The 55,040-nt window shown below is 64.8% G+C and carries 54 protein-coding genes and 1 tRNA gene (1 of these 55 running past the window's edge); 32 read left to right on the top strand and 23 right to left on the bottom strand.

Annotation, left to right across the window (positions count from 1 at the left end):
* Positions 1-458, bottom strand: partial view of a LysR family transcriptional regulator VtlR gene (locus J2Y63_RS21325; RefSeq protein ID WP_256117466.1) — the 5' portion only. The gene continues 439 nt to the left of window position 1, outside the view; only the first 458 of its 897 coding nucleotides appear in the window; it begins with the start codon at positions 456-458; its stop codon lies beyond the left edge, outside the window.
* A gap of 114 nt (positions 459-572) precedes the next feature.
* On the bottom strand, positions 573-1,547 hold the full coding sequence (gene trxB / locus J2Y63_RS21320; protein ID WP_435267723.1) for a thioredoxin-disulfide reductase: 975 nt from the start codon (positions 1,545-1,547) through the stop codon (positions 573-575).
* Between the two features lie 249 nt (positions 1,548-1,796).
* Here trxB and J2Y63_RS21315 point away from each other — a divergent pair, with 249 nt between their 5' ends.
* Complete coding sequence (locus J2Y63_RS21315) at positions 1,797-2,264, top strand: Lrp/AsnC family transcriptional regulator (protein ID WP_256117464.1); 468 nt, start codon at positions 1,797-1,799, stop codon at positions 2,262-2,264.
* Here the strand turns inward: J2Y63_RS21315 and J2Y63_RS21310 are convergent.
* Positions 2,236-3,219 (bottom strand): mitochondrial fission ELM1 family protein, encoded by a 984-nt coding sequence (locus tag J2Y63_RS21310; protein WP_435267722.1) that lies wholly within the window; start codon positions 3,217-3,219, stop codon positions 2,236-2,238. The genes J2Y63_RS21315 and J2Y63_RS21310 overlap by 29 nt on opposite strands.
* Position 3,220: 1 nt before the next feature.
* Complete coding sequence (locus tag J2Y63_RS21305) at positions 3,221-5,443, bottom strand: glycosyltransferase (RefSeq protein WP_435267721.1); 2,223 nt, start codon at positions 5,441-5,443, stop codon at positions 3,221-3,223.
* A 128-nt stretch (positions 5,444-5,571) separates the two neighbouring features.
* On the opposite strand from J2Y63_RS21305, the gene J2Y63_RS21300 reads away from it, so the two are divergent.
* Complete coding sequence (locus J2Y63_RS21300; protein WP_435267720.1) at positions 5,572-6,303, top strand: hypothetical protein; 732 nt, start codon at positions 5,572-5,574, stop codon at positions 6,301-6,303.
* Here the strand turns inward: J2Y63_RS21300 and fcl are convergent.
* From fcl to greA, 4 genes are all read right to left on the bottom strand, one after another.
* Positions 6,300-7,244, bottom strand: coding sequence for a GDP-L-fucose synthase (gene fcl / locus J2Y63_RS21295; protein ID WP_435267719.1), 945 nt, complete (start codon positions 7,242-7,244; stop codon positions 6,300-6,302). The two genes, J2Y63_RS21300 and fcl, sit on opposite strands and share 4 nt — an antisense overlap.
* 1 nt (position 7,245) lies before the next feature.
* Complete coding sequence (gene gmd / locus J2Y63_RS21290; protein ID WP_435267718.1) at positions 7,246-8,316, bottom strand: GDP-mannose 4,6-dehydratase; 1,071 nt, start codon at positions 8,314-8,316, stop codon at positions 7,246-7,248.
* 80 nt (positions 8,317-8,396) lie between these two features.
* Positions 8,397-9,437 (bottom strand): glycosyltransferase family 10 domain-containing protein, encoded by a 1,041-nt coding sequence (locus J2Y63_RS21285; protein ID WP_435267717.1) that lies wholly within the window; start codon positions 9,435-9,437, stop codon positions 8,397-8,399.
* Positions 9,438-9,518: 81 nt separating this feature from the next.
* Positions 9,519-9,995 (bottom strand): transcription elongation factor GreA, encoded by a 477-nt coding sequence (gene greA / locus J2Y63_RS21280; protein ID WP_256117457.1) that lies wholly within the window; start codon positions 9,993-9,995, stop codon positions 9,519-9,521.
* Between the two features lie 701 nt (positions 9,996-10,696).
* Between greA and J2Y63_RS21275 the strand changes: the two genes are divergently transcribed.
* Genes J2Y63_RS21275 through J2Y63_RS21260 form a run of 4 tightly spaced genes read left to right on the top strand, consistent with a single transcriptional unit; the run spans position 10,697 to position 14,743 of the window.
* Positions 10,697-11,014, top strand: coding sequence for a hypothetical protein (locus tag J2Y63_RS21275; RefSeq protein ID WP_435267853.1), 318 nt, complete (start codon positions 10,697-10,699; stop codon positions 11,012-11,014).
* Positions 11,015-11,024: 10 nt separating this feature from the next.
* The gene (locus J2Y63_RS21270) at positions 11,025-11,990 is read left to right on the top strand and encodes an SDR family oxidoreductase (RefSeq protein ID WP_435267716.1); all 966 of its coding nucleotides are present in this window, start codon (positions 11,025-11,027) and stop codon (positions 11,988-11,990) included.
* 60 nt (positions 11,991-12,050) lie between these two features.
* The gene (locus tag J2Y63_RS21265) at positions 12,051-13,280 is read left to right on the top strand and encodes a putative DNA modification/repair radical SAM protein (protein WP_435267715.1); all 1,230 of its coding nucleotides are present in this window, start codon (positions 12,051-12,053) and stop codon (positions 13,278-13,280) included.
* Positions 13,280-14,743: a UdgX family uracil-DNA binding protein gene (locus J2Y63_RS21260; protein ID WP_435267714.1), complete on the top strand. Its 1,464-nt coding sequence runs from the start codon at positions 13,280-13,282 to the stop codon at positions 14,741-14,743. The genes J2Y63_RS21265 and J2Y63_RS21260 overlap by 1 nt, the downstream gene beginning before the upstream one ends.
* A 52-nt stretch (positions 14,744-14,795) precedes the next feature.
* On the opposite strand, the gene carB is transcribed toward J2Y63_RS21260, so the two are convergent.
* On the bottom strand, positions 14,796-18,278 hold the full coding sequence (gene carB / locus J2Y63_RS21255; protein ID WP_435267713.1) for a carbamoyl-phosphate synthase large subunit: 3,483 nt from the start codon (positions 18,276-18,278) through the stop codon (positions 14,796-14,798).
* A gap of 154 nt (positions 18,279-18,432) precedes the next feature.
* Complete coding sequence (locus J2Y63_RS21250; protein ID WP_435267712.1) at positions 18,433-19,008, bottom strand: TetR family transcriptional regulator; 576 nt, start codon at positions 19,006-19,008, stop codon at positions 18,433-18,435.
* Between the two features lie 81 nt (positions 19,009-19,089).
* Between J2Y63_RS21250 and J2Y63_RS21245 the strand changes: the two genes are divergently transcribed.
* The gene (locus J2Y63_RS21245; protein ID WP_435267711.1) at positions 19,090-20,271 is read left to right on the top strand and encodes an FAD-dependent monooxygenase; all 1,182 of its coding nucleotides are present in this window, start codon (positions 19,090-19,092) and stop codon (positions 20,269-20,271) included.
* 7 nt (positions 20,272-20,278) lie between these two features.
* Here the strand turns inward: J2Y63_RS21245 and blaOXA are convergent, their stop codons facing one another.
* Positions 20,279-21,085 (bottom strand): class D beta-lactamase, encoded by an 807-nt coding sequence (gene blaOXA, locus J2Y63_RS21240; RefSeq protein WP_435267710.1) that lies wholly within the window; start codon positions 21,083-21,085, stop codon positions 20,279-20,281.
* A gap of 110 nt (positions 21,086-21,195) precedes the next feature.
* Here blaOXA and J2Y63_RS21235 point away from each other — a divergent pair, with 110 nt between their 5' ends.
* On the top strand, positions 21,196-22,083 hold the full coding sequence (locus J2Y63_RS21235) for a LysR family transcriptional regulator (protein WP_435267852.1): 888 nt from the start codon (positions 21,196-21,198) through the stop codon (positions 22,081-22,083).
* Between the two features lie 13 nt (positions 22,084-22,096).
* Here J2Y63_RS21235 and J2Y63_RS21230 read toward each other — a convergent pair whose 3' ends face one another.
* The 3 genes from J2Y63_RS21230 to J2Y63_RS21220 all read right to left on the bottom strand — a co-directional run bounded on the left by J2Y63_RS21230 (position 22,097) and on the right by J2Y63_RS21220 (position 24,711).
* A complete protein-coding gene (locus J2Y63_RS21230) occupies positions 22,097-23,125 on the bottom strand; it encodes a zinc-dependent alcohol dehydrogenase family protein (protein WP_435267709.1) in 1,029 nt (342 codons plus the stop codon).
* Positions 23,126-23,177: 52 nt separating this feature from the next.
* On the bottom strand, positions 23,178-23,837 hold the full coding sequence (locus tag J2Y63_RS21225) for a dihydrofolate reductase family protein (RefSeq protein WP_435267708.1): 660 nt from the start codon (positions 23,835-23,837) through the stop codon (positions 23,178-23,180).
* A gap of 82 nt (positions 23,838-23,919) precedes the next feature.
* The gene (locus J2Y63_RS21220) at positions 23,920-24,711 is read right to left on the bottom strand and encodes a LytTR family DNA-binding domain-containing protein (RefSeq protein WP_435267707.1); all 792 of its coding nucleotides are present in this window, start codon (positions 24,709-24,711) and stop codon (positions 23,920-23,922) included.
* Between the two features lie 91 nt (positions 24,712-24,802).
* On the opposite strand from J2Y63_RS21220, the gene J2Y63_RS21215 reads away from it, so the two are divergent.
* Complete coding sequence (locus J2Y63_RS21215; RefSeq protein WP_435267706.1) at positions 24,803-25,324, top strand: DUF2306 domain-containing protein; 522 nt, start codon at positions 24,803-24,805, stop codon at positions 25,322-25,324.
* 107 nt (positions 25,325-25,431) lie between these two features.
* A complete protein-coding gene (gene ypfJ / locus J2Y63_RS21210) occupies positions 25,432-26,358 on the top strand; it encodes a KPN_02809 family neutral zinc metallopeptidase (protein WP_256117435.1) in 927 nt (308 codons plus the stop codon).
* Here ypfJ and J2Y63_RS21205 read toward each other — a convergent pair.
* Together J2Y63_RS21205 and J2Y63_RS21200 are read right to left on the bottom strand one after the other, a co-directional pair.
* A complete protein-coding gene (locus J2Y63_RS21205) occupies positions 26,342-26,932 on the bottom strand; it encodes a phosphoethanolamine transferase domain-containing protein (RefSeq protein WP_435267705.1) in 591 nt (196 codons plus the stop codon). The two genes, ypfJ and J2Y63_RS21205, sit on opposite strands and share 17 nt — an antisense overlap.
* Before the next feature lie 152 nt (positions 26,933-27,084).
* Positions 27,085-28,083, bottom strand: a complete 999-nt coding sequence (locus J2Y63_RS21200; protein ID WP_435267704.1) for an aldo/keto reductase — start codon at positions 28,081-28,083, stop codon at positions 27,085-27,087.
* Between the two features lie 104 nt (positions 28,084-28,187).
* On the opposite strand from J2Y63_RS21200, the gene J2Y63_RS21195 reads away from it, so the two are divergent.
* The 3 genes from J2Y63_RS21195 (at position 28,188) to J2Y63_RS21185 (ending at position 32,020) form a co-directional block, all read left to right on the top strand.
* Positions 28,188-29,090, top strand: a complete 903-nt coding sequence (locus tag J2Y63_RS21195; RefSeq protein WP_435267703.1) for a LysR family transcriptional regulator — start codon at positions 28,188-28,190, stop codon at positions 29,088-29,090.
* A 142-nt stretch (positions 29,091-29,232) separates the two neighbouring features.
* Positions 29,233-30,486, top strand: a complete 1,254-nt coding sequence (locus J2Y63_RS21190; RefSeq protein ID WP_435267702.1) for a TCR/Tet family MFS transporter — start codon at positions 29,233-29,235, stop codon at positions 30,484-30,486.
* 148 nt (positions 30,487-30,634) lie between these two features.
* On the top strand, positions 30,635-32,020 hold the full coding sequence (locus tag J2Y63_RS21185; protein ID WP_435267701.1) for an MATE family efflux transporter: 1,386 nt from the start codon (positions 30,635-30,637) through the stop codon (positions 32,018-32,020).
* 56 nt (positions 32,021-32,076) lie between these two features.
* On the opposite strand, the gene carA is transcribed toward J2Y63_RS21185, so the two are convergent.
* Positions 32,077-33,285 carry a glutamine-hydrolyzing carbamoyl-phosphate synthase small subunit gene (gene carA / locus J2Y63_RS21180; RefSeq protein WP_435267700.1) on the bottom strand — a complete coding sequence of 403 codons (1,209 nt, stop codon included), beginning with the start codon at positions 33,283-33,285 and terminating at the stop codon, positions 32,077-32,079.
* 322 nt (positions 33,286-33,607) lie between these two features.
* Between carA and J2Y63_RS21175 the strand changes: the two genes are divergently transcribed.
* From J2Y63_RS21175 to J2Y63_RS21155, 5 genes are all read left to right on the top strand, one after another.
* Complete coding sequence (locus J2Y63_RS21175) at positions 33,608-34,057, top strand: GatB/YqeY domain-containing protein (RefSeq protein ID WP_256117427.1); 450 nt, start codon at positions 33,608-33,610, stop codon at positions 34,055-34,057.
* 250 nt (positions 34,058-34,307) lie between these two features.
* Positions 34,308-34,649, top strand: coding sequence for a hypothetical protein (locus J2Y63_RS21170; RefSeq protein ID WP_256117426.1), 342 nt, complete (start codon positions 34,308-34,310; stop codon positions 34,647-34,649).
* 87 nt (positions 34,650-34,736) lie between these two features.
* Entirely contained in the window at positions 34,737-36,734 is a 1,998-nt protein-coding gene (gene dnaG, locus J2Y63_RS21165) for a DNA primase (RefSeq protein ID WP_435267699.1), read from the top strand.
* Between the two features lie 244 nt (positions 36,735-36,978).
* Entirely contained in the window at positions 36,979-38,838 is a 1,860-nt protein-coding gene (recQ, locus tag J2Y63_RS21160) for a DNA helicase RecQ (protein ID WP_435267698.1), read from the top strand.
* 71 nt (positions 38,839-38,909) lie between these two features.
* The gene (locus J2Y63_RS21155; protein WP_435267697.1) at positions 38,910-39,383 is read left to right on the top strand and encodes a VOC family protein; all 474 of its coding nucleotides are present in this window, start codon (positions 38,910-38,912) and stop codon (positions 39,381-39,383) included.
* Positions 39,384-39,418: 35 nt separating this feature from the next.
* Here J2Y63_RS21155 and J2Y63_RS21150 read toward each other — a convergent pair whose 3' ends face one another.
* Positions 39,419-40,189, bottom strand: a complete 771-nt coding sequence (locus J2Y63_RS21150) for an SDR family oxidoreductase (RefSeq protein WP_435267696.1) — start codon at positions 40,187-40,189, stop codon at positions 39,419-39,421.
* A 128-nt stretch (positions 40,190-40,317) separates the two neighbouring features.
* On the opposite strand from J2Y63_RS21150, the gene J2Y63_RS21145 reads away from it, so the two are divergent.
* The 6 genes from J2Y63_RS21145 to rpoD all read left to right on the top strand — a co-directional run bounded on the left by J2Y63_RS21145 (position 40,318) and on the right by rpoD (position 46,801).
* A complete protein-coding gene (locus tag J2Y63_RS21145; RefSeq protein ID WP_435267695.1) occupies positions 40,318-41,046 on the top strand; it encodes a class I SAM-dependent methyltransferase in 729 nt (242 codons plus the stop codon).
* 125 nt (positions 41,047-41,171) lie between these two features.
* On the top strand, positions 41,172-41,627 hold the full coding sequence (locus J2Y63_RS21140; protein WP_435267694.1) for a GFA family protein: 456 nt from the start codon (positions 41,172-41,174) through the stop codon (positions 41,625-41,627).
* 34 nt (positions 41,628-41,661) lie between these two features.
* On the top strand, positions 41,662-42,849 hold the full coding sequence (locus J2Y63_RS21135) for a glycine C-acetyltransferase (RefSeq protein WP_435267693.1): 1,188 nt from the start codon (positions 41,662-41,664) through the stop codon (positions 42,847-42,849).
* Between the two features lie 33 nt (positions 42,850-42,882).
* On the top strand, positions 42,883-43,920 hold the full coding sequence (tdh, locus tag J2Y63_RS21130; RefSeq protein ID WP_435267692.1) for an L-threonine 3-dehydrogenase: 1,038 nt from the start codon (positions 42,883-42,885) through the stop codon (positions 43,918-43,920).
* Positions 43,921-43,975: 55 nt separating this feature from the next.
* Positions 43,976-44,323 (top strand): GFA family protein, encoded by a 348-nt coding sequence (locus J2Y63_RS21125; protein WP_256117416.1) that lies wholly within the window; start codon positions 43,976-43,978, stop codon positions 44,321-44,323.
* A gap of 423 nt (positions 44,324-44,746) precedes the next feature.
* Entirely contained in the window at positions 44,747-46,801 is a 2,055-nt protein-coding gene (gene rpoD / locus J2Y63_RS21120; RefSeq protein ID WP_256117414.1) for an RNA polymerase sigma factor RpoD, read from the top strand.
* A 58-nt stretch (positions 46,802-46,859) separates the two neighbouring features.
* Here rpoD and J2Y63_RS21115 read toward each other — a convergent pair whose 3' ends face one another.
* Positions 46,860-47,246, bottom strand: a complete 387-nt coding sequence (locus J2Y63_RS21115) for a DUF1801 domain-containing protein (protein ID WP_435267691.1) — start codon at positions 47,244-47,246, stop codon at positions 46,860-46,862.
* Positions 47,247-47,337: 91 nt separating this feature from the next.
* On the opposite strand from J2Y63_RS21115, the gene J2Y63_RS21110 reads away from it, so the two are divergent.
* Positions 47,338-49,014 (top strand): alpha/beta hydrolase, encoded by a 1,677-nt coding sequence (locus J2Y63_RS21110; RefSeq protein WP_435267690.1) that lies wholly within the window; start codon positions 47,338-47,340, stop codon positions 49,012-49,014.
* Between the two features lie 72 nt (positions 49,015-49,086).
* Here the strand turns inward: J2Y63_RS21110 and J2Y63_RS21105 are convergent, their stop codons facing one another.
* Complete coding sequence (locus J2Y63_RS21105) at positions 49,087-50,193, bottom strand: branched-chain amino acid ABC transporter substrate-binding protein (RefSeq protein WP_435267689.1); 1,107 nt, start codon at positions 50,191-50,193, stop codon at positions 49,087-49,089.
* A gap of 301 nt (positions 50,194-50,494) precedes the next feature.
* Between J2Y63_RS21105 and J2Y63_RS21100 the strand changes: the two genes are divergently transcribed.
* A complete protein-coding gene (locus tag J2Y63_RS21100) occupies positions 50,495-51,067 on the top strand; it encodes a transglycosylase SLT domain-containing protein (protein ID WP_256117409.1) in 573 nt (190 codons plus the stop codon).
* A 36-nt stretch (positions 51,068-51,103) separates the two neighbouring features.
* On the opposite strand, the gene J2Y63_RS21095 is transcribed toward J2Y63_RS21100, so the two are convergent.
* On the bottom strand, positions 51,104-51,388 hold the full coding sequence (locus J2Y63_RS21095) for a GIY-YIG nuclease family protein (RefSeq protein ID WP_256117408.1): 285 nt from the start codon (positions 51,386-51,388) through the stop codon (positions 51,104-51,106).
* Between the two features lie 279 nt (positions 51,389-51,667).
* On the opposite strand from J2Y63_RS21095, the gene J2Y63_RS21090 reads away from it, so the two are divergent.
* From J2Y63_RS21090 to J2Y63_RS21070, 5 genes are all read left to right on the top strand, one after another.
* Positions 51,668-52,021, top strand: coding sequence for a DUF1428 domain-containing protein (locus J2Y63_RS21090; RefSeq protein ID WP_435267688.1), 354 nt, complete (start codon positions 51,668-51,670; stop codon positions 52,019-52,021).
* Positions 52,022-52,073: 52 nt separating this feature from the next.
* Positions 52,074-52,202 (top strand): hypothetical protein, encoded by a 129-nt coding sequence (locus tag J2Y63_RS21085; protein WP_256117405.1) that lies wholly within the window; start codon positions 52,074-52,076, stop codon positions 52,200-52,202.
* Between the two features lie 10 nt (positions 52,203-52,212).
* Positions 52,213-52,635 carry a secondary thiamine-phosphate synthase enzyme YjbQ gene (locus J2Y63_RS21080; RefSeq protein WP_435267687.1) on the top strand — a complete coding sequence of 141 codons (423 nt, stop codon included), beginning with the start codon at positions 52,213-52,215 and terminating at the stop codon, positions 52,633-52,635.
* Between the two features lie 56 nt (positions 52,636-52,691).
* Positions 52,692-53,042 (top strand): nuclear transport factor 2 family protein, encoded by a 351-nt coding sequence (locus J2Y63_RS21075; RefSeq protein ID WP_435267686.1) that lies wholly within the window; start codon positions 52,692-52,694, stop codon positions 53,040-53,042.
* A gap of 109 nt (positions 53,043-53,151) precedes the next feature.
* A complete protein-coding gene (locus J2Y63_RS21070) occupies positions 53,152-53,538 on the top strand; it encodes a hypothetical protein (protein WP_256117397.1) in 387 nt (128 codons plus the stop codon).
* A gap of 171 nt (positions 53,539-53,709) precedes the next feature.
* On the opposite strand, the gene J2Y63_RS21065 is transcribed toward J2Y63_RS21070, so the two are convergent.
* The gene (locus tag J2Y63_RS21065; protein WP_435267685.1) at positions 53,710-54,465 is read right to left on the bottom strand and encodes an SIMPL domain-containing protein; all 756 of its coding nucleotides are present in this window, start codon (positions 54,463-54,465) and stop codon (positions 53,710-53,712) included.
* 154 nt (positions 54,466-54,619) lie between these two features.
* On the opposite strand from J2Y63_RS21065, the gene J2Y63_RS21060 reads away from it, so the two are divergent.
* Positions 54,620-54,695 (top strand) — tRNA-Ile (locus J2Y63_RS21060).
* Between the two features lie 146 nt (positions 54,696-54,841).
* On the opposite strand, the gene J2Y63_RS21055 is transcribed toward J2Y63_RS21060, so the two are convergent.
* On the bottom strand, positions 54,842-55,040 hold a 199-nt coding region (locus J2Y63_RS21055), incomplete at its 5' end, for a hypothetical protein (protein ID WP_435267684.1).

The following is a 55,040-nucleotide window of genomic DNA, read 5'->3' as shown; positions in this document are numbered from 1 at the left end:
TCCGATTGCTGGGGTTCGCGGAGCCGAATGGCGCAGTCGGCATGGCGCATGTTCACGTCCAGCTCCTCGTTGTCGAGGATGAGCTGCACCTGCATGTCCGGGTAGAGGGCGAGGAATTCCTGCACCTTGTCCGTCAGCCAGCCCTGGCCGAGGCCGACCGTGGTGGTGATGCGCAGCTTGCCGCTCGGCTTCTCGGTGTTTTCCGTCAGCTGCACACGCACGCTTTCGAGCTTCATCAGCACGTCGTGGGCGGTTCGATAGAGGATTTCGCCCTGCTCGGTGAGGATCAGGCCGCGGGCATGGCGGTGGAAGAGCTTGATGCCGACATCCTGCTCCAGCGCACTCACCTGGCGGCTGATGGCCGACTGCGAGAGGTGCAGCTTGTCTGCCGCATGCGTGAACGAGCCGGCCTCGGCCGCGGCATGAAAAATCCGCAGCTTGTCCCAATCCAGCGGCATTCTATCCCCCATATGTCTTTATGGCGGGGAACCATAGGTTTCCCGCCTGGTCGCTGATTCAACTGTTCCCACGTGGGAGGTCGGATCAATTCCGCCTCCCTTAGTTGGCGGCTTCTACTCGGCCGCAATTGCGACAGGCATATGACCTGCAAGGTATTTTTCGGTTTCCAGAGCCGCCATGCAGCCCATGCCGGCGGCCGTGACCGCCTGGCGATAGATGTCGTCGGTGACGTCGCCTGCGGCAAAAACGCCCGGCACGTCCGTCGCCGTGGAATCGGCCGCCGTCCACAGATAGCCGTTCGGCTTCTGGCGCAGCTTGCCCTTGAACAGTTCGACCGCCGGCGCGTGGCCGATCGCCACGAAGACGCCGTCGATGGCGACGTCGCGCGTCTCGCCGGTCTTCACGTTGCGCAGCTTCACGCCGTTGACGGAGGCCGGCATCGGGGGCTTCGGATCGGCGCCCAGATATTCCACGACCTCATGGTCCCAGACGATCTTGACGTTCTCCTTGGCGAACAGGCGTTCCTGAAGGATCTTTTCCGCGCGGAAACCGTCGCGGCGGTGCACGACCGTCACGGTCTTGGCGAGGTTCGAAAGGTACAGTGCTTCCTCGACGGCCGAGTTGCCGCCGCCGACGACGATGACGTCCTTGTTGCGGTAGAAGAAGCCGTCGCAGGTGGCGCAGGCCGACACGCCGAAACCCATGAACTTGTGCTCGGTCTCGATGCCGAGCCACTTCGCCTTGGCGCCGGTGGCGATGATCAGCGCGTCGGCGGTCCATTCGGTGCCGCTGTCGGTGGAGATGCGGAAGGGGCGCACGTTCATGTCGACATTGGTGACGAGGTCGTTGACGATCTCGGCGCCGACATGTTGCGCCTGCTTCAGCATCTGCTCCATCATCCAGGGGCCCTGGACCGGATCGGCATAACCCGGATAGTTTTCCACGTCGGTGGTGATCATCAGCTGGCCGCCCTGTTCCATGCCGGCGATCAGCACGGGCTCCAGCATGGCGCGGGCGGTGTAGATAGCTGCGGTGTAGCCGGCGGGGCCAGACCCGATGATGAGCACCTTTACATGACGGGCAGACATGGTCGTTCCTTTCGGGGTTCTTGCCCCAATTGGCCAAGCCGCGCGGTTGCGCGCAGGCATCGGCCAGCGTGTCGTTGTTCGACCTTCATTTATGAAGGGAGTGCCGCGAGTTTCAAGTGCGCGCGCGGCTTTGCCAACAGACAAGCGAAGGCGCGTGACATATTTGTGCCTCTTGCACTAACAATGTTGCGCTGATGCGGCGATTCGGGTCACATCCGGTCGTCATCCTGAAAGGTTTCGAAAAGTCCCATGTTCCGTGCCGAACTCGACGCTATCGACATGCGTATCCTGAAAGAGCTTCAGGCCGACGGCCGGATGACCAATGTGGAGCTGGCCGCCCGCGCCGGAATTTCCGCGCCGCCCTGCCTGCGCCGCGTGCGTAAGCTGGAGGAGGCGGGCATCATCGAGGGCTATACGGCGCTCCTGAACGCGCCGTCGCTTGGCTACGATCTCGTCGCCTTCTGCATGGTCGGGCTGAAGCACCAGTCGGAGGCGAACCTCAAGGCCTTTGCGGCCGCCACCGGCGAATGGTCGATGGTGCGTCAGGCCTGGATGGTCTCCGGCGACAGCGATTTCCTGCTGCACTGCGTTGCCGAAAACCTCACCCGCTTCCAGGATTTCGTCATCGAGGTGCTCACGGCCAATGCGCAGGTCGATACCGTGCGCACCATGCTGACCATCCGCCAGGTCAAGAAGGTCGGGCTGGTCGAGCTCTGAAATCCCGAAAACGCGACAGGATTTTTTCCGCAAGCTCCGGCGTGGAATTCACCGGCGTGCGGCTGCCGCTCGCCGGCGCCTCGGGAAACCGGCCGATGGTGGCTTCCCGGGAAAGTGCCGCGATGAAGCGGTCTATCTTCTCGTGCCGACCGGAGGGCTGGAAAATCTGCACCGGCACGCCCAGCGCGGCTGCCTCGCCCACCATATTTGTCGAATCGCCGGTCACGACGATCTCTTCGGCCCAGGCGAGATAGGCGAGCAGCGGATTTTCGCCGGTGCCATCCCAGAAACGAGCGTTCGGTTCCTTCGCGAGGTCTGCGAGCGCCTTGGCGAGCGACGGCGGCGTGCGGCGCGAGGCCGTGATCATCAGCCCACATCCCGCGTCGAGTTTTGCGCGCAGCCCGCCGAGCAGGCGGTCGATATCGCCTTGCGTGAATTTATGGTGCCGGCCGTTGCCGCCGACGAGCACGGCGATGCGCGGTTGGGGCAGGGGGGCCAGTGCTGCCTCGAAGGCGGCATGCGCCTCTGCCAGCCGTTGCGGCGAGAGCCGGTTGGGGGCGGTGGTGACGACGAGCACATCGTCGCCGCGCGGTGCGTCGTGTTGCTGCACGATCATCAGGTCGGCGCCGTGCCGGCGGGTGCGCGGGTCCTTGAAGAGCACACAATAGGTTGTCGGCGACAGGGCTTTCAGCGTGCGCAGATAGGGCACTGCGCGCCGGCCCGTGGCGAGGCAGATGTCGGGCCAGGGTGGCGCGAGGGGCGAGCCGGTCTTCGACGGTGCGTCCTTCGGGTCGATCGGCCCCCAGGGCATCAGCCAGGTAAAGGTGCGGCGCGGCGTTACGCGGCGCAGGATCGGTGTCGCGCCGAGCGCTTCCGCAAGGCCGATCAGCGGCTGCTCGTCGCCGGCCTTGCCGTCCGTCAGGACCCAGACGACGGGGGCGCCGCTTTCCGCCATCTCAGGACCGCGGCCCTGTCAGGAGCTTTTCGTAAACGGAAAACTCCTTTTCCAGCATCTGCCGGGTGGTGAAGTTCGCCAGGACGTGCCGCCGGCCGTTTTCGCCCATGGCGGCGAGGCGCTCGGGGTTGGAAAGGGCGTCTTCGAGTGCCGCGGCCAGTGCTGCGACATCGCCGGGTGGCACGAGCCAGCCGGTCTCGCCGGGCAGCACCGTTTCGAGGCTGCCACCATGGTTGGTGGCGATGACGGGCGTTCCCATCGCCTGGGCCTCGATCGCCGCGCGGCCAAAGGCTTCCGGGTCCGTGGAGGCGGAGACGGCGAGGTCGGCCGCGGCGAGGATGGCGGGCACATCGCGCCGACTGCCGGTGAAATGCAGGCGGCCTTCGAGGCCGAGGCGGGCGCTGTCGCGCTGCAATTCGGTGACCAGCGCCTCCGAGCCGCCGCCGATGAAGGCGAGGCGCAGGTCGGGCCGGGCAAGGCGGGCGGCGGCCTCTACGAGCACCGCATGGCCCTTCCACCGCGTGACGCGGCCGACCATCACCACCAGCGGCCCGTCTGCTGTCGCTCCGAGTTCGGCGCGCAACGCAGCGCGTGTCTCGGCGGAAATGCTTGCGGGGTCGAAGAGCGCCGGCTCGACGCCGCGGGGGGCGACGACCACGCGGGCCTCCGGAAAACCATAGACCTCGGTGATGTGCCGGCGGATGAACTGCGAGTTTGCGATGACCAGCGGCGCGCGCAACATGGCGCTGTTGTAGAAGCGCTTCAGGGCATTGCCGTGGCTGTAGACGCCGTGAAAGGTCGTCACGAAATGCACCGGCCGTTTCGCAAGACGCCGCGCCATCAGGCCGACCCAGGCCGGCACGCGGCTGCGGGCATGGATGATGTCGATGCCTTCCGCGTCGACGAGGCGCGCGATGGCGCGCGCGGCCGAAACGGCGGCAAAGGGCGATTTCTTGCCGACCGGGATCGTCACATGACGGGCGCCGGCGGCTTCGGCCGCGGCCACCAGCGGCCCACCGGCGCTGGCGATCCAGTTTTCCATGCCGAGGGTGCCGAGATGGCCGGCCATTTCCACCGCGCTGCGCTCCACCCCGCCATCGCCAAGCGCCGGCAGGAGCTGGATGATGCGGGGTGCAGCAGCCTCTCCGCCGCGCACGGCAAAATCGTTGATCTTGCGCTGCCAGGTCTGTTCGCGGGCGTGCCGGGCGGCGTTTTCCCTGAGGCGCTCGCGAAGCGCGGGGTCGCCGAGCAGCCTGTCCAGCGCCGCCGTCACGGAGGCGCCGTCGGCGCCGTCGCAGAGCAGGCCGGTCTCGCCGTCGAGCACGGCGTCGGAGGCACCGCCGTCGCGGCCGGCGAGGCTCGGCACGCCAAACCAGGCGGCTTCGAGATAGACGAGGCCGAAGCCTTCGACGGAGTTTCCCTCGCGGCGGGCGGGCATGGCGAAGACATCCGCCAACTGGAGAAGGGCGGCCTTTTCTTCCTCCGAGACACGGCCGTGGAAGACCACGGCATCCGCGACGCCGGTCTCCCGGGCAAGGCTTTCCAGCCGCGCGCGATCAGCGCCGTCACCAGCGACATGGAGTTTCAGGCCGGGATAGGCCGGGCCGAGTTTCGCCACGGCTTCGATCAGCTTGTCGACGCCCTTGCGCGGCTCCAGCCGGCAGAGCGTCATGATCTGCAACCCGTCGCCATGCAGCGTTCGCAGCGCACGCACCCGCTCCGGATCGGCCTCCGACTGGGCGGGAACGGTGGGGGTGACGACGCGCAGCCGCTCGGCCTTGACGTAAGGGGCCGCAAGGCCGGCGGTGAACGAGGAATTGGCGATGACGTCCGCCGCCTTGGCCATGGCGGCGCGGATGCGCTCGGCCTTGCGCGCTGAGGGTGCTGCCGGGAACTCCATGCCGTGGGCGAGCACGGTGATCGGCACGGCGACGGTGCCGAGGTTTTCGACGCTTTTCCAGGTGTCGGCAATGATCTGGTCGAAGGCACCAGAGCGGGTCAACTTCTCCGCCGCACGCGCCTTGCGCCAGCGCCGCAGCGGTTTCCAGCCGGAAAAGCGCGTGATGCGGAAAGGCCGCTTCGGGTCCGCCGCGTCCGCTTTGCCATCGGCGAGAACCGTGACGGCGTGCCCGCTTTCCTGAAGCGCGAGCGCCATCGATCCCATCATGTTTTCGATCCCGCCGACGTCAGGCGGAAAACATTGCGTCAGTATAAGGATGTTCATCGTGATGATAGGCTGTCGGGGCTCGATGGGGCTGCCCGCGCGCGACGGCGGCGGCATGTTTCGCAGAACTCCTATCACCGCGGGCCGATATGGTCTATGGAGGCGCGCGCGACAGGAGACGATGACGAATGCAGACGATAGCATGCATGAAATGGGGCACGCGATATCCGGCGGATTATGTCAACCGCCTGTGGTCCATGATCAAGCGCAACACGGTTCGCCCGACCCGGCTCGTTTGTTTTACGGAAGATCCGAGCGGCATCGACCCGGCCGTCGCCGTCTTCCCGCTGCCGCCGATCAATATTCCCGAGCGCGTCGCCTGGAAGCCTTGGCGCAAGATCTCGCTGTGGCAGGCGCCGCTGGCCGATCTCGAAGGCGATGTGCTGTTCGTCGATCTCGACGTGGTCATCACCGGACCGCTCGACGACTTTTTCGACTATGCGCCGGGCCGCTTCTGCATCGCGGAGAACTGGACGCAGCTTGGTAAGGGCATCGGCAACACCTCGGTCTATCGCTGGACCGTCGGCACCAACACGCACATCTTCGACGATTTCATTCGCGACCCGGATGCCAAGGTCAACAAGCACATCATCTCGCAGCGCTACGTCTCGGCGGCCGCCGAAGGCATGACCTATTGGCCGGCCGAATGGTGCGTCAGCTTCAAGCACACGCTTTTGCCGCGCTGGCCGATGAACTTCTTCAAGGACGTGCCGCTGCCGCCGGCCACCCGCATCGTCGCCTTCACCGGCAAGCCGGACCCGGACGAGGCCGTGATCGGCGAATGGCCGGTCAAGGCCTGGTGGAAGAAGGCCTACAAACATGTGCGGCCGACGAAGTGGATCGACGAGAACTGGCGCTAGGTTTTTGTTTTTGCCGCATTCTCCAGATACCATCGATAGGCGCGGGAAATGCCTTCGCGCAGGCCCGTAGATGGCCGCCAGCCCAGGCGCGCCAGCTTCTCGTTCGACATCAGCTTGCGCGGTGTGCCGTCCGGTTTTGACGGATCGGTCTCGATCCGGCCTTCGAAGCCGACGACGTCAGCGATGAGCTTCATCAGGTCGAGAATCGGGATGTCTTCGCCCGAGCCGACATTGATGTGCTCGTAGTCTTCATAGTTCTTCAGGATGAAGACGAGCGCATCGGCGCAGTCCTCGCTGAACAGGAATTCGCGGCGCGGCGTGCCGGAGCCCCAGATCGTCACATGGTCGAGGCTGGCAAGCTTTGCCTCATGCGCCTTGCGGATGAGCGCCGGCACGACATGGCTGGTCTGGAGGTCGAAATTGTCGTGCGGGCCGTAGAGGTTCGTCGGCATGGCGGAGATGAAGCGGGCGCCGTGCTGCTTCATATAGGCCTGGCACAGCTTGATGCCGGCGATCTTGGCGATCGCGTACCACTCGTTGGTCGGCTCCAGGTCGCCGGTCAAGAGCGCGTTTTCCTTGATCGGCTGCGGCGCGAATTTCGGGTAGATGCAGCTCGACCCGAGGAAGAGCAGCTTCTCGACACCCGCCTCGTGGGCGGATTTGATGACGTTCAGCTCCATCGTCAGGTTGCGCTGGAGGAACTCCACCGGGTTGCGGTCATTGGCGAGGATGCCGCCGACCTTGGCAGCCGCCATGACGACCGCGTGCGGCCGGTGTTCTGCGAGGAAGCGCTCGACATCGGACCGCTCTTCGAGATCGACCGCGTCGCGCTGGGCGAAAAGGATTTCGCAATTCTCCGCTTCCAGACGTCTCGCGACGGCGCTGCCGACCATGCCGCGATGGCCGGCGACCCAGACGCGTTTTCCCGTGAGGTCATACATGTCAGAGCCGGCCCTTGTCGGAGAACTCTTTTTGCATGAGCTTCAGGTCTTCGCGGACCATCTCGCGGGCAAGCTCGTGCGCGCTCGTCTCGTGGCGCCAGCCGAGCACCGTCTCGGCCTTTTTCGGGTCGCCGAGCAGGAGATCGACCTCCGTCGGGCGGAAGTAGCGCGGGTCGATGCTGATCAGGCATTTGCCGGTCGCGGCATCAAATCCCTTCTCGTCGGCGCCCTGGCCTTCCCAGCGGATGGTCATGCCCACCTCGGCAAAGCACCATTCGGCGAACTGGCGCACGGTGGTCGTGGTGCCGGTCGCCAGCACGTAGTCGTCGCCCTGCGGCTGCTGCAGCATCAGCCACATGCCGCGCACATATTCCTTGGCATGGCCCCAGTCGCGCTTGGCATCGAGATTGCCGAGGAAGAGCTGGTCCTGCTGGCCGAGCTTGATGGCGGCGACGGCGCGGGTGATCTTTCGCGTCACGAAGGTTTCGCCGCGCAGCGGGCTTTCGTGGTTGAAGAGGATGCCGTTCGAGGCGTGCAGGCCATAGGCCTCGCGGTAGTTCACGACGATCCAGTAGGCGTAGAGTTTTGCCGCCGCATAGGGCGAGCGCGGATAGAACGGCGTCGTCTCGCTCTGGGGAACCTCCTGCGCCTTGCCGTAGAGTTCGGAGGTGGAGGCCTGGTAGAAGCGCGTCTTCTTTTCCAGCCCCAGGATGCGGATCGCCTCCAGCATGCGGAGCGTCCCGATCGCGTCGGCATTGGCGGTATATTCCGGCGTCTCGAAGCTCACCTGCACATGGCTCTGGGCGGCGAGGTTGTAGATCTCGTCGGGCTGCGTCTGCTGCACGATGCGCACGAGGTTCGTCGCATCCGTCATGTCGCCGTAATGCAGGAAGAACCGCGGATCGGGCTCGTGCGGGTCCTCGTAGATGTGCTCGATGCGCCCGGTGTTGAACGAGGAGGAGCGGCGCTTGATGCCGTGCACGATGTAGCCCTTGTCGAGCAGCAATTGCGCGAGATAGGCGCCATCCTGACCCGTTACGCCCGTAATCAAAGCCACCGGTTTCTTGGACAAGTCTGTTCTCCAGGGTGAAGGTGCAAGCGGCTTAAACCCGAACGCCCGGACGATCAACCGCCGAATCCGGGCGGCCGATCTTATCGCGCCAGCAGGCCGGCGATACGGTTCTTCAGGTGAAGCGCCTCGCGGAAGGCAAAATCGCCCGCCGTCAGCAGCGGATGACCCTTGCGGGAGGCGCGCTGGCTCTTCAGCACGGCCGTGCCGTTGCCGCGCGCCGCGGTGCCGTTTTTGGCGACGACATTGGCGATCAGCGTGAGGATGTTGTGGTCTTCCAGCACGCGGCGGCGCGCCTCGATGATGGCGGGCAGGCGCTTCTCGTATTCGCCGTTGTCGATCGCCGCGCGCATGATGGCGAAGGCCTCGTCCGGCTTGCGGATATCGATCGCGATGAAGCTCTCGGCCGGGAAATAATCGGCAGCGTTCGGTGCGCCGAAATAGAAGGGCAGCGACAGGCCGAGGAAGGGGTCGGCGAGCTTTTCGGTGAAATGGTGCGGGGCGAGGTGGTTCTCGATCGCGAGATGATACTTGTAGGGATCGATCGATTCCGCCTTGTCATCGACTGGCCGGTGGCCGCGGCCGAAAACGTCGAGGTCGGGCATGCGCGCGGCCATGGCCTGCGTGAAATCGTAGCGCAGCCGGTGCAGCGTGTGGCCCTGCCGCTTGGTCGAGCAGACCGTGCCGATGACTTTCGTCTTTTCCGGAAAGTGCCCGGCAATTTCATCGGCGGTCATCAGGTGCTGGCTGCCGTTGCCGTAGAACCAGCGCAGGCCCGCCTGGCTGTAGATCCGGCCGGGATGGCGCAGCGCGAAGGGCTCCTGGCTCGTCACCACATGGCCGAACTGCCGCGTATAGGCACGGCTGTAGATCTTGATGCCGGAGGGTTCCGTCGTGAAGAGGATGGTGTTTTGCGGCGCGCAGGCAAGCGTTTCCACCCGCATCGGGCGGCGTTCGCCACCGGCAGGCGGCATGTTCTCGTAGACCGCCAGCCAGTCGTAGTCGCGCGCATCCGGATCGAAGGTGAAGGTCACGCCGTGGCGTTGCGCAAAGCCTGCAGAAAGCTGCCGGGCAAGCGGGCTTATGCCATGCGTCCGGTTGATCGGGCCCATGACCTTGACCACGGTGGCAGTGCTGCCGCCACCGGCTGGGCTATTGTCGTCTTCGGAAAGAATGGCGGTTCTCCTTCGAACGGCCGCTCGCGATCAGCCCCAGGTGACGGCGAGGATCTCGTAGGCCTTGGCGCCGCCGGGTGCGTTCACTTCGATCGAATCGCCGACTTCCTTGCCGATCAGCGCGCGGGCGATCGGCGAGGAGATGGAGATGCGGCCCTGCTTCACGTCGGCTTCCTGGTCGCCGACGATCTGGTAGACCTTCTCTTCCTCGGTGTCCTCGTCGACGAGCTTCACCTTGGCGCCGAACTTGATCTTGGCGCCGGACATCTTGGAAAGGTCGATGACCTCGGCGCGCGCGACGTAGTCCTCGACCTCGGCGATGCGGCCTTCATTGTGGCTCTGGGCTTCTTTGGCAGCGTGGTATTCGGCGTTTTCGGACAGGTCGCCATGGGCGCGTGCTTCGGCGATCGCTTCGATGATTCTCGGACGCTCTTCCTGCTGGCGCCAGCGCAGTTCTTCCTGCAGCTTGACGAAACCGCCGTGAGTCATCGGTACTTTTTCAACCATTTTATCCCGTCCTTCAGCCCGCGTCGCGCGGGCTCCCGCCCGCATGAACGCAAAAGAAAACGGTCTCCGGAGAAGATTCCCCGGAACCGTCGAAAGCATTTGAACGATCCTTATAGCAGATTGCGTCGGGCGAAAGCCAGTTTTTTCGCCGCAGGTGCAGCATCCGCCCACAGCGCCCGGAACAATCGGCCGCGTCTTCCAGTTAGCCGAATATGGCGGGAGGCGTGCATGACAATCGACAATTCGGACACGGACATGAGGAGCAGACCATGAGCGTGATGCAGAAGATTTCCGGTTATTTCAAACAGCTCGCCGGCGAAGTGTCGGGCAACCAGGCCATGCATGACGAAGGTCGCCGCGAGGCAGCGGAGACCGGCTACCAGGAAAAACACGAGCAGGTCGTGCCCGTCGAGCCGCGCACGGTGCCCGGCGCCCAAAGCGTCGTGTCGGCTGAGACCGGCCGCGAAAAGATTATCCATGCGGATGCTGTGCCGCAGTTCAAGGTTTCGCAGGCCGGCCGCAGCAATGACGGCGTTTCGAGCGCCAAGCCACGCGTCATCACCGGCAGCTACGATGCCACGGTGCACCGCACGCCGCCCGGCATGGCGGAGCCCACCCGCGACTGGTCCGCCGGCTTCGACGAGACCGCATCGCGGCAGGATACCGAGACCGGCGTCACCGACTATTCCGATCCCGAGCAGTTGAAGCTCTACCGCCTCATTCCGATCGCGTCCGCCACGGATACCAACTGGGATCTCGCGCCAAACCAGGGCGAAGTGGTGGTGCGTGCCCGCTCCTCGGGCGATGCCCGCGTCGTCGCAGCTGAAGCGGAACTCGACTATCTGGAAATCGACGCGCTGCCGGCGGACGGCAATTCCACCACCTCGTCCAGCGCCTTCCGCAACGAGAAACTCTACACAGTCGTCGACGAGACCGACCCGGCCTATCCGCTGGACGGCGCGCGGGAAGTCGTTGCCGGCACGGTGCGTGTCGACAATATCCGCCCAACCGAGCTTTGAGGAGGTCGCCATGACCCGCAGCCAATCCGCCCGCACGGCGGCCAAACAGCGTGACATCCAGGACGAGGTGGCGGCGGCCGACCGCAAGGCCGGGGAGGAAAAGCCGAAGGCCATGCAGGCCGGCGCGCGCCTCTATCCCGTGCCGCCCTTTCCCGAGCAGCACCAGCCGAAACCCGGCAACGAGGCCAAGCTTGATCCTGCACCGATGTATGACGCGCCCTTCTATAAGGGCTCGGAGAAGCTGAAGGGCAAGGTGGCGCTCATCACCGGCGGCGATTCCGGCATCGGTCGGGCCGTCGCCGTGCTTTTCGCCCGCGAGGGTGCGGATGTGGCGATTGCCCATCTTGCCGAAGGCGGCGATGCAAAGGACACGATCGCCGCCGTCGAGGCGGAGGGTCGGCGCTGCATCGCGCTTGCCGGCGACGTCAAGGACAAGGCCTTCTGCCGCAATGCGGTCAAGCGCACGGTGAAGGAGCTTGGCCGGCTCGACGTCCTCGTCAACAACGCCGCCTTCCAGGTCCACGCCAAGGATATTCTGGACCTCTCGGAAGCGCATTTCGATGAGACGCTGAAGACCAATCTCTATGGCTATTTCTTCATGGCGCAGGCGGCAGTGCCGCATATGGAGGCGGGTTCAGCCATCATCAACACCGGCTCCGTCACCGGCCTCGAAGGCTCCAAGGCATTGCTCGACTATTCGATGACCAAGGGCGGCATCCATGCCTTCACGCGCTCGCTGGCAAGCCAGCTCGTGCCGCGCGGCATCCGCGTCAATGCGGTGGCGCCCGGCCCGGTCTGGACGCCGCTCAACCCCTCCGACAAGGAGGCGGAAGACGTCGCCAAATTCGGCGCCGACACGCCGATGAAGCGTCCCGCTCAGCCGGAGGAGTTGGCGCCCGCCTATGTCTTCCTCGCCTCGCCGCAATGCTCCAGCTATATCACCGGCGAAGTCCTTCCCATCATCGGCGGCTATTGAGCCGCCGATGACAATTGCTTTTTCATTGACGTTGCTCTCTAGAACATATAGTGAACAAATATGAAGAAATCGCTGCAACAACGCTTGGCCATCCTGTCGGATGCCGCCAAATATGATGCCTCGTGTGCCTCCAGCGGAACGGTCAAGCGCGATTCCGTCGCGTCCGGCGGGCTGGGCTCGACGGAAGGGGCGGGGATCTGCCATGCCTACGCGCCGGACGGGCGCTGCATCTCGCTGCTCAAGATCCTGCTCACCAATTTCTGCATCTTCGATTGCGCCTATTGCATCAACCGCTCCTCCAGCAATGTCGAGCGCGCCCGCTTCACGCCGGAGGAGGTGGTCTGGCTGACGCTGGAATTCTACCGGCGCAACTATATCGAGGGGCTGTTCCTCTCCTCCGGCATCATTCGCTCGCCGGATCATACGATGGGCGAGATGGTGCGGGTGGCCCGCGACCTGCGCACCGTGCACGGCTTTCGCGGCTACATTCACCTGAAGTCCATTCCTGACGCCGCACCGGAGCTGATCGAGGAGGCGGGGCTTTATGCCGATCGCCTGTCGCTCAACATCGAGCTGCCGACGGATGCCGGTATCGGCCGGTTTGCGCCGGAAAAGCGCCCCGAGGGCATTCGCCGCGCGATGGGCGACCTGCGCCGCAAGATCGAGGCAGCGGACGATCCCACCCTCCAGACAAAGCGGCGCAAGCGCTTCGTGCCGGGTGGCCAGAGCACGCAGATGATCGTCGGCGCCGATGGCGCGGATGATGCGACGATCCTGAAGACGAGCGCCCGGCTTTACGGCAGCTACGGCCTGAAGCGCGTCTATTATTCCGCCTTCAGCCCCATTCCCGATGCGTCGCGCGCGCTGCCGCTGATCAAGCCGCCGCTGGTGCGTGAGCACCGGCTTTACCAGGCCGATTGGCTCTATCGCTTCTATGGGTTCGGCGTGGACGAGATCACCTCCGGGACCGGCGGCATGCTGGATCTCGACATGGACCCCAAGCTCGCCTGGGCGCTTGCCAACCGCGATGCCTTTCCGATGAACGTCAACCGGGCGGAGCGCGAACGGCTGTTGCGCGTGCCGGGCCTCGGCACGAAGACGGTGGATGCCATCCTCTCCAGCCGCCGCTTCCGCCGCCTGCGGCTGGAGGATCTGGCGCGGCTCGGCGTGTCGCTGCGCAAGGTGCGCGCCTTCATCGAGGCGGAGGGCTGGACGCCGCGGCGGCTTGCCGATCGCGCCGACCTGAAGACGCTTTTTGCGCGCAAACCGGAACAGCTTTCGTTGCTCTGATGCACACGATCCCTCTTGTCGGACGGGGCGATTTTTCCGAGTGGCGCGACGCCGCCCGCGCACTCGCTGCCGCCGGGATTTCGCCGCGCGAGGCGGACTGGCGTATTTGCGGGGTGGAGGACGAGCTTTTCGACGCCGTCGCGCCGCCGCAATTGCCGAAGCCGGACGCCGCCGCCCCGCCGCTAACCGTGCCGCCCGCCTTCCTGCCTCTGGCCGAGGCCGTCGTCTGCCATACGGAGCCCGGCCGGTTTCACATGCTCTACCGGCTGCTCTGGCGCCTGCAATCGGATCGCCGCCTGCTGGAGCTGACGGCGGACAAGGATGTCGCCTGGGCGCGGCTTCTCGCCAAGAACGTCCACCGCGACAGCCACAAGATGACGGCTTTCGTGCGCTTCAAGGAGATTGCCGGCGAGACGGCGGGGCGCCGGCGGTTCTTCGCCTGGTTCGAGCCGTCGCATTTCGTCGTGGCGCGCACCGCGTCGTTCTTCCGCCGGCGCTTTGCCGACATGGACTGGATCATCGCGACACCGAACGGCACGGCAAGCTGGGATGGCGAGACCCTGATCTTCGACACGCGCCCCGGCGAAAATCCCGGCCATGGTGACCCGACCGATGAACTCTGGCGCACCTATTATGCCAGCATCTTCAACCCGGCGCGCCTGAAGCTGAAGGCCATGCAGGCGGAAATGCCGAAGAAATACTGGCGCAACCTGCCGGAAGCCGATCTCATCCCCGAGATGATCGCCAATGCGGAGGCGAATGTGCGCGCCATGGCCGAGCGCGCCGCCAGCGATCCGCCGCTCTTCCACTACCGTCTCCAGGAGGCCGCGCAGCCCCTGTCGCAGATCGTGCCTGCCGGTGCCGGCACGATCGAGGCGGTGCGCGAGGAGGCGCGACACTGCACGCGCTGCCCGCTGCATTGCACGGCAACGCAGACCGTCTTCGGCGAGGGGCCGCAAGATGCAAGCGTGATGATGGTCGGCGAGCAGCCGGGCGACCAGGAAGACCTCGCCGGCCGCCCCTTCGTCGGCCCGGCGGGCAAGGTTTTTGACGCCGTGCTCAAGGAGGCCGGCATCCCTCGGCAGTCCCTCTACCTCACCAATGCGGTCAAGCATTTCAAATACGTGCCGCGCGGCAAACGCCGCATCCACCAGAAACCGGACCGCGGCGAAATCGACCATTGCCGCTGGTGGCTGGCAAAGGAGGTCGAGCTGATCAAGCCGCGCCTGATCGTGGCGCTGGGCGCCACCGCGCTTTATGCGCTCAGCGGCGAACAAAGGCCGCTCAACCAGCTCCGCGGCAAGCCGATCACCATGCAGGGCGACATGGTCCTATACCCAACCATCCACCCCTCCTACCTGCTCCGCCTGCCGGACGAAGCCGAACGCCAGCGCCAGCACGCGCTGTTCGTCGAGGATATGCGGCTGATCCGGCATTTGGGAGAGACGCTCGTGGCTGCATAAAAAAGCCGGGCGACTGGGTCGCCCGGCTTCGAACACTTGGATGAGTGCCGTCTCAGAAATACGACTGCAACGGCCGCACTTCGAGCTGGCCCTGCTTCAGCGCCCGGATCGCCTGGGCGGCGGCAAGGGCGCCGGCCATGGTGGTGTAGTAGGGCACCTTCTGCATCAGGGCGGCGCGGCGGAGCGACTTGGAGTCCGAGATCGCCTTGTTGCCGTCGGTCGTGTTGATGACAAGCTGGACCTGGCGGTTGCGGATGGCGTCCTCGATATGCGGGCGGCCTTCCTGCACCTTGTTGATCTTGACCGCCTCGATGCCCTTTTCGGCGAGGAAGCGGGCGGTGCCGGAGGTCGCCATCACCTTGAAGCCGATGCCGGTCAGGATGTTGATGGCCGGCAGCACGCGGTCCTTGTCCTCGTCGCGCACCGAGACGAAGACCGTGCCTTCGCGCGGCAGGTCGACGCCGGCGCCGAGCTGCGACTTGGCGAAGGCCAGCGCAAAGTCGGTGTCGAGGCCGATGACCTCGCCGGTAGAGCGCATTTCCGGGCCGAGCAGCGTATCGACGCCCGGGAAGCGGGCGAAGGGGAACACCGCTTCCTTGACGGCGATGTGCTTCAAGTTGCGCGGGTCCGGCTTCTCGCCATAGGCGGCGATCGCGGCGTCGAGGCTCTCGCCGGCCATGATGCGGGCGGCGATCTTGGCGATCGGCGCGCCGATGGTCTTGGCGACGAACGGCACCGTGCGCGAGGCACGCGGGTTGACTTCCAGCACGTAGATCGTGCCGTCCTTGATGGCATATTGCACGTTCATCAGGCCGCCGACATTCAGCGCCTTCGCAAGTGCTTTGGTCTGGCGTTCCAGTTCGTCGACGGTCTCGCTGGAGAGCGTGTGGACCGGCAGCGAGCAGGCCGAGTCGCCCGAATGGATGCCGGCCTCCTCGATATGCTCCATGATGCCGGAGACGAAGACGTCCTTGCCGTCCGAAATGGCGTCGACATCGACTTCCACCGCGTTCGACAGGTAGCTGTCGAAGAGCAGCGGGTTCTTGCCGAGCAGCGTGTTGATCTGGCCGGTCTTGTCGTTCGGGTAACGCTGCTTGATGTCTTCCGGCACCAGTTCCGGCACGGTGTCGAGCAGGTAGGTCTGCAGCATCGATTCCGACTGGATGATCTGCATGGCGCGGCCGCCGAGCACGTAGGACGGGCGCACAACGAGCGGGAAGCCGATCTCGGCCGCGACGAGGCGCGACTGCTCGACCGAATAGGCAATGCCGTTGTTCGGCTGGGCGAGGTCGAGCTTCTGGAGCAGCTTCTGGAAGCGGTCGCGGTCTTCGGCCAGGTCGATCATGTCGGGCGCGGTGCCGAGGATCGGGATGCCGTTCTTTTCCAGCGCCTCGGCGAGCTTCAGCGGCGTCTGGCCGCCGAACTGCACGATGACGCCGACGAGCTCGCCCCTGGTCTGCTCGGCCTTCAGGATCTCGATGACGTCTTCTGCCGTCAGCGGCTCGAAATAGAGCCGGTCGGAGGTGTCGTAGTCTGTCGAGACGGTTTCCGGGTTGCAGTTGATCATGATCGCTTCATAGCCGGCATCCTTCAGCGCGAAGGCGGCGTGGCAGCAGCAATAATCGAACTCGATGCCCTGGCCGATGCGGTTCGGGCCGCCGCCGAGGATGACGACCTTCTTGCGATCGGAAATGCCGGCCTCGGAGCGTGCGGCACCCGCAAACGGCGTCTCGTAGGTCGAGTACATATAGGCGGTCGGAGAGGCGAATTCGGCGGCGCAGGTGTCGATGCGCTTGAAGACCGGGCGAACGTCGAGGCGGTTGCGCAGTTCGGCCACTTCCTTCGGGCGCTTGGCCGAAAGGGTGGCGAGGCGCGCGTCGGAGAAGCCCATGGCCTTCAGCATGCGCAGGTTTTCGGCGTCTTCCGGCAGGCCGTGCTCGCGGATGCGGGCCTCCATGTCGACGATCGCCTTGAACTGCTCGATGAACCACGGGTCGATCTTGGAGCCGTCATGCACTTCTTCGGGCGAAAGGCCGAGGCGCAGCGCCTGGGCGACCATGCGCAGGCGATCGGGCGTCGGGCGGGAGATCGCGGCGCGGATGGCGTTGCGGTCGTTGCCGTCTCCGAGGCCCGGGATTTCGATCTCGTCGAGGCCGGTCAGGCCGGTTTCGAGGCCTCGCAGGGCCTTCTGCAAGGATTCGGCGAAGGTGCGGCCGATGGCCATCACTTCACCGACCGATTTCATGGCGGTGGTCAGCGTCGGCTCGGCGCCGGGGAACTTTTCGAAGGCGAAACGCGGGATCTTCGTCACCACGTAGTCGATCGACGGTTCGAAGGAGGCCGGGGTCGCGCCGCCGGTGATGTCGTTTTCCAGCTCGTCGAGCGTGTAGCCGATGGCGAGCTTTGCCGCGATCTTGGCGATCGGGAAGCCGGTCGCCTTGGAGGCGAGCGCGGAGGAGCGTGAAACGCGCGGGTTCATTTCGATGACGACGAGACGGCCGTTTGCCGGGTTGACGGCGAACTGCACGTTCGAGCCGCCCGTTTCAACGCCGATCTCGCGCAGCACCGCGATCGAGGCGTTGCGCATGATCTGGTATTCCTTGTCCGTCAGCGTCAGCGCCGGGGCGACCGTAATCGAGTCGCCCGTGTGAACCCCCATCGGGTCGATGTTTTCGATCGAGCAGATGATGATGCAGTTGTCCGCCGTGTCGCGGACGACCTCCATCTCGTATTCCTTCCAGCCGAGCACCGATTCCTCGATCAGCACTTCCGTGGTCGGCGAGGCGTCGAGGCCGGAATTGACGATCTCGAAGAATTCCGAGCGGTTGTAGGCGATGCCGCCGCCGGTGCCGCCGAGCGTGAAGGACGGGCGGATGATGGCGGGCAGGCCGATCACGTCGAGCGCCTGCGCGCCGATCGCCATGGCGTGACTCATGTAGCGCTGCTTGCGGTCGGTCTCGCCGAGGTTCCACTGGTTTTCCAGCTCGTCCAGCGCCTTGTCCAGCGCATCGCCGGAAAGCTCGGCCTTCACCTTGGCGCGCTCGGCCTCGTGCACCTTGCGGTCGAGGTCCTTGATCTCGGTGGCGTTGGCGAGCAGCGATTTCGGCGTTTCGAGGCCGATGCGGGCCATTGCCTCGCGGAACAGCGCGCGGTCCTCGGCCATGTCGATGGCGGCGGGCTTGGCGCCGATCATCTCGACATTGTAGCGCTCCAGCACGCCCATGCGCTTCAGGGAGAGCGCGGTGTTGAGCGCGGTCTGGCCGCCCATGGTCGGCAGCAGCGCGTCCGGGCGTTCCTTGGCGATGATCTTGGCGACCACTTCCGGCGTGATCGGCTCGACGTAGGTGGCGTCTGCCAGGCCCGGGTCGGTCATGATCGTTGCCGGGTTGGAGTTGACGAGGATGACGCGGTAGCCTTCCTCCTTCAGCGCCTTGCAGGCCTGTGTGCCGGAATAGTCGAATTCGCAGGCCTGGCCGATGACGATCGGCCCCGCGCCGATGATGAGGATCGATTTCAAATCTTGGCGCTTGGGCATGTCTCTATCCGTTCTTCCGCGTGCGCGAAAATCCGGCCAAGGTGATGGGTTCACCGGCCGGGTGCGCAAAAATGGTCTGTCAAGGCTAGAAGCGGCTTATAGGCAAATGCGGAGGCGAGCGGAACCCCGAAAATGGAGCAATCGACAGGAAAAGTCAGCGCCGTGCGCCGTCGATGTAGCCCTGGATCGCGCGGCCGACATCTGTCACGAGGCGTTCGCGCGGCAGCGCCACGACAGGCGGCAGTTTTAGCACATATCGGGTGAAGGCGAGACCGAGGATCTGCGTGGCGACGAGACCGGCAACGGCTGGCGTATCCGGCCCTGCGATCCGCGCGATGGCGGGGGCCACCTGTGTCGCGAAAATCTCGCGCAGCCGCTCGGCGGCAAGCTCGTTGACGGCGGCGGAGCGCAGCGCGATCGGCAGGGCGCTTCCGCCGCCGTCGCCTTCCCAGACGGAGAGGAAATGGCGCACCAACGCTTCGCCCATCGATGGGGCGGGGAGGTCGGAGAGATCGGGCAGCCGCAGGTCGATATCCGCCGCGCGGGCAAAGAGCGTTTCCTTGCCGCCGAAATAGCGGATGACCATGGCGGGGTCGATATTGGCAGCGGTGGCAATGTCGCGCACTGTCGTACCGTCATAGCCTTTTTCGGCAAAGAGGGTGCGCGCCGCTTCGAGTATGGTCTCGCGGGTGCGGTCCGATTTGCTTTTCCGGGGTCGAGAATCACGCATACGACGAAAATGCCAACGCGTGTTGACAAATTCAAGCGCCGAGCATAAAAGTCAACGCATGTTGATATTTGGAGAGCAACCATGCTGCCGCACGATACCGATGTCCTGATCGTCGGGGCAGGGCCGACCGGCCTTGCGCTGGCCGTCACCCTGCAACAGGCCGGCGTCGCCCATGTCATCGTCGACCGGCTGGCCGCCGGGCAGAACACCTCGCGTGCGGCCGTCATCCATGCCCATACGCTGGAGGTGCTGGAGCATATCGGCGTCACCGACGTGCTGGAGCAGCGTGGCCTGCCGCTCACGCGCTTTGCGCTGCGCGAGCATGACAAGGCGCTGCTGGAGCTCGACTTCTCCATGCTGCCCTCGCGCTACGCACAGATCCTGATGATCCCGCAGGACGAGACGGAGGCGATCCTTGCTGAGCGGCTGTCGAGCCTGGGCGGCACGATATATCGCGGCGCTTCGGCGACGACGATCGAGCCGGACGCGACGGGTGCGGTCGTCCACCTCGATACGCCGGAGGGTGTGCAGAGCATCCGCGCCCGCTATGTCGTCGGCGGCGACGGCATGCACAGTGTGGTGCGAAGTGCCGCCGGCATTACCTTCGATGGCGAGACCTACAGCGAATCCTTCGTGCTCGCCGACGTGCATATGGACTGGGCACTGAGCGACGAGGTGTCGCTGTTCTTCTCGCCGGAGGGCATGGCCGTCGTTGCGCCGCTGCCGGGCGGGCGCTATCGCATCGTGGCCCCCGTCGAGGACGCGCCGGAGGCGCCGGACGTGGCCTTGGTGCAGGCTGTTCTCGACGCGCGCGGGCTGCGCAAGGGCGTCAGCCAGGTGCGTGACGTGATCTGGAGTTCGCGGTTTCGCGTGCACCACCGGGTCGCCTCGCGCTACCGCTCCGGGCCGTTCTTCCTCATGGGCGATGCCGCCCATGTGCATAGCCCGGCCGGCGGGCAGGGCATGAACACGGGGCTCGTGGACGCCGTCGTGCTTGGCCGGCTGCTGGCCGACGTGCTCACCGGCAAGGCGCAGGAGGCGACGCTGGACCTCTACGAGGAGAAGCGCCGGCCGGCGGCGGCCGAGGTGCTGGAACTGGCAGGCCGCCTGACGAAGATCGCGACGGTCCGCAGCCGCATCGGCCGGACCTTGCGCAATGTCGCCCTGCGGCTTCTCGGCACCTCGCCGGTCTTCTGCCGCAAGCTCGCCCTCAATGTCTCGGGCCTTGCCCGCAAGGGGCTTGGAATGGTCCCAAGGCGGTGAGCGCGGGTCAGTCCGTCGCGAGAATGCCGGGCAGTTCCTTCAGGATGCTGTCGCGTGCCCTGAGGCTGGTGCGCGGTTCCTGTTTCTTCTCATCCTGTATCAGCCGGGCGAAAACGACGGTGCGCTCATCGCGGCGCGCCCAGCCTACATACCAGCCATAGGGCCGGCCATATTCCGGCGTGCCGTCGGCCTTGCGGGAATAGGCCATGCCCGTCTTGCCCTGCACGCCCCAGCCGTCCTCGATGTCGCGCCGCTCGACGATCTCCATTGCCCTGTCCATCGCGTCGGCGGCGACCGGCAGTTCGTGGTTCACCAGCTTCTTCAGGAATTCTACCTGTTCGCGCGGCGAGATTTTCAGCGAGGAGGCGATCCAGGCGCGTTCCAGGCCGTTGTCCTTGCCGGGATCGCCCGCCATGTCGGCATTGCCGTAGCCGAAGGCATCGGCATAGTCGCGCAACTGCTCGTAGCCGAGGAATTCGGCGATGCGCTGCGAATACCAGACGACGGAAAATTCCATCCAGCGCTTCGGGCTCGTCGGCTGCCGCCAGGCATCGCCGCCCCAGTCCGGATAACCCTTCATGAAGGGCAGCACCGGCTCCTCGGCGTCTTCGAGGTATCCCGAATCGTAGCCCATCACCGCGAGCGGCACCTTGAAGGTGGAGGCGGGCGTCACGCGGGTCGCGCAATCGCCCTTTTCCAGAAAGACCTCGTTGCTTCCCGCATCGGCAACGATGGTACAAATAATGCGGGCTTGCGCCGGCACATTCATGCCCGCAGCCAGCAGGGCGCCGGCCGCGAAAAGACGGATGTCCATCACGTTTTCCTCGAATTTTGAATGGCTTGCGCATTCTGGATAGCAATGCTTTGATGGTCTGGCAAAAGATCAATACTGGTCTCAGCCATGAGGAAAACTGGGGCATTGCCATGGTTCGGCCATATCTGCCGCTGAACGCGTTTCGCGCTTTCGAAGCCTCCGCCCGGCACCTGAGTTTTACCCGCGCGGCGATCGAGCTGAACGTCACGCAGGCGGCGGTCAGCCATCAGGTGAAGAGCCTGGAGGACCAGCTTAATGTCGTGCTCTTCAAGCGCCTGCCGCGCGGGTTGATGATCACGGCGGAGGGTGAAAGCCTGCTGCCGGTGCTGCGCGACAGTTTCGATCGCATGGCGGATGTCGTGGAGCGCTTTCGCGGCGGGCATGTGCGGGAAATCCTGACAATCGGCGCCGTCGGCACCTTTGCGGTCGGCTGGCTGCTGCCGCGGCTCGCCGGTTTCCGCGAGCGCCATCCCTTCGTGGAGGTGCGGCTTTCCACCAACAACAACCGCGTCGACCTCGCCGCCGAGGGCCTCGATTTCGCCATCCGCTTCGGCGCCGGCGCCTGGCATGGCACGGATGCGGTCCGCCTGTTCGACGCGCCGCTCTCGGTGCTCGCCATCCCCACCGTGGCGCGCGACCTGAACGATCCTGCGGACCTGCTCGGCATGACGCTGCTGCGCTCCTACCGCCGCGATGAGTGGACGCGCTGGTTCGAGGCCGCCGGCCTGCCACGCACGCCACCGCCGCAGAACGCCATTGTCTTCGACACCTCGCTCGCCATGATGGAGGTGGTGCTGCAAGGGGCGGGCGTCGGGCTCGCGCCGCCCTTGATGTTTTCGCGGCTGCTGGGGGCGGGTGCCGTCGTGCAGCCGTTCAAGACCAGCGTGACGCTCGGCAGCTACTGGCTGACCCGCCTGCAATCGCGCAGCGTCAGCCCCGCCATGTCCGCCTTCGCGGCCTGGCTGGAACAGGCGGTGGGGGAGGAGAGCCTGAGCTGAATGTCGATTGGTCTTAGGCCAGCCCCGGCATGACCAGAACCTTCACCTCGCCCGGCCGTGGCGGATTGGTCACCGCATCCGGCAGTTCATCCAGGCCGATGCGGCGGGAGACCAGGCGATCGACCTTGATCGTGCCGGAAGCGATGAGGGCGGCGGCGCGGCCGTGCGTGAAGGGATTGACGAAGGAGGTGAGGATTTTCACCTCGCGGAAGAGCAGGTCGAAGGGTTCCAAGGCCACGGTTTCCCCCTGCGGCATCACGCCGAGAATGACCACCGTGCCGCCATTGCGCGCGAGCCTTGGCGCCTGCTCCACCGTTTCGGCCACGCCGGCGCATTCGATGACCACGTCCGCCCCGCCCGGCAGCAGGCCGGCCTTTCCGGTGATGCCCTGGATGGCGTCACCGGCGGTAGGATCGAAGGACCCGGTCGCTCCGATCTCCTCGGCGAGTGCCCGGCGCAACGCCTGACGGGTGACCAGGATGACGGAGGCGGCACCGGCGAGGCGGGCGAGCTGTACGACCAGCATGCCGATCACCCCGCCGCCGAGCACCACGACGGAACTGCCGGGCTCTATGCTCGCCATATCGATGCCGTGCAGGCAGCAGGCGAGCGGCTCGCAGAAAGCGCCGTGTTCCGGCGGCAGCGAGAGCGGCAGTTCATAGGCCTGCTTCTGCGGCACCAGAACGTATTCGGCAAAACCGCCGTCGCGGTGAATGCCGATCGCCTGCAGGTTTTCGCAGAGGTTGACGCGGCCGCGCTGGCATTGCGCGCAGCGGCCGCAATGGATGTTCGGATCGCCGGTGATGCGCATGCCGGTGCGAAAATGGATCACGGCATCGCCGACGGCCTCGACGATGCCCGAAAATTCGTGGCCCAGCGTCACCGGCGGCTTGCAGGGGAATTCGCCGTGAAAGAGGTGGCGGTCCGTGCCGCAGATGCCGGCGGCTTCGATCCGCACGAGCAGGTCGTCCGGGCCGGGAGCCGGCTTTTCCACCTCGCGCACGAAAAATCCGCCGATCGCCTCCAGCCGCGCCGCTTTCATGCCGTCCTCCCGTTTTCCTCGGGCGGAATAGGAGCGGGAACGGCAGGCGTGGTCAAGTCAGGTTGCGGCGACGCTCCAGTTCGGCATCGGTCGGCGTGTCGAACTCGAAGGAGCCTGTGGTGATCTCGCCGGCGCGGGCATATTTGCTGATGACGACGCCGGTGTCGGTGGTGCGCGAATCGACGAGCGTCAGCGCGCGCGGGAAGGCGGTGTCGCCGAACAGCCGCTTGCCCTTGCCCAGGATGACCGGGAACGTGAAGATGTTGATCTCGTCGACGAGGTCGTTTTCGAACAGCGCCTTCAGGAATTCCGTCGAGCCCTGCGTCAGGAGATCCGGTCCGTCCTCGCTCTTCAGCGCCTTCACGGCGGCGATCGCGTCTGCGCCAAGAACGTGGCTGTTCTGCCAGGTGGCCCGGAAGGCCGGGTTGCGGGTCGCGACATATTTGTTGATGCGGTCGAAGAGCGGGCCGATCGGGTCGTCCTTCTCAACGTAGGGCCAATGGGCGGCGAAGATGTCATAGGTCTTGCGGCCGAGCAGCAGGTCGAAGGGTTTTGCAAACATCTCGCCGACCGCAGCACCGCCCTTCTCGTCGAAAAGCGGGGCCACCCAGCCGCCGAACTTGAAGCCGCCGATCGGGTCCTCCAGCGGCCCGCCCGGCGCCTGCATGACGCCGTCGAGGCTGACGAATGCGCCGACATTGATCTTTCTCATGGGTCTTCTCCTCGCGTGATCGCTTGACTGATATCTAGAGACGCGCGGCGAAAGGGCGATCCGACACGGGGCCGAAAAATTATCAGCCGCGGCCCCAGCGGGCGCGCACCGCCTCGGCCCGGCTGCGGCTCACCGGTATTTCCCGCCCGTCCTTGAGCAGGATCGTCAGCCGGCCATCGCCGCGCTGAAGTTTTTCGACATGGGCGTCGGCGACGAAATGCGAACGGTGCACGGAGAGGCCGGGCGTGGGGCCGAGTTCTTCCAGCGCATCGGAAAAGCGCAGCAGGATCAGCTCCCGGCCGCGGCTCGTCGTCACCTCGGTATAGTGGTCGGCGACGGTGAGATGCAGGATCGCACCGCGGTTTTCCGGCTTCAGGCGGCGCAGCAGCGGGACCTCGGTTCGCACTTCATGGGCAGGTGCCGGAGACAGAGCTGCCGCCTGCTTGCTGCTCATCGTCATGAAGGTCAGGCCGCAGAACAGGGCCGAGAGCAGGAGGCCGGTCGCGATGCTTTCGGCGAGAACCGAAGGAGTGATCGTGCCGCCGAAGGTCAGGAGGCTGATCGCTTCCGTCGCAAGCCCGACGGGCACGCCGGCCAGCAGCGTGCCGAGCGCCATGCGGCCGAAAAGGCTCGGGATCCTGTGCGCAAATAGCGTGTTGACGACGACGATGGTGACGATCGCGATGCCCCAGGCGACGGCGTGCAGCACGAGCCAGAAGCCGAGGCGCGGCACGGCGGCAAGCCGTTGAGACGTGCCGTAGGGACCGGTCACCCAGAAGATCAGAACGACGGCGCCGAAGGTCGCCCAGAAGCGGGGCGAGCGCAGGAAGACCTGCAGTTCACGAAGCGCGGATTGCAGGAAGGGGCGTTCCACGAAGTTTTCCGTCCATTCGGGCCAAAGCGTTTGAGGCGATCCGATCAATGTCTGAAGACCGGAGCGATTTCAACCGCATCCGGAGCCCGCCATGACCTTCGAGCCGCTTCTCAACGCCCCTTCCGCCGTGCAGTTCCATGTGGCGACCGTGCTGCCAGCGGCTGTCCTCGGCGCCGTCCTGCTCGCCCGCCCGAAGGGCACGCCGGCACATCGTCTCCTTGGAAAAATCTGGTTGTTGCTGATGGTTGCGACGAGTTTTTCGACCTTCTTCATCCATGACCTGAAGGTGGTCGGCGACTTCAGCCCGATCCATCTGCTCTCCGTCTACGTCATCGTCGGCAGCGTGCCGGCGATCCGCGCCGCGCGCCGCCGCGATATCCGCGCGCACCGTGCGCATGTCGCGGGCATGTATTTCGGCGGCATCGTCGTGGCCGGGCTTTTCACGCTGGTGCCGCACCGCGTGATGGGCGCCATGATCTTCGATGGCGCCTCCGGTCTGGCAAGCGGGCTCGCGGCTGCCATCGTCAGCGTGCTGCTCGTCGCGGCGGGCGGACTGGCCGTTCGCGTGGCCGGCTGGCTCGATCGCCTGCCGGCGGTTTTCCGGCGGCGCTGAGGGCTGCTTTTCATTTTGCAAGGCGCCCGCCAGGCCCTATAAGCTGGTGCTGAGGAACGAATTCACTTTGTGGACGTTCGTCGGCAATCAATTCGGGGAAATGCGCCATGGAATGGAAAGGTCGCCGTCAGTCGAGCAATGTCGAGGACCAGCGCGGGGCCGGAGGCGGCCCTTCGCTCGGCCGCGGCAATGGCGGGTTCCGTATTCCGATGGGCGGCGGACGTCGCGCCGGCGGCGGCATGAGCATCGGCACAATCATCTTCCTCGTCGTCATCTACTTCATCTTCAAGGCGATGGGCATCGACCTGTTGCAGGTGATGGGCGAGGGCGGCGGGCAGGTCAGCGTGCCGGGCTTCGAGCAGACCGAAAGCGCCAGCCAGCGCTCCTCGCCGCAGGAAGAGGAACGCAAGGCCTTCATGGCGACGGTGCTTGCCGAGACCGAAGACACCTGGAACGGCATCTTCCAGACGGCCGGCGAACGCTACGAGGAGCCCAAGATGGTGCTCTTCTCGGGCTCCGTGCAGTCGGCCTGCGGCTTTGCCTCGGCGGCCTCCGGCCCGTTCTACTGCCCGGGCGACCGCAAGCTCTATCTCGACATGAGCTTCTTCGACGAACTCGCCAACAAGTTCGACGCGTCGGGCGATTTCGCGCAGGCCTATGTCGTCGCGCACGAGGTCGGCCATCACGTGCAGAACCTCACCGGCGTGCTGCCGCGCTTCAACCAGCAGCGCCAGCGCATGAGCGAGGTGGAAGCCAACCAGATGTCGATCCGCGTCGAGCTCCAGGCGGATTGCTACGCCGGCATCTGGGGCAAATATACCGAGCAGAAGGGTCTTCTGGAGCGCGGCGACCTGGAGGAGGCGCTGAACGCCGCAACCCAGATCGGCGACGATACGCTGCAGAAGCGCACGCAGGGTTACGTCGTGCCGGAAAGCTTCAACCACGGCACGTCCGAGCAGCGCCGCCGCTGGTTCAAACGCGGCTTCGACACCGGCCGCGTCGATGCCTGCGATACGTTCAAGGGCGATGTGTAATGAGGGATGCGCCGGCGGCACTGCCGCCGTCGGCGACCTTCAGGTCTTCCTCGACGATTGAGGCATATTTGCCGGAATGGGTGAGGGCGACCGCGAGCGCCACGACGAGCGTCGGCACGGCGATGGCGAGATTGCCGCGCAGCTGCCAGAAGAACGGCCGGTGCACGACCTTTACCCACAGCAGGAAGGCCGCCGGAATGCCGGCGAAGGCCAGCATGTGAAAGGCGAAGCGGATGGGCTGGAAGGCAGCGCCTTCGCCCTGCTCCGTTGCGCGAAACACGCCGTCATCGTCCATGAACCAGGCGGCGGCCGCTGCAATGAGCAGCAGCAGGATAAAGAGCGGCTTCATCACGTTTTTCCATGAGAAGATGGCGCAGGTGGCGATGAACAGGCAGAAGAAGCCGCCTGTCACCAGCACCAGCGTGTCCGGCCGCGCGCCGAGCAGCGCCCAGGTCTCCATCCAGAAATCGCGGCTGGTGATCAGGAAGAGATAGAGGCCGGTCGCCAGGCTCACCGTGAGGCTCGCGAAGCTGGGTCTGGCAGAAAGATGGCTCGGGGCAGAGCGGGTCGACATTGCCGGTCCTCAAGAACTGATGGGCAGGCACACATCTCGGCGCGCACCGTTACCGGCGCATGACAATCCGTGTGTATCCGCGCATTTCTCTCACGAGGAACCTGACAAGACGCTGACGACGGGCCGTATTACGCGGCCCGTCGTCAGGGGAATCAGGCGCGCTTTTCGCTGTCCATATGGGCGAGCTGCGCGGCGGGGTAACGCTCGCCGGCCGCCGCATCCTTCGGCATGGCGGCTTCGATGGCCGCCAGATCGGCCTCGCCCAGCGAAACCGCCTGCGCGCCCAGCGCTTCCGCCAGCCGGTCGCGGCGGCGGGCGCCGATGAGGGGGACGATATCCGCACCCTTCGCGGCGACCCAGGCGATGGCGAGCTGGGCGACGCTTGCGCCCTTTTCCTCGGCGACGCGGCGCAGCGCCTCGACGAGGGCGAGGTTCTGCTCGACATTGCCCTCCTGGAAGCGCGGGCTGATGCTGCGGAAATCGCCGCCGGCACTCGCGCCCTTCTGCCAATGGCCGCTGATCAGGCCGCGCGACAGCACGCCATAGGCGGTGATCGGGATGCCGAGCGCCCGGCAGGTCGGCAGGATGTCCTCCTCGATGCCGCGCGAGATCAGCGAATATTCGATCTGCAAATCCGCGATCGGGTGAACGGCGGCGGCGCGGCGGATGGTTTCCGACCCCACTTCCGACAGCCCGATATGGCGGATGTAACCCGCCTTCACGAGGTCGGCGAGCGCGCCGATGGTCTCCTCAATCGGCACGGCCGGGTCGAGGCGGGAGGGGCGGTAGATGTCGATATGGTCGGTGCCGAGCCGTTGCAGCGAATAGGCGAGGAAGTTCCGGATTGCCGCCGGGCGCGAATCGTAGCCGCTCCACGCGCCGTCCGGACCGCGCAGCGCGCCGAACTTCACGCTGATCACCACGTCCTCGCGCCGGCGGTCCCTGAGCGCTTCGGCGATCAGCATCTCGTTGTGGCCCATGCCGTAGAAATCGCCGGTATCGAGCAGGTTGATGCCGGCGTCGAGGGCGGCGTGGATGGTGGCGATGCTTTCGGTCCGGTCGGCCGGGCCATACATGCCGGACATGCCCATGCAGCCAAGCCCGATGGTCGAAACCGCGGGGCCGGTCTTGCCGAGGTGGGTGGTCTTCATGGCGTCTCTCCTGTGATCTGTCGTTCGGTCGAGAGCCTTCTACCGCGCTGGCCTTTGTGCGATAATCCGTCCTCTCCTGAACAGCTTGTGCGGTTTTCCAAACAATGAGCCAGATCCCCCTTGCCGATCTCGATGCCTTCGTGGCCATCGCCCGGGTGAAGAGTTTTCGCGCGGCCGCCAAGCTGCGTGGGGTTTCCGCCTCGGCGCTGTCGGAGGCGATGCGGCGGCTGGAAGGGCGGCTCGACCTGCGCCTGTTCAACCGCACGACGCGCAGCGTCACGCTGACGGATGCCGGCGAGCGCCTGCTGGAGCGGCTGGCACCGGCGCTTGCCGAAGTCGAGGCGGCGATCGACGGCGTCAACAGCCTGCGCAACCGCCCGGTCGGCCGGCTGCGGCTCAACGTGCCGGGCGTCGTCGCCCGCTTCGTGCTGCCGCCGATCGCGACACCCTTCCTCCAGGCCTATCCCGGCATCACGCTGGAGGTCGCCTCCAACGACGCTTTGGTCGACGTGCTCGCGGAAGGTTTCGACGCCGGCATCCGCTACGAGGAGGCGCTGCACCAGGACATGATCGCGGTGCCGATCGGCCCGCGCCGCCAGCGTTTCGTCGTTGCCGCCGCGCCGTCCTACATCGCCGCGCACGGCGCGCCGGACCATCCGCGCGACCTGATGCGGCATCGCTGCATCCTGCACCGTTTCGCCAGCGGCCGCGTGCTGCCCTGGGCCTTCGAGCGCGGCGAGGAGAAGATGTCCCTGATGCCGCCCGCCTGCCTGATCTCCGGATCGAACGAGGTGGAACTCCACGCTGCCGAGGCCGGCCTCGGCCTCGTCTGCACCTTCGAGGAGTTCCTCGCGCCGGCCCTTGCCACCGGCGCGCTCCGGATCGTCATGCCGGAGTGGATCCAGAGCTTTTCCGGCCCCTTCCTTTACTATCCGAGCCGCATCCTGATGCCGGCGCCGCTGCGCGCCTTCGTCGATTTCGTGAAGGCCAATCCCTGGCCCGAATGAGGCGAAGCATGAGTGTGCCACATCCGCATCATCAAAAATTTTGCAATGTTCACGGATTGTTTCGCGGGAAAAAGTGAAATACAACTCCTCGCCTGACGTTTTGCCCGCCGCGATGGGCGCCGATCATTCCAGAGGTGACACCATGATCGATGCCAGGTCCACCCGGCGGGGGCTCTTTCTCGTCTTCATGATCATGTTTCTCGACGTGATCGGCATCGCCATCATCATGCCGGTGCTGCCGACCTATCTGCGCGAACTGACCGGCGACGACATTAGCCAGGCGGCGATCGATGGCGGCTGGCTGCTGCTCGTCTATGCCGGCATGCAGTTCCTGTTCGCGCCCTTCATCGGCAACCTGTCGGATCGTTTCGGCCGGCGGCCGGTGCTGCTCGCCTGCATCCTCACCTTCGCCATCGACAATCTCATCTGCGCGCTCGCCACCAGCTACTGGATGCTCTTCATCGGCCGGGTGCTGGCCGGCATCAGCGGTGCGAGCTTCGGCACCGCGGCCGCCTATATCGCTGACGTCTCCACCGACGAGACCCGCGCGAAAAATTTCGGGCTGATGGGCATCGCCTTCGGCACGGGCTTCGCGCTCGGCCCGGTCATCGGCGGCCTGCTCGGCGAATTCGGCCCGCGCATCCCGTTTTACGGCGCGGCCGCGCTCGCCTTCCTCAATTTCGTCGCGGCCTGGATCCTGCTGCCGGAAAGCCTGGAGCCCGCCAACCGCCGCCGCTTCGAGTTCTCCCGCGCCAATCCGCTCGGCGCGCTGTTGCAGATGCGGCAATATCCGGGCGTGCTGTGGGTTGGGCTCGTCTTCTTCTGTTACTGGCTGGCGCATGCCGTCTATCCCTCCGTCTGGCCCTTCGTCGCGGCGCTTCGCTACGGCTGGAGCGAAGGGCAGATCGGGCTGTCGCTCGGCGTTTTCGGCATCGGCGGGGCGGTCGTCATGGCTTTCGTGCTGCCGCGCGTCGTGCCGCGGCTCGGCGAATACCGCACCGCGATCGTCGGCCTCGCCTTCGCCGCACTCGGCCTCTCCGGCTATGCCGCGGCCTGGCAGGGCTGGATGGTCTATGCGGTGATCGCGCTGACGGCGCTGGAAAGCCTTGCCGACCCGCCGCTGCGCTCGATCGCATCGGTGCGCGTGCCGCCATCGGCCCAGGGCGAGCTTCAGGGCGCGCTCACCAGCGTCTCCAGCATCACGACGATCATCGGGCCGCTCATCTTCACGCAGGTGTTCAGCCACTTCACGGGGCCGGCCGCGCCGGTGGTCTTTGCCGGCGCGCCCTATGCTCTGGCGGCGGTGATCCTTTTCATCGGCCTCGTGATTTTCATCGTGAAGCTGCGCGGCGCCGATGCGGGGCCAAGCGAGACTCTGGCCGCGCAATCGCGCTGAAGCGCTTTCAACCGTGACGTTTTGACGAAATTTTCGCGCAAAACCTGCGCGAGAAACCCGATTGAGCGCATTTTTGATGAAAAGATCACAGCTACTCGATTGATCGCGGCGGGACTTTGTGATCCGAAGCGTCACGAAAGTGAGAATTATGATGCACATGGCCACGCACCGCGCGGACAATAGCTGGGGCGCCCATTTCCGGGCGACCTTCACCCTCGGCGTGCCGTTGATCGGCGCGCAGCTCGCCCAGCTCGGCATTCACACGACGGACGTGGTCATCCTCGGCCGTCTCGGGGCTGCGCATCTGGCGGCAATCGTGCTGGCGAGCCAGTTCTTCTTCACCATCTTCATCCTCGGCTCCGGCTTCGCCAATGCCGTGATGCCGATGGTGGCGCAGGCCTATGGCCGGGGCGACGCCGTCTCCGTGCGCCGCTCGGTGCGCATGGGCATGTGGGTGGTGCTGATCTATGCGGCGCTGATGATCCCGGTCTTCTACAATGTCGAGGGCATCCTGCTCTATGCCGGCCAGAAGCCGGAGGTGGCGGCCCTTGCCGGCAGCTACCTGAAGATCGCGCAATGGGGCATGGCGCCGGCGCTGCTCTTCATGACGCTGCGCGGCCTCGTCAGCGCGCATGGCCGGGCGGGCGTCGTGCTCTATGTCACGATCGTCATCCTGTCGGTCAACGCGTTCTTCGCCTATGCGCTGGTGCTCGGCCATTTCGGCTTCCCGGCACTCGGCATCGAGGGGGCTGCGATCGTTTCCGTCGCGGTCAATATTTTGAGCTTCTTGCTGCTTACCGCCTATATCCAGCTTCGCCCGGAGCTGCGGCGCTACGAGCTCTTCGTGCGTTTCTGGCGGCCGGACTGGCAGGCCTTCCGCGAGGTCGTTCAGCTCGGTCTGCCGATCGGCCTGACGATGCTCGCCGAAGTCACGCTTTTCACCGGCGCCTCGCTGCTGATGGGCAATATCGGTACGCTGGAACTCGCCGCGCACGGTATTGCGCTCCAGCTCGCCTCGATCGCCTTCATGATTCCGCTCGGCCTCGCGCAGGCCGGCACGGTGCGTGTCGGCGTGGCGCATGGCCGGGGTGATCGCCTCGGCGTGGTCCGCGCATCCTGGGCAGTGCTGGTCGTCGCGGCGGCCATTGCGGTTGGCGGCGGCATCCTCTTTGCCCTCGCGCCCACCACGCTCGCCTCGATCTTCCTCGACACGGCGGGCAAGGATTCGGCCGCCGTCCTGGCGATTGCCGGTCCCTTCGTGGTGATCGCCGGCATCTTCCAGCTTGTCGATGGCCTCCAGGCGATTGCCGCCGGCCTGCTGCGCGGGCTGAAGGATACGCGCATCCCGATGATCCTGGCGCTGATCTCCTATTGGCCGATCGGCTTCCTCTGTGCCTGGTTCTTCGCCTTCCCGGCCGGTTTCGGCGGCGTCGGTGTGTGGTTCGGCTTCGTCAGCGGCCTCGCCGCCGCCGCCATTCTGCTCAACTGGCGCTTCTATCGCCTGGTGACCCGGGGCGCGGCCCGACCCGCCTGAATCAAAAAGGCCCCGGACGCGACGTCCGGGGCCTTTTGTTTTGCGGAAGGTGAAGCTTACGCCCGTTCCGGAATGGCCTCTTCGCCCTTCTTCTCGCGCACCAGGTTGATGAAGCGGCGGAAGAGGTAGTGGCTGTCCTGCGGGCCGGGCGAGGCCTCCGGGTGGTGCTGCACGGAGAAGACTGGCTTGCCGACGAGGCGCAGGCCGCAGTTCGAACCGTCGAACAGCGAGACATGGGTTTCTTCCACGCCTTCCGGCAGCGAGGCCGAGGCGACGGCAAAACCGTGGTTCATCGAGACGATCTCGACCTTGCCGGTCGTGTGGTCCTTCACCGGATGGTTCGCGCCGTGGTGGCCCTGGTGCATCTTTTCGGTCGTGGCGCCGACGGCAAGGCCCAGCATCTGGTGGCCGAGGCAGATGCCGAAGACCGGAATGCCCGTCTCGATCAGCGTCTTGATGACCGGCACGGCATATTCGCCGGTCGCCGCCGGGTCGCCCGGGCCGTTCGACAGGAAGATGCCGTCCGGCTTCTGCGCCAGCACTTCATCCGCGGTGGAGGTTGCCGGCATGACGGTGACCTTGCAGCCGAGGCCGGCGAAGAGGCGCAGGATGTTGCGCTTGACGCCGTAGTCGAGCGCCACGATGTGGTATTTCACGTCGGCGTCCGCAAGGTCCGCGTAGCCTTCGTTCCAGACCCAGGGCTCCTGGCTCCAGCGCGAGGACTGGCCGGAGGAGGCGACCTTGGCGAGGTCGAGGCCGACGAGGCCGCTCCAGGCCTTGGCTTCCGCCTTCAGCGTCTCGATGTCGAAGACGCCGTTGGGGTCATGCGCGATGACCGCGTTCGGCGCGCCGTTTTCGCGGATCCAGGCGGTCAGCGCGCGTGTGTCGATGCCCGAGAGGCCGATGATGCCGCGCGCCTTCAGCCAGCCGTCGAGATGTTTTGCAGAGCGGTAGCTCGAAGGGTCGGTGATGTCGGCCTTGAAGATGGTGCCGACGGCGCCGTGGCGGGCGGCCGGCGTCAGGTCTTCGATGTCCTCGTCATTGGCGCCGATATTGCCGATATGCGGGAAGGTGAAGGTGACGATCTGGCCGAGATAGGAGGGGTCGGTCAGGATTTCCTGGTAGCCCGTCAGCGCCGTGTTGAAGCAGACTTCGGCGGTCACCTTGCCGGTGGCGCCGATGCCCTTGCCTTCGATCACCGTGCCGTCGGCGAGGACGAGCAGGGCGGTCGGCTTGTCAGTGGTCCATGCGGGGGTCGAGGTCATGAGTATCCCGTTTCCGGTGCCGGGCGTAAGGCTTGAAAGCCGGGCGGCCGCGCACCATTTATCTCGCAGGCAAGGGCGCGCGGAAACCCGCGTTGGTTCGCCCTGATTGCCAAATTTCGTGCAGGTGCCGGAAAATAGACAAAGCGGATGACGGGGTCAACCGCCGCCTGTGGATTGCGTGGAATTATAAAGCGTTGAAATTCAAACGCTTATGTAATCCGTTTGCCCGCGGCCCCTTTGCCGGTCTATGAGCATGCACGAGAAAGCACTATCGAAGACCGCTCGCGCATCCGGCGCCGGGCGGCTTCCCATGGAGAAAATGATGCGCGAGCAATTCGCAAATGCGCTGAAGGATGCGCTGAAGGCCAAGGATTCCTGCCGCGTTTCGACGCTCAGGTTGATTCAGGCAACGATCAAGGATCGCGATATCGCCAATCGCGGCGTGGGCAAGGGCCCGGTCGCCGACGACGAAATCATGCAGATCCTCGCCAAGATGATCAAGCAGCGCGAGGAATCCGCCAAGATCTTCGGCGAAAACGGCCGCCCGGAGCTTGCCGCCCAGGAGCGCCAGGAAATCGTCGTGATCGAAAGCTTCATGCCGGCGCAGATTCCGGAAGAGAAGATGAAGGAACTCTGTGCCTCGCTGGTCAGCGAAACCGGCGCGCACGGCCTGCGCGACATGGGCAAGTGCATGAATGCGCTGAAGGAGCGCTATCCGGGCCAGATGGACTTCGCCAAGGCCTCCGGCGTGGTGAAGGAACTGCTAAAATAATCCGGCAGCGACCGGGTCTACAGGCAAGGGCGGCGTCAGCCGCCCTTTTTGTTGGTGGCGTTTCGTGTCGCCGACGACCTCAACGCCCTTGACGGGAACCAAAAGCGCCGCGCACAGTTAAACACCGCGAAACAGGAGCCTGACGATGCGTTCGCGCATCGGCCCGCCCCGGCGAAGTGCATGCTGTGCCGCCGGTTTTGTTCATGCGTAGACGCCCCGGTGGCCGTTCTCGTCAACGGAGACCGAGCCGATGCGCGTGACCTTTCTTCTTTTTCCCCTTGGCATGTTCGCCCTTGCCGGCCCCGCACTTGCGCATGACGCGGCGAGTGGCTGGCAATACGAGCAGTTCTGCTGCAACGGCAACAGCCACAATGGCGACTGCCAGATGATTCCGGCGACGACCGTGCGCATCATCAAGGGCGGCTACCAGGTGACGCTCGCGCCTGGCGACCACCGGCTTGCCACGCGCGCCCATATCTTCCGCCTGCCGCAGGATACGACCCGCCACTCGCCGGATGGCGAATATCATCTCTGCCTCTACCCGACCGAGGACACGCCGCGCTGTTTCTATGCGCCGGACATGGGCTTTTGACGGGCAGCCTGTGAATTGCTGTGGGCAGCCGAGTAGTGCTGGCGATAGCTCCCCCGCATGGTTATATGGAGCCTGATCGAGGTATCCATGCGCTTTTCCAACGCCTTCCTAGACGAGATCCGCGACCGCGTCTCCATTTCCGACGTGATCGGCAAGCGCGTGACCTGGGATCGCCGCAAGACCAATGTGTCGCGCGGCGACTATTGGGCCTGCTGCCCGTTCCACGGCGAAAAGTCGCCGAGCTTCCACTGCGAGGACCGCAAGGGTCGCTACCATTGTTTCGGCTGCGGCGTCTCTGGCGACCATTTCCGCTTCCTCACCGATCTCGACGGGCTGTCCTTCCCGGAGGCAGTACAGCAGATCGCCGACCTGGCAGGCGTCGCCATGCCCCAGCCGGACCGCGAGGCCGAACAACGCGAAAAAGAGCGCACCGGCCTCGTCGAGGTCATGGAAATGGCGGCGCGCTTCTTCGAGGACCAGCTCCAGACGCCTGCCGGCGCCAAGGCGCGCGCCTATCTGCGCGACCGCGGGCTGACGGGCCGCACCATCGAAACGTTCCGCCTCGGCTACGCGCCGGAAAGCCGCAATGCGCTGAAGGAATTCCTAGCCGGCAAGGGCGTGCCGAAGGAATCGATCGAGGCCTGCGGCCTCGTCGTGCACGGGCCGGATCGCCCGGTTTCCTACGACCGGTTCCGCGACCGCATCATGTTTCCCATCCTCTCCGTGCGCGAAAAGGTCATCGCCTTCGGCGGCCGCGCCATGTCGCCGGACGCCCAGGCGAAATACCTCAACTCCAATGAGACCGAGCTCTTTCACAAGGGCAGCGTGCTTTACAACCACGCCCGCGCGCGAAAAGGCGCTCAAGGGGTCGGCCGCGCCGGCAATGCCGCGCAAGAAGAAAAAAGCGCTGGCACGATCATCGCCGTCGAAGGCTATATGGACGTGATCGCGCTCTACCAGGCGGGCATCGAGAATGCCGTGGCGCCACTCGGCACGGCGCTCACCGAAAACCAGCTCGACCTGTTGTGGAAGATGACGCCGGAACCGGTGCTGTGCTTCGATGGCGATGGTGCCGGCATTCGCGCGGCAAACCGCGCCGCCGAGCTTGCGCTGCCCTTCATCAAGCCGGAGCGTACCATACGCTTCGCGCTGCTGCCGGATGGCAAGGACCCGGACGACCTGGTGCGCAACGAGGGCCGCGCGCCCTTCGACAAGGTGATGGCGGCCGCGCGCCCGCTTGCCGAGATGATCTGGAACCGGGAAGTGCAGGGCGCCTCCTTCGACACGCCGGAAAGCCGCGCCGCGCTCGAAGCGCGCCTGCGCCAGGTGACGGCCACGATCGTCGACGAGGATGTGCGGCGCCACTACCAGCAGAACATGCGCGACCGGCTGAACGCCTTCTTCCGCCCCGCCCAGCAGCGGCAGAGTGGCGGCAACTTTTCCGGCAATCGGCAGGGTCGGGGCGGCCGCAATGCGCCGCAGGGCAATGCGGTCTCGTCCGGCATATCGGACCGGCTGGCGCGATCGTCGCTGGTGCGCGGCGCGGAAGGGCTGCCGCCCTTGCGCGAAAGCGTGCTGGCGCTCACCGTCGTCAACCATCCCGGCCTGTTCTTCAGCGACTACGACGAGATCGCCATCATCGAATACGAGCATCGCGACCTGCAGCGGCTCTGGTCGTCGCTGCTCGGCATTGCCGGCTCCGTCGGCGCGCGGCTTGCGCGCGACCGGCTGATCGAGGAACTGGAGGCGGCCGGTTTCGACGCGTTGCTCAAGGGCCTGGACCAGCAGGTCCGCAACTCCCGCCTCTGGACCGCGACGGCGGAGGCCGCCCCCGAGGACGCCCGCGAAGGCTTTCTCCAGGCGCTCGCGCTGCACAAGCGCACCCGCGCGCTGCTCTGGCAGCGCCGCGAGCTGGAGCGCGAACTCGCGGTCTCGACCGAAGAGGGCGACGGCGAACGCGTGCCGCAGATTCTGCGCGCCCTTCAGGAGGTGCAGATGGAGACGATGCGCATGGAAAACCAGGAAGCCATCATCGAGGGTTTTGGCGTGTTGTCCGGCAGGGTGAAGGGGCCGGCGGGGAAGTAGGAGCGCTCTTGCGACCCCGGTGGCAGCGAGCCCGGCTTGCCGGAACAATCCGCAGAGGATGGCGCCCAACAAGGCTAGTGCAGCGTAGATGCTCACCGTTTTTCTCCCCTCTTTCAAATTATTTGCAACTTAGCCTTGAAATCGGAACAAATCAAGAACATTGTGTGTGACGGCAAAAGCTGGCGGTCGGGCGGTTGCCCATGGTGGTGCACTTGGCCAGAATGAAAGGAGGAAGGTGCCATTGATGACCCAGACCAAATCGTCCCGTTCTCTCTCCGCGCTGTCCGACGCGCCGTCGGCGCCGCTCGACGTGTTGAAGCGCGTCTACGGCTACGACGCCTTCCGCGGCAAGCAGCAGGCGGTGGTGGAACATGTGGCGGCGGGCGGCGATGCGGTCGTGCTGTTTCCGACGGGTGCGGGCAAATCGCTGTGCTTCCAGATCCCGGCGCTCTGCCGCGAGGGTGTCGGCATCGTCATTTCGCCGCTGATCGCCTTAATGCGCGATCAGGTGGAGGCGTTGAAGCAGCTCGGCGTCAGCGCGGCGGCGCTTAATTCCTCGCTGACACGTGACGAGTTCTTTGCCGTGCGCGATTCGATGCGTGCGGGCACGCTCGACCTGCTCTATGTCACACCGGAGCGCATCGTCACGGAGGGGTTCGCCGAGCTGGTGGCCGATGCCCGGATCGCGCTCTTCGCCATCGACGAGGCGCATTGCGTCTCGCAATGGGGGCACGATTTCCGGCCGGAATACCGCACGCTCGGCATGCTCGGCGAGCGCTATCCCGGCGTGCCGCGCATCGCGCTGACGGCGACCGCCGATCCGCACACCCGCGGCGATATCATTGAGCGGCTCGGCTTGCAGGATGCCGAGGTTTTCACCACCAGCTTCGACCGGCCGAACATTTCCTACGAGATCGCCGAGCGCGACCAGGCGCGCCAGCAGCTGTTGCGCTTCCTGGGGCGCCATCAAGGAGAGAGCGGCATCGTCTACTGCCTGTCGCGCGCCAAGGTGGAGGACACGGCCGAATGGCTGAACACGCAGGGCGTTCGCGCGCTGCCCTATCATGCGGGCTTTGATCGTGCCGTGCGCGATGCCAACCAGGATGCCTTCCTAAAGGAGGAAAATCTCTGCCTTGTGGCGACCGTCGCCTTCGGCATGGGCATCGACAAGCCGGATGTGCGCTATGTCGCCCATCTCGACCTGCCGGGCTCCGTGGAGGCCTATTACCAGGAGACGGGGCGTGCCGGGCGTGACGGCCTGCCGTCGGATGCCTGGATGGCCTATGGCATGGCGGACGTCGTGCAGCGCCGCAGGATGATCGACGAGGGCAATGCGGCCGACGAGATCAAACGCATCGAGCGCGCCAAGCTGATGGCGCTGCTCGCCATCTGCGAGACGTCCGGCTGCCGGCGCAAGGCGATCCTGGCGCATTTCGGCGAATCGCATGCCGGCCAGTGCGGCAATTGTGATACCTGCCGCAACCCGGTCGAGACCTGGGATGGCACCGACGCCGCGATCAAGGCGCTTGCCGCGGTCTATCGCACCGGCGAGCGGTTTGGCGCGGCGCATGTCATCGACGTGCTGATGGGATCGGTCAACGAGAAGACGGAACGGTTCGGCCATACCGAAATGCCGGTCTTCGGCGCGGGCAAGGATATAGCGCCGCGCATCTGGCAATCGATCTTCCGGCAATTGCTGGCGTCCGGCCTGATCAGCGTCGACCATGCCGCCTTCGGGGCGCTGAAGCTGGAGGAGGAGGCGCTCGCCGTGTTCCGCCGCGAGCGGGAGGTGTTTTTCCGCAAGGACCGGCCGCAGGCGGGCCGTAAGGGCAAGGCAAGCAACTCGCCCGCCGCCCGCGAACGCTCCAACCTTGCCGGTTCGGAACGCGCGCTTTTCGAGCTGCTGCGCGCCGAGCGCCTCGCCATCGCCAAGGACCTCGACGTGCCGCCCTATGTCGTCTTCCCGGATACGACGCTGATCGCGCTCGCCAAGGAGCGTCCGCGTGACCGGGAGGAACTTCTGGACATTCCCGGCATCGGCGTTTCCAAGCGCGACCGGTTCGGCGATGCCTTCCTGGCCGTCATCGAGGAATTTGCCGGCTAGTTTTTTAAAAACCTGTCGGAACGTTCGTGGCTCGTTCGTCCTTGCTGTAGTTCACAAAGGAGGACGTCACGATGAAAGTCACGCAGCATCTCTGGTTCGAAAAGGACATGGAGGCCGCCATCGGCCTCTATACGTCGCTGATCCCGGGCTCGTCGGTCCACTGGGTGTCGCCGCTGCTTGCGGAAACGCCGAGCGGACCGCCGGGCAGCGTCAAGATCGCGAGCTTCACGCTGGGTGACCAGCGCTACATGGCGATCGAGGCCGGCCCGCTCGATCCGTTCAACCACAGCTTTTCCATCATGGTCGAATGCGAGACGCAGGGCGATCTCGACCGGCTGTGGGATGCGCTGAGGGAGGGCGGCTCGGTGGAACAGTGCGGCTGGTTGAAGGACCGCTGGGGTCTCTCCTGGCAGATCGCGCCGGCGCGGCTCGGCGAGCTGATGAGCGGCCCGGACCAGGCGAAGGTCAAGCGCGTCACCGAGGCGATGCTGACGATGGTGAAGCTGGACATTGCCGGACTGGAGGCGGCCGCTGCGGCGCGGTGATCGACCGTTGTTTTGGCGTTGACTGAGGTGCGCCTCTACATCCGGACCGTCATTCCGCCATCCACCACCAGCACATGGCCGTTGACGAAGGAGGCGGCGTCGCTGGCGAGGAACAGGGCGGCGCCGGCGATTTCGTCGGCGCGCGCCCAGCGCTGGACGGGAATGCGCTGGCGCACGAAGGGCATCAGATCCTCGTCGGAGGCGAGCACGGCGTTTGTTTCCGTGGCGAACCAGCCGGGCGCGATGGCGTTGCTGGTGATGCCGTGCGGGCCGTATTCCACTGCCATGCTGCGCATCAGGCCGGTCAGGCCGTGTTTTGCGGCCGGGTAGATGCCATCGTTCGGCATGGCGACATGGCCGCCGATCGAGGTGATGGAGATGAGGCGGCCGTGGCAGTGGCGTTTCATCAGCGCGGCCGCGTCTCGGGCGAGGCTGGCGGCGGCGAGAAGATCGGTGCGGATCAGCTCGTCGATGGCCTCGTCGTCCATTTCGGAGAGCGGCCGGCGGTCGCGGGCGCCGACATTGTTGACGAGCACATCGAGCCGGCCATGTTCGCGGTCGATCGCAGCGAGTGTTTCGCGCTGGGCGGCGCGGTCAGCGATGTCGAAGGCGGCGAAGGACGCGCTGCCGCCTGCTTCGGTGATCGCGGCCACGGCGGCCTCCAGCGTTGTGGCGGTGCGGCCCGTCAGCACGACATGGGCGCCCGCCTCGGCGAGCGCCTTGGCGATCTCGAAGCCGAGGCCGCGGGCGGCACCCGTCACCAGCGCCACGCGGCCCTTCTGGGAAAACCTGTCCAATATCGTCATCGTCGCGCCCTTTTTCCGGCGGCCACCGGACAGGCGCAGACCGGTTCTGTCAATCCCTTCCGTCAATCCGGGCACGGCTTTGCCTGACGGGAAAAAACGGCTATGTCCAGCAGGAAAAGGACTTTGCCATGGCCCAGAACATCTACGACCAGCCCGCTTTTTTCGAGGGCTACAGCAGCCTTCCGCGCTCGGTGCACGGGCTTGCAGGGGCGGCGGAGTGGGGCTCGGTGCGCGCGCTGCTGCCGGATCTCAAGGGCCGGCGCATCGTCGATCTCGGCTGCGGCTTCGGCTGGTTCGCGCGGTATGCGGCGGCGGAAGGGGCTGAAAGCGTGCTCGGCCTCGACCTTTCGGAAAACATGATCGCGCGTGCGCGAGCGGAAACGGCCTCGCCGGCCGTGCGCTACGAGATCGCCGACCTCGACCGGCTCGACCTGCCGCAGGGCGCCTTCGATTTCGCCTATTCGTCGCTCGCCTTCCACTATGTCGCGGATTTCGACCGGCTGGTGCGTACGGTCCATGCCGCGCTGACGCCGGGCGCGTCCTTCGTCTTCACCATCGAACATCCGCTTTTCATGGCGCCGTCGGCACCGGACTGGGCGGAGGTCGGCGGGCGGACGGTCTGGCCGGTCGATGGCTATCTGGTCGAAGGCCCGCGCACGACGGATTGGCTCGCCAAGGGCGTCGTCAAATATCACCGCACGCTCGGCACGACGCTGAATGCGCTGATTGCGGCGGGCTTCACGATCCGCCATGTCGAGGAGTGGCGGCCGAGTGCGGCACAGCTTGCCGAGCATCCGGAATGGCAGGTGGAGCTGAACCGGCCGATGTTCCTGCTGATCGCCTGCGAGCGCGGTTGAAAACAGCGAAAGGGCGACGAGAGCCCTTTACGCGGCTTGCGGCTGCGCTAGAACTATCCCCGTGGAAATCGCCGGCATCACGATCAAAAAGACAGCCCGCGTTCAATCGGAAGGGGAGCCAAGCGATGGGAAAACTCAAACTGCCGCTCGACGGTGCCTGCCGCTGCGGGCGCGTCAAAATCCGCATCAGCGCGCCGCCGCTCATCGCCATGGCCTGTCATTGCACGGGCTGCCAGCGCATGTCGGGCAGCGCCTATTCGCTGAGTGCTGCGATCCCGACGGAGGCTTTTGCCGTCGTGGAGGGCGAACCGGTCGTGGCTGGCGCCAGCCCCGAGGCCGGCCATCATTTCTGCCCGGATTGCATGACATGGATGTTCACGCGGCCGCAGGGGCTCGATTTCTTCGTCAATGTGCGCCCGACCATGCTCGACGATGTCAGCTGGTACAGCCCTTTCGTCGAGACCTATGTGAGCGAAAAGCTCGCCTGGGCGACGACGCCCGCCAAGCACAGCTATGAAAAATTCCCCCCGATGGAGGATTTTCAGCCGCTGATGGCCGGCTATGCCGCGAGCATCGCCTGAGCCGCCCCTTTCTCAAAGCCGTGAGTGCGTGCCCATGACCTCCGCCTTTATCGCCCATCTGCAATCCGAAATCGACGGCCTCAAGGCCGGCGGCCTCTACAAGGCCGAGCGCGTCATCACCTCCAAGCAGGCCGGCGAGATCACCGTGACCTCCGGCGAGCGCGTGCTGAACTTCTGCGCCAACAACTATCTCGGCCTGGCCGACAATGCGGAACTGGCGGAAGCCGGCAAGGCGGCGCTCGACCGCTATGGCTACGGCATGGCCTCGGTGCGCTTCATCTGCGGTACGCAAGAGGAGCACAAGCAACTCGAAGCGCGCATCTCCGCCTTCCTCGGGCTGGAGGACACGATCCTCTATTCCTCCTGTTTCGATGCGAATGGCGGGCTCTTCGAAACGCTGCTCGGCGAGGAGGACGCCATCATCTCCGATGCGCTGAACCACGCCTCGATCATCGACGGCGTACGGCTCTCCAAGGCGAAACGCTTCCGCTATGCCAACAACGACATGGCCGCGCTCGAAGAGGAGCTGAAGAAGGCGGAAGGCGCGCGCTTCAAGCTGATCGCCACCGACGGCGTCTTCTCGATGGACGGCATCATCGCCAATCTCGGCGGCGTCTGCGATCTCGCGGAAAAATACGGCGCCATGGTCATGGTGGACGACAGCCATGCGGTCGGCTTTGTCGGCAAACATGGCCGCGGCTCGGCGGAACATTGCGGCGTCGAGGGCCGCGTCGATATCATCACCGGCACGCTCGGCAAGGCGCTGGGCGGGGCTTCCGGCGGCTACACATCGGGCAAGCGCGAGGTCGTGGAATGGCTGCGCCAGCGCTCGCGGCCCTATCTCTTCTCCAACACGCTCGCCCCCGTCATCGCGAGCGCCTCGCTGAAAGTCTTCGACCTCATCGACAATGGCGATGCGCTGCGCCAGCGGCTCTATGCCAATGCGGATCTCTTCCGCACCGACATGACGAAGCTCGGCTTCACGCTTGCGGGCGAGGGGCATGCGATCATTCCGGTCATGCTGGGCGATGCGGCACTAGCGCAGGACATGGCGTCCCGCATGCTGGCGAAGGGGGTCTATGTCATCGGCTTTTCCTTCCCCGTCGTGCCGCGCGGCCAGGCGCGCATCCGCACCCAGATGTCGGCGGCGCATAGCGAGGCGGATGTCCGCAAGGCGATCGCCGTCTTCGCCGAAGTCGGGCGCGAACTGGGTGTGATTTAAAGAATCCTCTGAATCCCTTGCGGAGATTTCGTCATGTCGAACATGATGCGTGCGCTGGTTAAAGCGAAACCTGAAGTCGGCCTCTGGATGGAAAACGTCCCGGTGCCGGAGGTCGGGCCGAACGACGTGCTGATCCGGGTGAAGAAGTCGGCGATCTGCGGCACGGATGTGCATATCTGGAACTGGGACCACTGGGCGCAGAAGACCATTCCGGTGCCGATGGTCGTCGGCCATGAATTCGTCGGCGAGATCGCCGAGATCGGTTCGTCCGTCACGAAATACCATGTCGGCGAGCGGGTCTCGGGCGAGGGGCACATCGTCTGCGGCAAGTGCCGCAACTGCCGCGCCGGGCGCGGGCACCTCTGCCATTACACCAAGGGCGTCGGCGTCAACCGCCCCGGCTCCTTCGGCGAATATCTCTGCATTCCCGAGCACAATGTCGTGCCGATTCCGGATGATGTGCCCGATGAGGTCGCCGCGATCTTCGATCCGTTCGGCAATGCCGTGCACACCGCGCTCTCCTTCGATCTGGTGGGCGAGGACGTGCTGGTGACGGGCGCGGGGCCGATCGGCATCATGGGCGCGATGGTCGCGAAACGCTCCGGCGCGCGAAAGGTTGTGATCACCGATATCAACCCTGTCCGGCTGGATCTCGCCCGCAAGGTCGGCATCGACTATGTCGTCGACGCCTCGAAGCAGGATCTCGCCGAGGTGATGACAGAGATCGGCATGACGGAAGGGTTCGACGTCGGCCTTGAAATGTCCGGCGCCCCGCCGGCCTTCCGCTCGATGATCGACACGATGAACAATGGCGGCAAGATCGCCATTCTCGGCATCGCGCCGGACGGCTTCGGCATCGACTGGAACAAGGTGATCTTCAAGATGCTGACGCTGAAGGGCATCTACGGCCGCGAGATGTTCGAGACCTGGTACAAGATGATCGCCTTCGTGCAGGGCGGGCTGGATCTCTCGCCGATCATCACCCACCGCATCAGGATCGACGAATTCCGCGACGGGTTCGAGGCGATGCGCTCGGGCAATTCCGGCAAGGTCGTCATGGACTGGCACTGAGCAGGCCGCGAACGCGTGCAGCGGTGCGATATAAGAATCGGGAGGAGTTTTTCGAATGAAATACGAGGGAAGCTGTCATTGCGGCGCCATCGCCTTCGAGGTGGAGGGCGAATTCGATACGGGGCTCGACTGCAACTGTTCGCTGTGCCGCCGGCGCGGCGGCCTGCTCGCCTTCGTGCCGCGGGACAGCCTGGTGCTGACGACGCCGGAGGCGAACGTCTCGACCTACCAGTTCAACCGCCACATGATCGAGCATCATTTCTGTGCCAAATGCGGCATTGCGCCCTATGGAGAGGGCAAGGACCCGAAGGGAAACGGCATGGCGGCGGTCAATCTGCGCTGCATTCCGGCGATCGATCTTGAGACACTGGCGATCACCAAGGTGGACGGAAAGTCGTTTTGAAACCCTGGCGTGCGAATCGCTGTCGTGAGACGCGTGGGGGCGCGGGGAATGCGGCTCTTGTCTTTTCAGGATTTGCGCCTACATGAAGGCTCAATCGCCCGGATCCGCCGACTTTCCTGTCCGCGAACCCGAATCGGAACCTTTTGCGGCTTTTTTGCCGGAAAAGCTTGACGTAACCGAAAATTCTGGGAATCACCATTGTTGGCGAGCAAGGAATGGGTACGGCGGATCGGGAAGTCATGTCAATTGTGTTGCCTCGGCAACATGTCCACAGTCCCGCGGGCCGGGATGTGGTTAATCGGGATTTAATTGTCAATCCGTTAGGTGAGGGATGCCGTGAGGCGATTGCGCATGCCGAAGGGCGATCGGCTGCGGAAACCCTGACCGCTTGAAAACTGGATGCTCAGGAAAGCGACGAAATAAATGGCGACAAAGGTCAAAGAGAACGAGGAAGTCGAAAACGAACGCGAAGGCGCATCCGACGGCCCACTTCTCGATCTTTCCGATGATGCAGTCAAGAAGATGATCAAGGCCGCCAAGAAGCGCGGCTATGTCACCATGGACGAGCTGAATTCGGTCCTGCCTTCCGAGGAAGTCACCTCGGAGCAGATCGAGGACACGATGGCCATGCTCTCCGACATGGGCATCAACGTCATCGAGGACGAGGACGCCGAAGAGGCGAGCCAGGGCGGCGACGACGAGTCGAGCGACGACGACAACGAGAGCGAAGGCGGCGAAATCGCCTCTTCCAGCGGCACCGCGCTTGCGACCGCGAAGAAGAAGGAGCCGACCGACCGCACGGACGACCCGGTGCGCATGTATCTGCGCGAAATGGGGTCCGTGGAGTTGCTGTCGCGCGAGGGCGAAATCGCCATCGCCAAGCGCATCGAAGCCGGCCGCGAGACGATGATCGCCGGCCTCTGTGAGAGCCCGCTGACGTTCCAGGCCATCATCATCTGGCGGGATGAACTCAACGAAGGCCAGACGCTGCTGCGCGAGATCATCGACCTCGAGACGACCTATTCGGGTCCCGAGGCGAAGGCTGCCCCCCAGTTCCAGAGCCCGGAAAAGATCGAGGCCGACCGCAAGGCGGCCGAGGAAAAGGAAAAGAACCGCCGCCCGCGCGCCGCCAACGACGACGACATCACCAATGTCGGCGGCGACGGCATGCCGCCGGAGGAGGAGGAAGAGGACGACGACGAGTCGAACCTCTCGCTCGCCGCCATGGAAGCGGAACTGCGCCCGCAGGTCATGGAGACGCTCGACACGATCGCCGAGACCTACAAGAAGCTGCGCAAGCTGCAGGACCAGCAGGTGGAAGCCCGCCTGCAGGCGACCGGCACGCTCTCGCCCGCCCAGGAGCGCCGCTACAAGGAGCTCAAGGACGAGCTGATCACGGCCGTCAAGTCGCTGTCGCTGAACCAGAACCGCGTCGACAGCCTCGTCGAGCAGCTCTACGACATCAACAAGCGCCTCGTGCAGAACGAGGGCCGCCTGCTGCGTCTGGCTGAAAGCTACGGCGTCAAGCGCGATTCGTTCCTGGAACAGTATAACGGTGCGGAACTCGATCCGAACTGGATGAAGTCGATCGCCAACCTGGCCGCCCGCGGCTGGAAGGAATTCGCCAAGAGCGAAAACACGACGATTCGCGACATCCGCCAGGAAATCCAGAACCTCGCCACCGAGACCGGCATTTCCATCTCGGAATTCCGCCGCATCGTGCACATGGTGCAGAAGGGCGAGCGCGAGGCGCGCATCGCCAAGAAGGAGATGGTGGAAGCCAACCTCCGTCTCGTGATCTCGATCGCCAAGAAGTACACGAACCGCGGGCTGCAGTTCCTCGATCTCATTCAGGAGGGCAATATCGGCCTCATGAAGGCGGTCGATAAGTTCGAGTATCGCCGCGGCTACAAGTTCTCCACCTACGCGACGTGGTGGATCCGGCAGGCGATCACCCGTTCGATCGCCGACCAGGCCCGCACGATCCGCATTCCGGTGCACATGATCGAGACGATCAACAAGATCGTGCGCACCTCGCGTCAGATGCTGCACGAGATCGGCCGCGAGCCGACCCCGGAAGAACTGGCCGAAAAGCTCGCCATGCCGCTCGAAAAGGTCCGCAAGGTCCTGAAGATCGCCAAGGAGCCGATCTCGCTCGAAACCCCGGTGGGTGACGAAGAGGATTCGCATCTCGGCGATTTCATCGAGGACAAGAACGCGCTGCTGCCGATCGACGCCGCCATCCAGGCGAACCTGCGCGAAACGACGACCCGCGTGCTGGCATCGCTCACGCCACGCGAAGAGCGCGTGCTGCGCATGCGCTTCGGCATCGGCATGAACACCGACCACACGCTCGAAGAAGTCGGCCAGCAGTTCTCGGTCACCCGCGAACGTATCCGCCAGATCGAAGCGAAGGCGCTGCGCAAGCTGAAGCACCCGAGCCGGTCGCGGAAGCTGCGTTCGTTCCTGGATAGCTGAGGCGATAGATAGACAAAGAAAGCCCCGTTACCCAAAAGGTCGCGGGGCTTTTTTATATCTAGGCCAGCTTTGTCGGATCGCCGAACTCGGCATTCAGCCGTATCGCTTCGCGCACCAGCAGGCTTGCACTTTCCGCATCCACGCTGTCACCCTCGACAAAGGTCATAGTCGCCATCTCATATTTGCCGCCGGGTTTCAGGCGTGGTTCGCTGCCGCGCAGCCGCTGGCCGCGCCAGAAGCCGAAGAGCACGCGCTTATCCTCGGCGCGGATCAAGAGGGCGGGGCCGTTGGAGAAATAGACGAGGTGGCCCCATTTGATGCGTTCGTCGAGGTCGCCCGTGGCAAGAACCGCGGCGCGCAGGGCCTCCACGATCTCGCGGTGCCAGCCGCTCTGGGCGGCGACATATGCCTTGGGGCTCTCCGCAGGCTTTTCCTTGCGCATCATCGGCTTTCCTTCCGCCCAGCGATCCTATAGCGAACAGCCGTCGACGTGCCAGCGGTTGCACCGACTCCCTCGGCATGCAAGGTTTGCGGCCATGACACAGGCAGCGGAAGGGAGGATGGTCGTGCGGGATTGGTTCTGGCGCCTTGTCCTGTCCTTCTCGGCCACAGGCCTCGTGCTTGGCACTCTGCTCTTCGCCGCGTCGCTGACGCCGAGCCTCTTGCCGCGCACCTATGTTACGCAGGGCCTGCTTTCCGGCGTTGCCATGGCCTGTGGTTATGGCCTGGGCGTGCTGCTGGCCGCGCTCTGGTTCTGGCTCGAACTGCCGGAGCCGAAGGATCGTGTGCGGCTGTGGTTGAAGACGGTGGCGGGCGGTGTGTGCGGCGTGGTGGTGCTGGTGTTTCTGTGGCGCACCGCCGAATGGCAGAATTCGATCCGCGCGCTGATGGACCTGCCGCCGATCGAGACGGCGCATCCCTTCTATGTCGGCCTCATCGCGCTTGCCCTGTTTCTCGTGCTGTTCGGCCTCGGGCGTCTTTTTGCGTTTCTCGTCCGGCTTTTCGCCAGCACCTCGCGCCGCGCGGCGCCCCGGCGGCTTTCCTATGTCATCGGCACGGCGCTGGCCGCGACCCTGTTCTGGACGCTCGCCGACGGGCTTCTCGTGCGCTTCGTGCTGCACACGGCCGATTCATCCTTCCGGCGGCTCGACCAGGTGATCGAGCCGGATACGGCCGAGCCCTCCGATCCGTTGAAATCCGGCAGCGCCGCCTCGCTGGTGCGCTGGGACGACCTCGGCCGCATGGGCCGTTCCTTCATCGCCACGGGGCCGGCGGCCAAGGATATCGCCGCCTTCACCGGCAAACCGGCGCTGGAGCCGCTGCGTGTTTATGCCGGCCTCAACGCGGCCGAGACGCCGGAGGCGCGCGCAAAAATTGCGCTCGACGAGCTGATCCGTGTCGGCGGCTTCGAGCGCTCGACGCTGCTCGTCGTCATGCCGACCGGCACCGGCTGGATCGATCCGGAGGGGATCGACACCGTCGAATACCTGCACCATGGCGACATCGCGAGCGTCGCCATCCAGTATTCCTATCTCGCGAGCTGGCTCTCGCTGCTCGCCGAGCCGGACTATGGCGCGGAGGCCGCCCGCGCGCTGTTCCGCGCCGTCTACGGCCACTGGACCACGCTGCCGAAGGAGAGCCGTCCGAAACTCTACCTCTATGGCCTCAGCCTCGGCGCGCTCTCCTCCGAACAGTCGGCCGAACTCTTCGAGGTGATCGGTGATCCCTATCAGGGTGCGCTCTGGGCCGGCCCGCCATTCCCCAGCCGCATCTGGCGCAAGATGACGGCGGACCGCAATCCTGGCACGCCCGCCTGGCTGCCGCGTTTTCGCGACGGCTCCTACGTGCGCTTCACCAGCCAGCGCAATGTGCTGCCGCAGGCGGGCGACCATTGGGGACCGATGCGCATCGTCTACCTGCAATATGCCAGCGACCCGATCGTCTTCTACGATCCCTATTCCTTCTATCGCCAGCCGGAATGGATGGCGGTGCCGCGCGGTCCGGATGTGTCGCCGGATTTTGCCTGGTATCCCGTTGTCACCTTCCTGCAACTGACGCTCGACATGGCGATGGCGACGACCACGCCGATGGGGCTCGGCCATGTCTATGCGGGTGAGCACTATATCGATCCGTGGATCGCGGTGACGGGGGTCACGGATTGGAGTGAGGCGGATGTTGCGCGGCTCAAGGAGCGGTTTCGCGCGGGGCGGTGAGGGGGCGGCCTCCATCCACAAACAAAAACGCCGGGGTTTCCCCCGGCGTTTCCCATTCCAAATCGCAAAAACTTACTCGGCAGCGACGATCTTGCCGTCTTCCCACTTGAAGAGGGAGAAGCTCTGCGAGGTGAGGTCGCCCGTTTCGCCGTAGGTGAGCTTGCCGATGGCGGTGGGGATGGCTTCGCCGGACTTCAGGGCTGCGGCGACGGCGGCAGAATCTTCCGCGCTGCCGGCCTTCTCGATGCCGGCCTTCAGCAATTCGACGGCGGCATAGGCGTTGAGCGTGAAGGCTTCCGGCGGAACGCCCTTTTCCTTCAGCACGGCGACGGCCGCCTGCGAATCGGCGCTCTTCAGCGCGTCCGAGGCGTTGGTGAACAGCGTGCCGCCAGCGGCTTCGTTGCCGATCGCCCAATATTCGCTGTTCGACAGGCCTTCGCCGCCGATGATCGTGGCGTTAACGGCAAGATCCTTCAACTGACGGGCGAGCAGGCCGCCTTCCGGATGGTAGCCGCCGAAATAGATGACCTCGACGCCGTCAGCCTTGAGGCGGGTGATCAGCGCGCTGAAATCCTTGTCGCCGGGCGTGACGGAATCATAGAGCGCCTCGGTGATGCCGCCCTTGTTGAGCGCCGCCTTGAAGGCATCCGCCAGGCCCTTGCCGTAGGCGCCCTTGTCGTGAACGATGGCGACCTTCTTGTCCTTGAGCGTATTGACGACATAGGCGGCGGCGACTTCCGCCTGCTGGTCGTCACGGCCGCAGGTGCGCAGCACGTTGGTAAGGCCACGGGCCGTGAGGTCCGGCGCGGTCGCCGTCGGGGTCACCATCAGCACGCCGTTTTCCGCGAAAACGTCCGAAGCCGGGATCGCGACGCCCGAGGTCACCGGGCCGACGACGAAGCGGATGCCTTCGCCGACGATCTGGTTGGCGGCCGAAACGCCCTGCTTGGGCTCGCCGGCATCGTCCGCCAGCTTCAGCACGACCTGTTCGCCCAGAATGCCGCCATTCTTGTTGATCTCGGCAACGGCCGCTTCGGCACCGTTTTTGACCTGGTCGCCGTAAGCCGCGACCGGGCCGGTCAGCGGCGCGACGAGGCCGATGACGATATCGGCATGGGCGAGCGGCGCAAAGGCGACGGAAGCCGCGAGCAGGGCTCCGGCGAAAATTGGCTTCTTCATGATTTTTCTCCTGGCTGGGGCCTTGGGAAGGCCCGGTCGCAAACGCTCACGCGCCCGGATGGCGAGGTCCAGATCCGATGGCAGAGCGGGTTCTTTCACGGTCCGGAACAATCGTGCGCGAAGGGCCGGCGTGCTGCAGATTGATTAGGCCGGAAGGCCAAAAAGCGCAACAAAATAATGCATTTGCATATTTGATGGGCGGATCACGCCCATGAATGGAAGGGCGCTTCCCGGCATTTGAATCAAAACGGATTGTTAAGATTTACGATTTATAAATATCCGGAAATTCTGAGGAACTGCGATGCGTTGCGTCTTGGTCGTCGTCCTCCTGTTGCTTGCCGGCTGCGCGTCCGTCCCCCGACAGACGCAGAACGCCTGTGCCATCTTCGAGCAACGTGACGGCATGTTCGATAACTGGCGGCGAGCCGCCTACCGCGCCGAGCGGGAATATGGCGTGCCCGTGCCCGTGCTGATGGCGACGATCTACACGGAGTCCGGCTTCCGCCATAATGCCCGTCCGCCGCGCACCAAACTCCTGGGCTTCATTCCGTGGAAGCGCCAGTCGACGGCGCTCGGCTTCTCCCAGGCGCTCGACGGCACCTGGGCGCGCTACAAGCGCGTGACGGGCCGCTGGACGGCAAACCGCACGGACTTCTCCGACGCGATCCGCTTCATCGGCTGGTATCACAGCGAGAGCAACCGCAAGAACGGCATCGCGCTCAACGACACCTACCGCCTCTACATCGCCTATTACCACGGCCACGCCGGCTACAAACGCGGCAACTGGAGCGGCACGGCAAAGGCCGGCGCCAAGCGCGCCGCCAACATGGCGTCCAGCTATTCGCGCCAGTTGCGCGACTGCGGGTCTTGGTAGGTGCGGTAGGGCCGGTCGAGAGCAACAGCTTGATCTTCACCAGAGTTCCGGATACAAATCCCGCCATTGCGGGTTGAATGCCTCGATCAGTTCGATTTTCCATTGCCGATACCAGCGCTTCAGCGACTTTTCACGCTGAATGGCGGTGCCGATACCCAGGTGCTCCTCATACCAGACCAGCCTTGTGCAACTGTGTTGCCGCGTAAAGCCTGGTGTCAGGCCCTCGCGATGTTCATGAACGCGTCGCTCAAGGTCGGAGGTGACGCCAATGTAGAGCGTGCCATGCCTCTGGTTGGTCACGATGTAAACATATCCCGCCATGCGGGAAATGTGTGCCGTTCTGGATCCTCGGGTCAAGCCCGAGGACGACGAAAGAAGAGAGGGCGGCGTGCAAAACGGCCGCCCCGTATGCCGCGACCATTCAAGGGGGCAGCACGTCACCTCCCCACTGTCATCCTCGGGCTTGACCCGAGGATCCACCATCACCGTAGAGCGTTCGTGGTTGGTTCGCCTTGGTCTTCACAAAAAAACGCACCCCCTTGTCGGATCCGCCCGGTGACACACGTCCTTGGCATGTCCAACCCAAAGGAGGAGACGATCATGACCTATGTCGATGGATTCCTGGTGGCCGTGCCGAAGGCCAATCTGGAGGCTTATAAGGATATGGCGCGCTTGGGGGGCGAGGTGTGGAAGGAGTATGGCGCGATCGATTATGTCGAATGCATCGGCGACGACGTGCCCTATGGCGAGCTTACCTCGTTTCCGCGCGCCGTGCAGGCGAAGGAGGACGAGATCGTCGTCTTTTCCTGGATCACCTATGAATCGCGTGAAAAGCGCGACGAAATCATGGCCAAGGTGATGGCGGACGAGCGCCTGAAGGGCGACGAGTGGAAGAACGTCTTCGACGGCAAGCGCATGATCTATGGCGGCTTCCGCGCCTTCGTCGAGTTGTGAGCGGCGCGCGGGTGCGCTATCACCGCATCCAACACGATGAAAGGGATGCGCCATGAAGGACCTCTATTACGCGATCGTCGGCACCACCACGGATACGAACATGGGTCTCGCGCGCTTCATGGGCGTGATCATCGTCTTCATCGCGGTCGTCGGCACCCTATTCTGGGCGATCGGCGGCTGAGGCGGTCGCCATGCCGCAAAAGATCCTGACGGTTGCGACCCGCGGGCAGGGGCTCTACGAGTTCACCCGCGAGGCCGCCGCCTTTGTGCAGGAAGCCGGCGGGGAGGAGGGGTTGCTGACGGTCTTCGTCCGCCACACCTCCTGCTCGCTGCTCATCCAGGAAAATGCCGATCCGGACGTGCGGCGTGACCTCGACCAGTTCTTCCGCCGCCTCGTGCCGCCCTCCGACGATCCCTCCATGCGCTGGATCGTGCACACGATGGAAGGGCCGGACGACATGCCGGCCCATATCAAGGCGGCGCTGACCCAGGTCTCGATCGGCATTCCTGTCATGGGCGGGCGCCTGGCACTCGGCACGTGGCAGGGCCTCTACCTCTTCGAGCACCGCGACCGGCCGCACCGGCGCGAAATCGTGCTGCATCTCGGCCCTTGACGGAACCCGTTCACACGGAGGAACGTTCCTGGCGTGGCTCACGAGAGGAGAGATCCATGTCAGACACGGAAAGCATCAACCACGCCGTCATCGAGGCGCTGAATGCCCGGGATTTTGCCGCACTTGCCGCAAAGGTCCATGAGAACGTCTCGATCTCCGGCATCGGCGAGGGTATGGACAACGGCCGCGACGCGCTGCGCGACCGCCTCGCCCGGCATTTCGAAGCGTTTGATGAAAGTTATGGCGATGCGCTGGTGATGAGCGATGCGCTCGGCCACAACGTCGCGATCCGCCTGACGGCGCATGGCAAATCCGCCGCCGGCGCCACCTATTCGAAGGAGAAGATCCTGCTGCTCGAGCTCGAGGAGGGATCCATCACCCGCATCGCCTTCTTTTCCGGTTCATGAAGTTGAACGGAGGCTGAACGGCGGCTTCGGCCTGCGTTCAGCCTCCCCCCGCTAAGGTCTCCTCAATCGCCGGACACGACGGTCCGGCGCAAGCGAACAGGAGATCCCGATGACCAGCTTTCTGAAAAACACCCTTCTTGCCGCCGTGCTCGGCCTCGGTGCCCTGACCGCTTTCGCCCCGGCCGCCTCCGCCGCCAATATCGAGCTCTCGGTCGAGACCGTCGGCTACCGCAACGGCTTCCTCGAAGTGCGCGATCACGACCGCGGCCGCGACCGCTGGGATCGCCGCCACGACCGTCGCCATGGCAACTGGGGCGGTGGCCGCGGCCGCTGCGATATCGGCCTTGCCGTCGCCAAGGCGCGCGATTTCGGCCTGCGCCGCGCCCGCGTGGCCGATGTGACGCCGCGCAAGGTCGTCGTCGAAGGGTTCCGCTACCAGGGCTACAGCCGCATGGTCTTCGCCAACGACCGTCATTGCCCGGTTCTCTGGCGTTAAGGCAGAGGCCTGCCCAACGGACGTCGTTCGCCTCGTCACCCCCGGCCGGTGAACGGCTACCCTCCCGGTTTGCGCCGGGAGGGTTCTTTGCGTTCTGGTGCGGGCATTGTGAACCCGCAAACGAAAAAAGGGCCGGTTTCCCGGCCCTTTCGTTCATTGCTGTTGTGCGGATCAGTTGCCGAGCGCGAAGGTCACGTTGACGACGACGGAATAGCTGTTCTCGCCGGTGGCGAGCGGCACGGAGGCCCCTTCGGCATAGTCCTTGGCCATGGCGCGCATCATCGGCACGGGTTCCGCGCGGTAGTTGGTTTCGGAAATCTCCAGCACGCGACCGAGGCCGACGCCGGCGGCTTCCGTCAGTTCCTTGGCCTTGGCGATGGCATTCTCGACGGCCTTCTTGCGCGCCGCACTGACGGCCGTGTCCGGCTTGTCGTTGGTGAAGCGGATGCCGCCGCCCTGGTTGGCGCCGAGCGTCACGGCCTTGTCGAGGATCTCGCCGAGCTTGGAGAGATCGCGCACGCGCAGCGTCACCGTGTTGGTGACCTGGAAGCCCGTCAGAATCGGCGGCGGGTTTTCGCCCGTCGAGCTCTGCGGATACTGGTATTGCGGGTTGATCATGAAGCCGGAGGTCTGCAGGTCGCGTTCCGCGATGCCGGCGTCCTTCAAGGCAGCGAGAATCTCGGCCATCGCCTTGTTGTTGGCATCGAGCGCCTCACGGGCGGTCTTGGCATCCTTGACGACGCCGAGGTCGATCAGCGCCATGTCGGGCGCTATTTCCGCGCTGCCTTCGCCGGTAACGACGATGGTTGCCTCGCGCGGCTTTGCGGCGTCCTGCGCGCGTGCGGCCATCGGAACGGCAGCGGCGAGAGCGAGCGAAAGCGCGAAGAGGCCGGCACCCGTGCGGCGGCCCAGTGTTCCGTAGAACATGAAGACTATCTCCTGATGGTTGTGTCCCTCGCGCCGTTCTTCGCCCGCGATTGTGTAGAGAATACGGCGGTGCTTGTGAGGCCCGCCGAATTCGTCTAGACGATCTCTAACCGTCGGCCGCCATTGACCGACGGTACCTGGTCAAGGCTGGGAAGGGCCTGTAGCTCAATGGTTAGAGCCGGCGGCTCATAACCGCTTGGTTGGGGGTTCGAGTCCCTCCGGGCCCACCACTCCCCTTCGTCCAGTAAAGTCCAGCTTGGGCGAGGGGATGCGAGATAATCACGGCTTTTCAACGTGTTCGCGGTGCCCATTCGTCCAAGACCGTTCGCTGTCGCACAGTGACATCCCGCCTGATTGTTGGTAGCTTCGTTGGTGTTTATTCACTGCTTGGGGCAAAATACCAACAATGCCTTTGACCGATGTCTTCTGCCGAAACGTCAAGCCATCCGAAAAACCTCAGAAAATCAGCGATGGCGGCGGGTGTTGGTTTCCACGCAGAACTGAGCCGGTTAGGCGCATAATTTCCATTGAGAATTGAGCCATGTGAACCTTCCCCCAACGCGGTGAGCGACGGG

It is taken from the genome of Shinella sp. BE166 (assembly GCF_051201095.1).
GTDB classification, from domain to species: domain Bacteria; phylum Pseudomonadota; class Alphaproteobacteria; order Rhizobiales; family Rhizobiaceae; genus Shinella; species Shinella lacus.
The sequence above is the reverse complement of the archived record's forward strand: the minus strand, read 5'-3'. Positions and strand labels throughout refer to the sequence as shown.

Bases quoted from the DNA above. Each gene is read 5' to 3' on its own strand.
- trxB (WP_435267723.1), bottom strand. From the start codon at position 1,547: ATGTCTGCCCGTCATGTAAAGGTGCTCATCATCGGGTCTGGCCCCGCC.
- J2Y63_RS21315 (WP_256117464.1), top strand. From the start codon at position 1,797: ATGTTCCGTGCCGAACTCGACGCTATCGACATGCGTATCCTGAAAGAG.
- J2Y63_RS21310 (WP_435267722.1), bottom strand. From the start codon at position 3,219: ATGGCGGAAAGCGGCGCCCCCGTCGTCTGGGTCCTGACGGACGGCAAG.
- J2Y63_RS21305 (WP_435267721.1), bottom strand. From the start codon at position 5,443: ATGAACATCCTTATACTGACGCAATGTTTTCCGCCTGACGTCGGCGGG.
- J2Y63_RS21300 (WP_435267720.1), top strand. From the start codon at position 5,572: ATGCAGACGATAGCATGCATGAAATGGGGCACGCGATATCCGGCGGAT.
- fcl (WP_435267719.1), bottom strand. From the start codon at position 7,244: ATGTATGACCTCACGGGAAAACGCGTCTGGGTCGCCGGCCATCGCGGC.
- greA (WP_256117457.1), bottom strand. From the start codon at position 9,995: ATGGTTGAAAAAGTACCGATGACTCACGGCGGTTTCGTCAAGCTGCAG.
- J2Y63_RS21270 (WP_435267716.1), top strand. From the start codon at position 11,025: ATGACCCGCAGCCAATCCGCCCGCACGGCGGCCAAACAGCGTGACATC.
- J2Y63_RS21265 (WP_435267715.1), top strand. From the start codon at position 12,051: ATGAAGAAATCGCTGCAACAACGCTTGGCCATCCTGTCGGATGCCGCC.
- J2Y63_RS21260 (WP_435267714.1), top strand. From the start codon at position 13,280: ATGCACACGATCCCTCTTGTCGGACGGGGCGATTTTTCCGAGTGGCGC.
- carB (WP_435267713.1), bottom strand. From the start codon at position 18,278: ATGCCCAAGCGCCAAGATTTGAAATCGATCCTCATCATCGGCGCGGGG.
- J2Y63_RS21250 (WP_435267712.1), bottom strand. From the start codon at position 19,008: ATGCGTGATTCTCGACCCCGGAAAAGCAAATCGGACCGCACCCGCGAG.
- J2Y63_RS21245 (WP_435267711.1), top strand. From the start codon at position 19,090: ATGCTGCCGCACGATACCGATGTCCTGATCGTCGGGGCAGGGCCGACC.
- blaOXA (WP_435267710.1), bottom strand. From the start codon at position 21,085: ATGGACATCCGTCTTTTCGCGGCCGGCGCCCTGCTGGCTGCGGGCATG.
- J2Y63_RS21235 (WP_435267852.1), top strand. From the start codon at position 21,196: ATGGTTCGGCCATATCTGCCGCTGAACGCGTTTCGCGCTTTCGAAGCC.
- J2Y63_RS21230 (WP_435267709.1), bottom strand. From the start codon at position 23,125: ATGAAAGCGGCGCGGCTGGAGGCGATCGGCGGATTTTTCGTGCGCGAG.
- J2Y63_RS21225 (WP_435267708.1), bottom strand. From the start codon at position 23,837: ATGAGAAAGATCAATGTCGGCGCATTCGTCAGCCTCGACGGCGTCATG.
- J2Y63_RS21215 (WP_435267706.1), top strand. From the start codon at position 24,803: ATGACCTTCGAGCCGCTTCTCAACGCCCCTTCCGCCGTGCAGTTCCAT.
- ypfJ (WP_256117435.1), top strand. From the start codon at position 25,432: ATGGAATGGAAAGGTCGCCGTCAGTCGAGCAATGTCGAGGACCAGCGC.
- J2Y63_RS21205 (WP_435267705.1), bottom strand. From the start codon at position 26,932: ATGTCGACCCGCTCTGCCCCGAGCCATCTTTCTGCCAGACCCAGCTTC.
- J2Y63_RS21200 (WP_435267704.1), bottom strand. From the start codon at position 28,083: ATGAAGACCACCCACCTCGGCAAGACCGGCCCCGCGGTTTCGACCATC.
- J2Y63_RS21195 (WP_435267703.1), top strand. From the start codon at position 28,188: ATGAGCCAGATCCCCCTTGCCGATCTCGATGCCTTCGTGGCCATCGCC.
- J2Y63_RS21190 (WP_435267702.1), top strand. From the start codon at position 29,233: ATGATCGATGCCAGGTCCACCCGGCGGGGGCTCTTTCTCGTCTTCATG.
- J2Y63_RS21185 (WP_435267701.1), top strand. From the start codon at position 30,635: ATGATGCACATGGCCACGCACCGCGCGGACAATAGCTGGGGCGCCCAT.
- carA (WP_435267700.1), bottom strand. From the start codon at position 33,285: ATGACCTCGACCCCCGCATGGACCACTGACAAGCCGACCGCCCTGCTC.
- J2Y63_RS21175 (WP_256117427.1), top strand. From the start codon at position 33,608: ATGCGCGAGCAATTCGCAAATGCGCTGAAGGATGCGCTGAAGGCCAAG.
- J2Y63_RS21170 (WP_256117426.1), top strand. From the start codon at position 34,308: ATGCGCGTGACCTTTCTTCTTTTTCCCCTTGGCATGTTCGCCCTTGCC.
- dnaG (WP_435267699.1), top strand. From the start codon at position 34,737: ATGCGCTTTTCCAACGCCTTCCTAGACGAGATCCGCGACCGCGTCTCC.
- recQ (WP_435267698.1), top strand. From the start codon at position 36,979: ATGACCCAGACCAAATCGTCCCGTTCTCTCTCCGCGCTGTCCGACGCG.
- J2Y63_RS21155 (WP_435267697.1), top strand. From the start codon at position 38,910: ATGAAAGTCACGCAGCATCTCTGGTTCGAAAAGGACATGGAGGCCGCC.
- J2Y63_RS21150 (WP_435267696.1), bottom strand. From the start codon at position 40,189: ATGACGATATTGGACAGGTTTTCCCAGAAGGGCCGCGTGGCGCTGGTG.
- J2Y63_RS21145 (WP_435267695.1), top strand. From the start codon at position 40,318: ATGGCCCAGAACATCTACGACCAGCCCGCTTTTTTCGAGGGCTACAGC.
- J2Y63_RS21140 (WP_435267694.1), top strand. From the start codon at position 41,172: ATGGGAAAACTCAAACTGCCGCTCGACGGTGCCTGCCGCTGCGGGCGC.
- J2Y63_RS21135 (WP_435267693.1), top strand. From the start codon at position 41,662: ATGACCTCCGCCTTTATCGCCCATCTGCAATCCGAAATCGACGGCCTC.
- tdh (WP_435267692.1), top strand. From the start codon at position 42,883: ATGTCGAACATGATGCGTGCGCTGGTTAAAGCGAAACCTGAAGTCGGC.
- J2Y63_RS21125 (WP_256117416.1), top strand. From the start codon at position 43,976: ATGAAATACGAGGGAAGCTGTCATTGCGGCGCCATCGCCTTCGAGGTG.
- rpoD (WP_256117414.1), top strand. From the start codon at position 44,747: ATGGCGACAAAGGTCAAAGAGAACGAGGAAGTCGAAAACGAACGCGAA.
- J2Y63_RS21115 (WP_435267691.1), bottom strand. From the start codon at position 47,246: ATGATGCGCAAGGAAAAGCCTGCGGAGAGCCCCAAGGCATATGTCGCC.
- J2Y63_RS21110 (WP_435267690.1), top strand. From the start codon at position 47,338: ATGACACAGGCAGCGGAAGGGAGGATGGTCGTGCGGGATTGGTTCTGG.
- J2Y63_RS21105 (WP_435267689.1), bottom strand. From the start codon at position 50,193: ATGAAGAAGCCAATTTTCGCCGGAGCCCTGCTCGCGGCTTCCGTCGCC.
- J2Y63_RS21100 (WP_256117409.1), top strand. From the start codon at position 50,495: ATGCGTTGCGTCTTGGTCGTCGTCCTCCTGTTGCTTGCCGGCTGCGCG.
- J2Y63_RS21095 (WP_256117408.1), bottom strand. From the start codon at position 51,388: ATGGCGGGATATGTTTACATCGTGACCAACCAGAGGCATGGCACGCTC.
- J2Y63_RS21090 (WP_435267688.1), top strand. From the start codon at position 51,668: ATGACCTATGTCGATGGATTCCTGGTGGCCGTGCCGAAGGCCAATCTG.
- J2Y63_RS21085 (WP_256117405.1), top strand. From the start codon at position 52,074: ATGAAGGACCTCTATTACGCGATCGTCGGCACCACCACGGATACGAAC.
- J2Y63_RS21080 (WP_435267687.1), top strand. From the start codon at position 52,213: ATGCCGCAAAAGATCCTGACGGTTGCGACCCGCGGGCAGGGGCTCTAC.
- J2Y63_RS21075 (WP_435267686.1), top strand. From the start codon at position 52,692: ATGTCAGACACGGAAAGCATCAACCACGCCGTCATCGAGGCGCTGAAT.
- J2Y63_RS21070 (WP_256117397.1), top strand. From the start codon at position 53,152: ATGACCAGCTTTCTGAAAAACACCCTTCTTGCCGCCGTGCTCGGCCTC.
- J2Y63_RS21065 (WP_435267685.1), bottom strand. From the start codon at position 54,465: ATGTTCTACGGAACACTGGGCCGCCGCACGGGTGCCGGCCTCTTCGCG.